The 54036-nt window shown below is 59.4% G+C and carries 66 protein-coding genes and 1 pseudogene (2 of these 67 cut by a window edge); 28 read left to right on the forward strand and 39 right to left on the reverse strand.

Annotated elements, in window-relative coordinates:
• From FAZ30_RS19865 to gluQRS, 3 genes are all read right to left on the reverse strand, one after another.
• On the reverse strand, positions 1–801 hold the 5' portion of the coding sequence (locus tag FAZ30_RS19865; protein WP_137010098.1) for an arginine deiminase. The gene continues 435 nt to the left of window position 1, outside the view; the window shows 801 of its 1236 coding nt (coding positions 1–801); it begins with the start codon at positions 799–801; its stop codon lies beyond the left edge, outside the window.
• An 88-nt stretch (positions 802–889) separates the two neighbouring features.
• Complete coding sequence (locus FAZ30_RS19870) at positions 890–2218, reverse strand: amino acid permease (RefSeq protein WP_124644928.1); 1329 nt, start codon at positions 2216–2218, stop codon at positions 890–892.
• Positions 2219–2631: 413 nt separating this feature from the next.
• On the reverse strand, positions 2632–3519 hold the full coding sequence (gene gluQRS, locus FAZ30_RS19875; RefSeq protein ID WP_124644927.1) for a tRNA glutamyl-Q(34) synthetase GluQRS: 888 nt from the start codon (positions 3517–3519) through the stop codon (positions 2632–2634).
• Between the two features lie 66 nt (positions 3520–3585).
• Between gluQRS and fdxA the strand changes: the two genes are divergently transcribed.
• Positions 3586–4026: a ferredoxin FdxA gene (fdxA, locus tag FAZ30_RS19880; RefSeq protein WP_425456381.1), complete on the forward strand. Its 441-nt coding sequence runs from the start codon at positions 3586–3588 to the stop codon at positions 4024–4026.
• A 1-nt stretch (position 4027) separates the two neighbouring features.
• Here fdxA and cheD read toward each other — a convergent pair whose 3' ends face one another.
• The 10 genes from cheD to FAZ30_RS19930 all read right to left on the reverse strand — a co-directional run bounded on the left by cheD (position 4028) and on the right by FAZ30_RS19930 (position 15521).
• The gene (cheD, locus tag FAZ30_RS19885; RefSeq protein WP_124644926.1) at positions 4028–4633 is read right to left on the reverse strand and encodes a chemoreceptor glutamine deamidase CheD; all 606 of its coding nucleotides are present in this window, start codon (positions 4631–4633) and stop codon (positions 4028–4030) included.
• Positions 4630–5709: a protein-glutamate methylesterase/protein-glutamine glutaminase gene (locus FAZ30_RS19890; protein ID WP_124644925.1), complete on the reverse strand. Its 1080-nt coding sequence runs from the start codon at positions 5707–5709 to the stop codon at positions 4630–4632. The genes cheD and FAZ30_RS19890 overlap by 4 nt, the downstream gene beginning before the upstream one ends.
• A 1-nt stretch (position 5710) precedes the next feature.
• Positions 5711–6553 (reverse strand): CheR family methyltransferase, encoded by an 843-nt coding sequence (locus tag FAZ30_RS19895; protein ID WP_124644924.1) that lies wholly within the window; start codon positions 6551–6553, stop codon positions 5711–5713.
• A gap of 18 nt (positions 6554–6571) precedes the next feature.
• Entirely contained in the window at positions 6572–9346 is a 2775-nt protein-coding gene (locus FAZ30_RS20965; RefSeq protein ID WP_124644923.1) for a methyl-accepting chemotaxis protein, read from the reverse strand.
• Positions 9347–9375: 29 nt separating this feature from the next.
• Positions 9376–9870: a chemotaxis protein CheW gene (locus FAZ30_RS19905; RefSeq protein ID WP_124644922.1), complete on the reverse strand. Its 495-nt coding sequence runs from the start codon at positions 9868–9870 to the stop codon at positions 9376–9378.
• 16 nt (positions 9871–9886) lie between these two features.
• Positions 9887–12115, reverse strand: coding sequence for a chemotaxis protein CheW (locus FAZ30_RS19910; RefSeq protein WP_199731064.1), 2229 nt, complete (start codon positions 12113–12115; stop codon positions 9887–9889).
• An 85-nt stretch (positions 12116–12200) separates the two neighbouring features.
• On the reverse strand, positions 12201–12617 hold the full coding sequence (locus FAZ30_RS19915) for a response regulator (RefSeq protein ID WP_342773767.1): 417 nt from the start codon (positions 12615–12617) through the stop codon (positions 12201–12203).
• The gene (locus FAZ30_RS20940; protein WP_281279249.1) at positions 12595–13755 is read right to left on the reverse strand and encodes a methyl-accepting chemotaxis protein; all 1161 of its coding nucleotides are present in this window, start codon (positions 13753–13755) and stop codon (positions 12595–12597) included. The genes FAZ30_RS19915 and FAZ30_RS20940 overlap by 23 nt, the downstream gene beginning before the upstream one ends.
• A 278-nt stretch (positions 13756–14033) precedes the next feature.
• Complete coding sequence (locus FAZ30_RS19925) at positions 14034–14342, reverse strand: STAS domain-containing protein (protein WP_233170603.1); 309 nt, start codon at positions 14340–14342, stop codon at positions 14034–14036.
• Between the two features lie 18 nt (positions 14343–14360).
• Complete coding sequence (locus tag FAZ30_RS19930; protein WP_124644920.1) at positions 14361–15521, reverse strand: sensor histidine kinase; 1161 nt, start codon at positions 15519–15521, stop codon at positions 14361–14363.
• 202 nt (positions 15522–15723) lie between these two features.
• Between FAZ30_RS19930 and FAZ30_RS19935 the strand changes: the two genes are divergently transcribed.
• The 9 genes and pseudogenes from FAZ30_RS19935 to FAZ30_RS19975 all read left to right on the forward strand — a co-directional run bounded on the left by FAZ30_RS19935 (position 15724) and on the right by FAZ30_RS19975 (position 24111).
• Positions 15724–16674 (forward strand): chemotaxis protein, encoded by a 951-nt coding sequence (locus FAZ30_RS19935; RefSeq protein ID WP_124644919.1) that lies wholly within the window; start codon positions 15724–15726, stop codon positions 16672–16674.
• Positions 16675–16710: 36 nt separating this feature from the next.
• Positions 16711–17649: a chemotaxis protein gene (locus FAZ30_RS19940; protein WP_124644918.1), complete on the forward strand. Its 939-nt coding sequence runs from the start codon at positions 16711–16713 to the stop codon at positions 17647–17649.
• 51 nt (positions 17650–17700) lie between these two features.
• The gene (gene cheY / locus FAZ30_RS19945; protein WP_082693990.1) at positions 17701–18090 is read left to right on the forward strand and encodes a chemotaxis response regulator CheY; all 390 of its coding nucleotides are present in this window, start codon (positions 17701–17703) and stop codon (positions 18088–18090) included.
• A 54-nt stretch (positions 18091–18144) separates the two neighbouring features.
• Entirely contained in the window at positions 18145–18897 is a 753-nt protein-coding gene (gene cheZ, locus FAZ30_RS19950; RefSeq protein ID WP_124644917.1) for a protein phosphatase CheZ, read from the forward strand.
• Between the two features lie 44 nt (positions 18898–18941).
• A complete protein-coding gene (locus FAZ30_RS19955) occupies positions 18942–20855 on the forward strand; it encodes a chemotaxis protein CheA (RefSeq protein WP_137010099.1) in 1914 nt (637 codons plus the stop codon).
• 24 nt (positions 20856–20879) lie between these two features.
• On the forward strand, positions 20880–22103 hold the full coding sequence (locus tag FAZ30_RS19960; protein WP_124644915.1) for an EAL and HDOD domain-containing protein: 1224 nt from the start codon (positions 20880–20882) through the stop codon (positions 22101–22103).
• A gap of 33 nt (positions 22104–22136) precedes the next feature.
• Complete coding sequence (gene tsaB, locus FAZ30_RS19965) at positions 22137–22805, forward strand: tRNA (adenosine(37)-N6)-threonylcarbamoyltransferase complex dimerization subunit type 1 TsaB (RefSeq protein WP_137010100.1); 669 nt, start codon at positions 22137–22139, stop codon at positions 22803–22805.
• Positions 22799–23239: pseudogene (gene rimI / locus FAZ30_RS19970) on the forward strand (ribosomal protein S18-alanine N-acetyltransferase); the annotation flags it as partial. The gene tsaB and the pseudogene rimI, both read left to right, overlap by 7 nt.
• On the forward strand, positions 23236–24111 hold the full coding sequence (locus tag FAZ30_RS19975; RefSeq protein WP_137010101.1) for a uracil-DNA glycosylase: 876 nt from the start codon (positions 23236–23238) through the stop codon (positions 24109–24111). The pseudogene rimI and the gene FAZ30_RS19975, both read left to right, overlap by 4 nt.
• Before the next feature lie 23 nt (positions 24112–24134).
• Here FAZ30_RS19975 and FAZ30_RS19980 read toward each other — a convergent pair whose 3' ends face one another.
• The 3 genes from FAZ30_RS19980 to rpmB form a co-directional block, all read right to left on the reverse strand.
• Positions 24135–24842 (reverse strand): type 1 glutamine amidotransferase, encoded by a 708-nt coding sequence (locus FAZ30_RS19980; RefSeq protein ID WP_137010102.1) that lies wholly within the window; start codon positions 24840–24842, stop codon positions 24135–24137.
• Positions 24843–25076: 234 nt separating this feature from the next.
• The gene (gene rpmG / locus FAZ30_RS19985; RefSeq protein WP_012696028.1) at positions 25077–25232 is read right to left on the reverse strand and encodes a 50S ribosomal protein L33; all 156 of its coding nucleotides are present in this window, start codon (positions 25230–25232) and stop codon (positions 25077–25079) included.
• Between the two features lie 34 nt (positions 25233–25266).
• On the reverse strand, positions 25267–25500 hold the full coding sequence (gene rpmB, locus FAZ30_RS19990; protein ID WP_011137003.1) for a 50S ribosomal protein L28: 234 nt from the start codon (positions 25498–25500) through the stop codon (positions 25267–25269).
• Positions 25501–25768: 268 nt separating this feature from the next.
• On the opposite strand from rpmB, the gene FAZ30_RS19995 reads away from it, so the two are divergent.
• The 5 genes from FAZ30_RS19995 to FAZ30_RS20015 all read left to right on the forward strand — a co-directional run bounded on the left by FAZ30_RS19995 (position 25769) and on the right by FAZ30_RS20015 (position 31814).
• Positions 25769–27409 carry a CTP synthase gene (locus FAZ30_RS19995; RefSeq protein ID WP_124644911.1) on the forward strand — a complete coding sequence of 547 codons (1641 nt, stop codon included), beginning with the start codon at positions 25769–25771 and terminating at the stop codon, positions 27407–27409.
• 2 nt (positions 27410–27411) lie between these two features.
• Positions 27412–28263, forward strand: a complete 852-nt coding sequence (gene kdsA, locus FAZ30_RS20000) for a 3-deoxy-8-phosphooctulonate synthase (RefSeq protein WP_137010103.1) — start codon at positions 27412–27414, stop codon at positions 28261–28263.
• A gap of 107 nt (positions 28264–28370) precedes the next feature.
• Positions 28371–29654 carry a phosphopyruvate hydratase gene (gene eno, locus FAZ30_RS20005; RefSeq protein ID WP_124644910.1) on the forward strand — a complete coding sequence of 428 codons (1284 nt, stop codon included), beginning with the start codon at positions 28371–28373 and terminating at the stop codon, positions 29652–29654.
• An 8-nt stretch (positions 29655–29662) separates the two neighbouring features.
• Positions 29663–29953: a cell division protein FtsB gene (gene ftsB, locus FAZ30_RS20010; RefSeq protein ID WP_059284867.1), complete on the forward strand. Its 291-nt coding sequence runs from the start codon at positions 29663–29665 to the stop codon at positions 29951–29953.
• A gap of 76 nt (positions 29954–30029) precedes the next feature.
• Positions 30030–31814, forward strand: coding sequence for a GGDEF domain-containing protein (locus FAZ30_RS20015; RefSeq protein WP_137010104.1), 1785 nt, complete (start codon positions 30030–30032; stop codon positions 31812–31814).
• A 46-nt stretch (positions 31815–31860) separates the two neighbouring features.
• Here the strand turns inward: FAZ30_RS20015 and FAZ30_RS20020 are convergent, their stop codons facing one another.
• Positions 31861–32172, reverse strand: coding sequence for an RnfH family protein (locus tag FAZ30_RS20020; RefSeq protein WP_124644908.1), 312 nt, complete (start codon positions 32170–32172; stop codon positions 31861–31863).
• A complete protein-coding gene (locus FAZ30_RS20025) occupies positions 32165–32602 on the reverse strand; it encodes a type II toxin-antitoxin system RatA family toxin (protein WP_124644907.1) in 438 nt (145 codons plus the stop codon). The genes FAZ30_RS20020 and FAZ30_RS20025 overlap by 8 nt, the downstream gene beginning before the upstream one ends.
• A 178-nt stretch (positions 32603–32780) precedes the next feature.
• Between FAZ30_RS20025 and smpB the strand changes: the two genes are divergently transcribed.
• From smpB to FAZ30_RS20045, 4 genes are all read left to right on the forward strand, one after another.
• Entirely contained in the window at positions 32781–33236 is a 456-nt protein-coding gene (gene smpB / locus FAZ30_RS20030; protein ID WP_103525334.1) for an SsrA-binding protein SmpB, read from the forward strand.
• Entirely contained in the window at positions 33233–33589 is a 357-nt protein-coding gene (locus tag FAZ30_RS20035) for a hypothetical protein (protein ID WP_124644906.1), read from the forward strand. The genes smpB and FAZ30_RS20035 overlap by 4 nt, the downstream gene beginning before the upstream one ends.
• 65 nt (positions 33590–33654) lie before the next feature.
• Positions 33655–35232: a glutamine-hydrolyzing GMP synthase gene (guaA, locus tag FAZ30_RS20040; RefSeq protein WP_124644905.1), complete on the forward strand. Its 1578-nt coding sequence runs from the start codon at positions 33655–33657 to the stop codon at positions 35230–35232.
• Between the two features lie 295 nt (positions 35233–35527).
• Positions 35528–36733: a tyrosine-type recombinase/integrase gene (locus tag FAZ30_RS20045; protein ID WP_137010105.1), complete on the forward strand. Its 1206-nt coding sequence runs from the start codon at positions 35528–35530 to the stop codon at positions 36731–36733.
• 16 nt (positions 36734–36749) lie between these two features.
• Here the strand turns inward: FAZ30_RS20045 and FAZ30_RS20050 are convergent, their stop codons facing one another.
• From FAZ30_RS20050 to FAZ30_RS20125, 17 genes are all read right to left on the reverse strand, one after another.
• A complete protein-coding gene (locus tag FAZ30_RS20050; RefSeq protein ID WP_137010106.1) occupies positions 36750–37010 on the reverse strand; it encodes a helix-turn-helix transcriptional regulator in 261 nt (86 codons plus the stop codon).
• Positions 37007–37498 (reverse strand): hypothetical protein, encoded by a 492-nt coding sequence (locus FAZ30_RS20055; RefSeq protein ID WP_137010107.1) that lies wholly within the window; start codon positions 37496–37498, stop codon positions 37007–37009. The genes FAZ30_RS20050 and FAZ30_RS20055 overlap by 4 nt, the downstream gene beginning before the upstream one ends.
• The gene (locus FAZ30_RS20060; protein WP_137010108.1) at positions 37495–38160 is read right to left on the reverse strand and encodes an ASCH domain-containing protein; all 666 of its coding nucleotides are present in this window, start codon (positions 38158–38160) and stop codon (positions 37495–37497) included. Before FAZ30_RS20060 ends, FAZ30_RS20055 begins: the two co-directional genes overlap by 4 nt.
• Positions 38153–38362: a hypothetical protein gene (locus tag FAZ30_RS20065; RefSeq protein WP_137010109.1), complete on the reverse strand. Its 210-nt coding sequence runs from the start codon at positions 38360–38362 to the stop codon at positions 38153–38155. The genes FAZ30_RS20060 and FAZ30_RS20065 overlap by 8 nt, the downstream gene beginning before the upstream one ends.
• Positions 38359–39357, reverse strand: coding sequence for a DUF5131 family protein (locus FAZ30_RS20070; RefSeq protein ID WP_137010110.1), 999 nt, complete (start codon positions 39355–39357; stop codon positions 38359–38361). Before FAZ30_RS20070 ends, FAZ30_RS20065 begins: the two co-directional genes overlap by 4 nt.
• Entirely contained in the window at positions 39354–41174 is a 1821-nt protein-coding gene (locus FAZ30_RS20075) for an ATP-binding protein (protein ID WP_137010111.1), read from the reverse strand. The genes FAZ30_RS20070 and FAZ30_RS20075 overlap by 4 nt, the downstream gene beginning before the upstream one ends.
• Complete coding sequence (locus FAZ30_RS20080) at positions 41171–41677, reverse strand: hypothetical protein (protein ID WP_137010112.1); 507 nt, start codon at positions 41675–41677, stop codon at positions 41171–41173. Before FAZ30_RS20080 ends, FAZ30_RS20075 begins: the two co-directional genes overlap by 4 nt.
• 11 nt (positions 41678–41688) lie before the next feature.
• Positions 41689–42369 (reverse strand): DNA translocase FtsK, encoded by a 681-nt coding sequence (locus FAZ30_RS20085; RefSeq protein WP_137010113.1) that lies wholly within the window; start codon positions 42367–42369, stop codon positions 41689–41691.
• A 3-nt stretch (positions 42370–42372) separates the two neighbouring features.
• Complete coding sequence (gene recT, locus FAZ30_RS20090; RefSeq protein WP_137010114.1) at positions 42373–43449, reverse strand: recombination protein RecT; 1077 nt, start codon at positions 43447–43449, stop codon at positions 42373–42375.
• 10 nt (positions 43450–43459) lie between these two features.
• Positions 43460–44365, reverse strand: coding sequence for a YqaJ viral recombinase family nuclease (locus tag FAZ30_RS20095; RefSeq protein WP_137010115.1), 906 nt, complete (start codon positions 44363–44365; stop codon positions 43460–43462).
• Positions 44366–44376: 11 nt separating this feature from the next.
• On the reverse strand, positions 44377–44559 hold the full coding sequence (locus FAZ30_RS20100) for a hypothetical protein (RefSeq protein ID WP_137010116.1): 183 nt from the start codon (positions 44557–44559) through the stop codon (positions 44377–44379).
• Positions 44556–44900: a hypothetical protein gene (locus FAZ30_RS20105; RefSeq protein ID WP_137010117.1), complete on the reverse strand. Its 345-nt coding sequence runs from the start codon at positions 44898–44900 to the stop codon at positions 44556–44558. Before FAZ30_RS20105 ends, FAZ30_RS20100 begins: the two co-directional genes overlap by 4 nt.
• A gap of 91 nt (positions 44901–44991) precedes the next feature.
• The gene (locus tag FAZ30_RS20110) at positions 44992–45171 is read right to left on the reverse strand and encodes a hypothetical protein (protein WP_137010118.1); all 180 of its coding nucleotides are present in this window, start codon (positions 45169–45171) and stop codon (positions 44992–44994) included.
• Complete coding sequence (locus FAZ30_RS20115) at positions 45168–46586, reverse strand: leucine-rich repeat domain-containing protein (RefSeq protein WP_137010119.1); 1419 nt, start codon at positions 46584–46586, stop codon at positions 45168–45170. Before FAZ30_RS20115 ends, FAZ30_RS20110 begins: the two co-directional genes overlap by 4 nt.
• On the reverse strand, positions 46583–46879 hold the full coding sequence (locus FAZ30_RS20120) for a hypothetical protein (protein WP_137010120.1): 297 nt from the start codon (positions 46877–46879) through the stop codon (positions 46583–46585). The genes FAZ30_RS20115 and FAZ30_RS20120 overlap by 4 nt, the downstream gene beginning before the upstream one ends.
• An 88-nt stretch (positions 46880–46967) precedes the next feature.
• Positions 46968–47096, reverse strand: coding sequence for a hypothetical protein (locus FAZ30_RS20945; RefSeq protein ID WP_281279253.1), 129 nt, complete (start codon positions 47094–47096; stop codon positions 46968–46970).
• Positions 47097–47236: 140 nt separating this feature from the next.
• A complete protein-coding gene (locus tag FAZ30_RS20125) occupies positions 47237–47491 on the reverse strand; it encodes a hypothetical protein (RefSeq protein WP_137010121.1) in 255 nt (84 codons plus the stop codon).
• On the opposite strand from FAZ30_RS20125, the gene FAZ30_RS20130 reads away from it, so the two are divergent.
• Positions 47490–47720: a hypothetical protein gene (locus FAZ30_RS20130; RefSeq protein WP_137010122.1), complete on the forward strand. Its 231-nt coding sequence runs from the start codon at positions 47490–47492 to the stop codon at positions 47718–47720. The genes FAZ30_RS20125 and FAZ30_RS20130 overlap by 2 nt on opposite strands.
• 492 nt (positions 47721–48212) lie before the next feature.
• Here FAZ30_RS20130 and FAZ30_RS20135 read toward each other — a convergent pair whose 3' ends face one another.
• The 4 genes from FAZ30_RS20135 to FAZ30_RS20150 form a co-directional block, all read right to left on the reverse strand.
• Entirely contained in the window at positions 48213–48440 is a 228-nt protein-coding gene (locus FAZ30_RS20135; protein WP_205676626.1) for a hypothetical protein, read from the reverse strand.
• A gap of 37 nt (positions 48441–48477) precedes the next feature.
• Positions 48478–49203 (reverse strand): hypothetical protein, encoded by a 726-nt coding sequence (locus FAZ30_RS20140; protein ID WP_137010124.1) that lies wholly within the window; start codon positions 49201–49203, stop codon positions 48478–48480.
• Positions 49203–49550 (reverse strand): hypothetical protein, encoded by a 348-nt coding sequence (locus FAZ30_RS20145; RefSeq protein ID WP_137010125.1) that lies wholly within the window; start codon positions 49548–49550, stop codon positions 49203–49205. Before FAZ30_RS20145 ends, FAZ30_RS20140 begins: the two co-directional genes overlap by 1 nt.
• A 134-nt stretch (positions 49551–49684) precedes the next feature.
• On the reverse strand, positions 49685–50365 hold the full coding sequence (locus tag FAZ30_RS20150; RefSeq protein ID WP_168190893.1) for a helix-turn-helix domain-containing protein: 681 nt from the start codon (positions 50363–50365) through the stop codon (positions 49685–49687).
• A 16-nt stretch (positions 50366–50381) separates the two neighbouring features.
• Here FAZ30_RS20150 and FAZ30_RS20155 point away from each other — a divergent pair, with 16 nt between their 5' ends.
• From FAZ30_RS20155 to FAZ30_RS20190, 8 genes are all read left to right on the forward strand, one after another.
• Entirely contained in the window at positions 50382–50615 is a 234-nt protein-coding gene (locus FAZ30_RS20155) for a helix-turn-helix domain-containing protein (protein WP_205676627.1), read from the forward strand.
• Positions 50616–50653: 38 nt separating this feature from the next.
• Positions 50654–50857: a hypothetical protein gene (locus tag FAZ30_RS20160; RefSeq protein ID WP_137010128.1), complete on the forward strand. Its 204-nt coding sequence runs from the start codon at positions 50654–50656 to the stop codon at positions 50855–50857.
• Positions 50858–50882: 25 nt separating this feature from the next.
• Positions 50883–51062, forward strand: a complete 180-nt coding sequence (locus tag FAZ30_RS20165; protein WP_137010129.1) for a hypothetical protein — start codon at positions 50883–50885, stop codon at positions 51060–51062.
• A 157-nt stretch (positions 51063–51219) separates the two neighbouring features.
• The gene (locus FAZ30_RS20170; protein WP_137010130.1) at positions 51220–52209 is read left to right on the forward strand and encodes a phosphoadenosine phosphosulfate reductase domain-containing protein; all 990 of its coding nucleotides are present in this window, start codon (positions 51220–51222) and stop codon (positions 52207–52209) included.
• 7 nt (positions 52210–52216) lie between these two features.
• Positions 52217–53029 carry a YdaU family protein gene (locus FAZ30_RS20175; protein ID WP_168190895.1) on the forward strand — a complete coding sequence of 271 codons (813 nt, stop codon included), beginning with the start codon at positions 52217–52219 and terminating at the stop codon, positions 53027–53029.
• Positions 53026–53703, forward strand: a complete 678-nt coding sequence (locus FAZ30_RS20180; protein ID WP_137010132.1) for a DUF6475 domain-containing protein — start codon at positions 53026–53028, stop codon at positions 53701–53703. The genes FAZ30_RS20175 and FAZ30_RS20180 overlap by 4 nt, the downstream gene beginning before the upstream one ends.
• Entirely contained in the window at positions 53703–53909 is a 207-nt protein-coding gene (locus FAZ30_RS20185) for a hypothetical protein (RefSeq protein WP_137010133.1), read from the forward strand. Before FAZ30_RS20180 ends, FAZ30_RS20185 begins: the two co-directional genes overlap by 1 nt.
• On the forward strand, positions 53906–54036 hold the 5' portion of the coding sequence (locus FAZ30_RS20190; protein WP_137010134.1) for a hypothetical protein. 103 nt of this gene lie beyond the right edge of the window; 131 of the gene's 234 nt are visible here — the first part of the coding sequence; it begins with the start codon at positions 53906–53908; its stop codon lies beyond the right edge, outside the window. Before FAZ30_RS20185 ends, FAZ30_RS20190 begins: the two co-directional genes overlap by 4 nt.

The raw sequence follows: 54036 nt of genomic DNA on the forward strand, positions 1-54036 counted from the left end.
ACGCGACTTGGGCATCTGGCAGGCGATGACGCGGGTGGCGCCGCCTTCCTTGCCCAGCACGCTCTTGGCCACTTGCACCACGGCTTGCGGGCTGGTGCGTTCGCCCATGCCGATGAGCACCACGCCGTTGCCGATTGGCATCACATCGCCGCCTTCCAGCGTGGCCGGGCCGTGGTTCTTGTCACAGTCGCCCCACCATACTTTCACCTTGCCGGCGAAGTACGGATGGTGCTGGTAGATGGATTGCAGGATCAGGGTTTCCTGACGGCGAGCCGGCCAGTACATCGGGTTCAGCGTCACGCCTTCATAGATCCAGCAGGACGGGTCGCGCTGGAACAGGCTGTTCGGAATCGGCGGGATGACGAATTCGGACTGGTCCAGATAGCCGCCGAACAGGCCTTTCGGGTCAAACGGCAGTTCAAACTTGGCAATACCACCGATCAGATGTTCGGCCAGTTGGGTAGACGGCATTTCGTCCAGCCAGCTGCGCAGGTCGGTCAGCATGCCGATCCCCACATTGTCGGCCTTGACCTTGCGGTCCAGCAGCCAGCTACGGGCGGCCTTGTCGTCCAGCACTTGGGCCAGGGCGTCGTGGGCTTCGATCACGTGGATGCCGCGCGCACGCATTTGCTCAACCATGAAGGCGTGGTCTTTTTGGGCGCGTTCAACCCAGATCACGTCATCGAACAGCAGGTCGTGGCAGTTGTCGGGGGTGAGACGTTTGTGGGCCAGGCCCGGACGGCACACCATCACGCTACGCAGCTTGCCGCATTCGGAATGAACACCAAATTTGCCGGTCATGATGAATCCTTTCAGATAAGTAATCGTATAAACCTTTTTCCGTACACTCCCTTCCTTGCGGAAAGGAGTGAAAAGCAAAAGGCTGGCTTCAGTTTTCGGTCTCGTAACGTTCTTTGATTTGCCAGACATACACAGGCAAACCCAGCATCAGCAGCAAAATCCCCCACATCACAATCTCGGCACCAGCACCAAACAGTGCCCATACCGCGTAAAGAAAGCCCGTGGTGGAAAAGATCAGTGGCGCGGTGAAATCACGCCGGGTGTATTTGCCCTTGTTCATCAACATGATGGCCAGCAGCGCCATCGAGCAGAAGGCATAGGGCAGCAAGGTGGTGGCCGTGGCCAGCAGGATGATGAATTCAAAAATCTTCACCCCACCCTCCCCGCCGGCGTATTTCATCGCCAGCAGCACGGTAACCAGGCCGCTGGACAACAACAGGCCAAACAGTGGCACGCCCTGGCGGTTGGTCTGGCCGAAGCGGCGGGGAAACAACTGGTCCTTGGCGGCGGCATGCGGGACATGCGCCTGCATCAGGCTCCAGCCATTGAGTGCGCCAAAGCAGGACACTACCGCACCCAGCCCCACCACCCAGTAGGCCCAGTCGCCCCACATCAGGCGGGCGGCATCGGCAAACGGGGCTTGCGAGTTGGCCAGCATGGCTGGCGACATCACCCCCATCAGCGACACCGTGGACAGGATGTACAGCACGGTGGCCAGCAGGGTGCCGATGACGGTGGCCCGCGGTATGGTCTTGCTCGGGTTCACCACATCGCCAGCGGGTACCGAGGCGGACTCCAGCCCCAGAAACGCCCACAAGGTGAGCGCCATGGTGGCGGAAACCGAACTCATCAAAGGCTTGCCGTGCGGGTTGAACACCAGGTTTTCCGGCTGCATGTAAAAGAAGCCGATAAAGGTGACGGCGGCCAATGGCAACAGCTTGAGCAGTGTTGTCACGATGGCTACCAACCCGGAACTGCGTGCGCCCCGGCTGTTAATCCAGGTAACGGTCCAGATCAGGCCGATGGAAAATGCAGCGGCCAGCAAGTTGTCATGCCCCAGTTGCGGGAAGAAAACCTGCATATAGCTGGTGGCGGCCACCGCCAGTGCGGCGTTGCCTGCCCACAGGGCTATCCAGTAACCCCAGGCGATCCAGAAGCCGGCGAAGTCGCCAAAGCCGGCATGGATATAGGCATAAGGGCCACCCTCTTTGGGAATCATGGCGGAGAGCCGGGCAAACACCAGCGCCAAACAAATGGCACCAGCCGAAGTAATTGCCCAGCCAATTAGGGACATCCCCCCATAGGGGGCGAGAGAAGCGGGAAGCAGGAATACACCGGAACCGATCATATTACCCACCACCAGTGCGGTACACATCCACACGCCCAGTGCCGCTTTTTTTACATTGGTCTCGCTCATGGTCTTGTCTCCATCGAGGCCGAAAATCGAAGCTGTTAAAGAACGTGTTCTGTATGAGCTTCACTATATTAGTATTTAATTATTTTGTAAATGTATTATTTTCGCATATGTAATTCCATGTCGCTGTTTTGAAAATGGCCGGCAAAACTGATCTGTGCAGATACCGGACGGAAACACCAGAAACGCTACTGCCTATTACGATGTAGGTTGTTTAACAGACAAACTCCATGTGATAAATCAAATAGATAATCCGCAAGAATGACAAGCCAGCACGGAGCAGCAGGAAAAACCACGGCAAGCAGCGCCTTGCATGCAACACCGCAGGCCATCGCGGCCGCTACATGGTCAACATGCCGATGGCGATATGCCCGACAGAAGGCGAGCATGACAGGAAACAGGCTGGGGGGTTGCGCTTACAACTGACAGGGGCCAGCCGGCACGCGCGACAGCGACCAGTTGGCCTTGGCCCACTGCCACAATTCGGCCGCGCTCTGGCATTCGGCAGGCGGAACATGACCCAGCCGGCACAGCGCCACACGCAGCTCGCGGCTGACATCGGCGGCATGAATGGCCGGGGCCAGCGTTTGCTTGGATAGCTTCTCGCCCGCCGCATTCACCAGCAAGGGCAGATGGCAGTAAGTGGGCGTGGGCAGCCCCAGGCTGCGCTGCACATGGATCTGCCGTGGTGTGGACACCAGCAGGTCGGCGCCGCGCACGATATCGCTCATGCCCTGCGCGGCATCGTCTACCACCACCGCCAGTTGGTAGGCCCAGTAGCCATCGGCCCGCAGCAGGACAAAATCGCCAATATCGCGCGGCAGCTGCTGCTGATACGGCCCTTGCAGGCGATCAACAAAGCCCACCTCCGGCTCATCCACCCGCAAGCGCCAGGCATGGCTGTCGCGTTGGCTGCGACAGCCGGCCCGACACCAGCCGGGATAGACATAACCATCCACACCACGCCGGGCGACACTGGTGATTTCCTTGCGCGAACACGTGCAGGGATAAACCAGCCCGGCCTCGATCAGCTGCTGCAAGGCCGCCTGATACAGCCCATGCCGCTGGCTCTGGTACACCACTTCGCCATCCCACTCAAAACCAAAAGCCTCCAGCGTGCGCAGGATGTCGTCGGCAGCGCCGGCCACTTCGCGCGGCGGGTCCAGGTCTTCCATGCGCACCCACCATTCGCCGCCACGGCGGTGTGCTTCCAGATAACTGCCAACGGCGGTCATCAGGGAGCCGGCATGCAGCAAGCCGGTGGGACTGGGGGCAAAACGGCCACGATAGGGAATGCTTGGCATGACAAAAGGTTTCGGCGATGAGAATGCAGATTGCGCCACAATGCGCTGTTTTTTGGTTGATAATACTTGAGCGTATTACTCGGAAATAATCCATCCACCGGCAAGGCTGCCGGCAGCATCCTGCGGCATGCCCGGGACACCCTGCGGCAGCAGATTGTCCATTATCAGGAGGAATCAAACGTGGCCTACGTTGTAACCGATGCCTGCGTCAAATGCAAATACACCGACTGCGTGGATGTCTGCCCGGTGGACTGCTTTCATGAGGGGCCGAACTTTCTCGCCATCGATCCTGAGGAGTGCATAGATTGCACGCTGTGCGTGGCGGAATGCCCGGTATCGGCCATTTATGCCGAAGACGATGTGCCAGCCGAACAGGTGGTGTACATCCGGCTGAACGCCGAGTTGTCCCAGCAATGGCCGGTATTGTCGCAAAGCAAGCCGCCACTGCCCGACCATGCCGACTGGGCAGAGGTGACCAACAAGCTGCCCCATCTGCAGCGCGACTGAATCAGATGAACAGGTCGATATCGCCGCTGGGCTGGGAGGCAGTCTGGCGGTCCAGCCGCTGCCGGTAAGCCGCTTCCTTCGATACCAGAGTGCGGCTGCCCTTGAGCTTGCGCACCAGTACCCGGCCCTCGTCCGGAAAGAAAAACACCTTGCGGGCAAAGCTGCCCAGCAAGTCTTCCGCCAGCACCGGAATCTGCTCGCTGCGCAGATAGGCGCGGATGAATTCGCTGTTCTGTTCGCCGATATTCACCACCGACATGCCCTCCAGCACATTGCCGGCACCAAATACCTTGGCCTCCAGCCGGTGGCGCTGCGCCCCCAGCTTTTGCATGTCGGTGATCAGCAACTCCATGGCATTGACGCCAAAACGCGCGGGCACACTGGTCTGGCTATGCCAGTCACTGCCTTGCGGCAGCAGGAAGTGATTCATGCCATGCACCCGTGCGTGGCGGTCCATCAGGCAGACGGCGACACAGGAGCCCAGCAGCGTGGTCAGCATCAGCGGCTGGCGGGTGGCGAAGTACTCGCCCGGCAATATCTTGATGGCGTCGATCTGGAACTGGCGGTCGAAGTAGAGACGCTCGGAGGGCTGGTCGGAATAGCTCACGGGGCCGCCCTGTCATGCGGCAGACGCAGGCAGTCCATTACCTTGTCGGCCAGTTGCGACAAGGGATGCACATGCATCACCCCGCCCTGCGCTACGGCCTCGCGCGGCATGCCGTATACCACACAGCTGGCTTCGTCCTGGGCAAAGGTGGTGGCGCCGGCCTGCCGCAACTGCAACATGCCCAGCGCGCCATCCTTGCCCATGCCGGTCATGATGACCGCCACCGTTTGGGCCGCCGCCAGCGCAGCAACCGAAGCAAACAGCACATCGACCGATGGCCGGTGCCGGTTGACCGGCGGGCTCTGATCCAGGCAGATGACAAAACCTTGCGCCCCCTTGCCCAGCCGCATATGCGAATGACCGGGGGCAACATAGGCCACGCCGCGCATCAGCGGCTCGCCATCTTCGGCCTCCTTCACCTGCATGGCGCACAGCTTGTCCAGCCGCCGGGCAAAAGACAGGGTAAAGCCTTCCGGCATGTGCTGGACGATCAATACCGGCGAGCTGCCTGCCGGCAGCTTTTCCAGAAATTCCTTGATGGCATCGGTGCCGCCGGTGGAAGCGCCCACGGCGATGATGGCATTTTGCCGCAGCAAGGCCGGTGCCACGCGCGGCGGCGCAGCGGTAGAACTTGCCGCAAACAGCGACGGCCGGCGCAGGCGGGCAGCCGCCACCATGCGAATCTTGTCGCGAATGTCGTCGGCGTAGCTTTGCATGGTGTTGCTGACATCCAGCGTCGGCTTGGGCAGGAAATCCACCGCCCCCAGTTCCAGCGCACTGAGCGTGGTTTCCGAGCCGGACTGGGTCAGCGAGGAAATCATCAATACCGGGGTCGGGCGCAGCCGCATCAGCCGGCGCAAGAACTCCAGCCCGTCCATGCGCGGCATTTCCACATCCAGGGTGATCATGTCCGGGCTGGTTTCCCGGATACGCTCGCGCGCCACGATGGGATCGGATGCAGTCGCCACCACCTCCATATCGGGGGCTTCGTTGATGATGGTGGTGAGCAGGCTGCGGATCAGCGCGGAATCATCCACTACCACGATTCTTATTTTTCTGCCGGCGGCTGCGCTCATGTTATCTCCGCACCTTGTGATTAGCCAGGCGATAGGCGGTACGACCGCAAGACTGGAAGGCGTCGCTCAGATGCTGGATGTTTTCCGAGTGTCCCAGAAACAGCAGCCCGTCCGGCTGCAGGCTGGCAGCCAGCCGTTGCAGAATGGCGGCCTGGGTCGGCTTGTCAAAATAGATCAGCACATTGCGGCAGAAAATCACGTCAAAGCGCCCCATGTCCGGCCACTCGGCGGCGACCAGATTGAACTGGTAAAAGGAAAGCTGCTCGCGCACTTCGCGCCGGATGCGCACCTTGCCGGCATTGTGCCCCACCCCGCGCAGGAAAAAGCGCTTGAGCAGGCTGCTGTCCAACACTTTGGCCCGCTCGGCATCGTATACGCCATCGGCCGCCTGACTCAGCACCTTGGTATCGATATCCGAGGCCACCAGCTCAAGCTTTTGCCGATTCAGCTGCGGCAGCGACAGCAGGGTCATGGCGATGGAGTAGGCCTCCTCGCCGGTGGAGACCGCCGCGCTCCACACCCGGTAATGCCGCTCCTGCGCCACCCGCTCCATCGCATGCAGCCGCAACAGGTCGAAGTGGTGCGGCTCGCGGAAAAACGCGGTGAGATTGGTGGTCAGCGCGTTGACGAAGTGTTGCCACTCCGCCTCGTCTTCCGCCTTTTCCAGCAGGTCCAGATAATCGGCAAACTGGCGCATGCCCAGCTGGCGCACGCGCTTGGCCAGCCGGGAATAAGCCATGTGGCTCTTGCTGTCGTTCAGCGAAATACCGACACGCTGGTACAGCATCTGTCGCAGGCGACGAAAATCCGCCGCGGTAAACTTGATATCGCGCTCAGTGCTCATCAGGCATCACCGCGCGGCTCAAAACTCCTCCCATTCGTCGTCGTGTTGAGCCGGCCCCGGCAGGGTCTTGATGCGCTCGGCATTGAGCGCCATGCGGGTCGATACCGGTTTGATCTGCTGACCGGGTGCCGGCAGGCGTGCCGCCTGGCCGTGGTCGTGGCTACGATGCGCCTTGGGTGCGGACAGGCGCGCCACCGGCGTGCCATCGAGGCGGAAGATCGACACCGCTTCCATCAGATGACGGGCCTGCTCTTCCAGCGACTCCGCCGCCGCGGCAGCCTGCTCGACCAGCGCCGCGTTCTTCTGGGTGTTTTCGTCCATCTGCGTCACCGCCAGATTGACCTGTTCGATCCCCGAGCTTTGCTCGACCGAGGCGGCCGAAATATCGCTCATGATGTCGGCCACGCGGCGAATGGAGCTGACGATCTCTTCCATGGTGCGGCCAGCCTCATCCACCAGCCGGCTGCCCGATTCCACCTTGTCCACCGAGTTGCCGATCAACAGCTTGATTTCCTTGGCCGCAGCCGCCGAGCGCTGTGCCAGATTGCGCACTTCGCTGGCCACCACGGCAAAGCCCCGGCCCTGTTCGCCGGCACGCGCCGCTTCCACCGCCGCATTCAACGCCAGGATATTAGTCTGGAAGGCAATGCCGTCGATCACGCTGATGATGTCGACAATCTTTTTGGCACTGTCGTTGATCTCGTTCATGGTGGACACCACATTGCCCACCACCTGGCCGCCACGGGCAGCGATGTCGGACGCACCGATGGCCAGGCTATTAGCCTTCTTGGCGTTTTCGGCATTCTGCCGCACGGTGCTGGTGATTTCTTCCATGCTGGAGGCGGTTTCCTCCAGGCTGGCCGCCTGCTGTTCGGTACGACCGGACAGATTGCTGTTGCCAGCGGCAATTTCCTGCGAGGCGGTGTTGATGGCCTCGGTCGACTCCTGGATATTGCCAACGATGCTGCGCAGGCGCTCCACGGTGGCATTGGTATCCGACTTGAGCTGCCCCAGCATGCCTTCGTAATCGTTCTTGATGGTGCGCGTCAGGTCGCCCTGAGCCAGGCCGCCCAGCACGATGGCGATGTCACCCAGTGCCTGGCTGGTCACACCCAGCAACTGGTTGACACCCTCGGACAGTACGCGGAAGAAGCCGGTCTTGCCCTCGAGCACCAGCCGGGAGGCATAGTCGCCCTTGCCGGCGGCACTGACGATGGCTTCCACTTCTTTCTCGATCAGCACTTCGCCGGTGCGGTCCTTCCACTCAACCACCGTACCCAGACGTTCGCCGTCGCCGCCGAATACCGGGTTGGCAGTCAGCGAGAAATGACGGCCACCGACCGCGATATCCGCCTTGTAAGTGCTGCGCAGATTGGCCAGCAGATCGCGCTGGTGCGCCGGATTGCGGTGGAACATGTCCATGTTGCCACCCAGCACATGACGGGTGCTGAAATTGGGCAGGGCCTTGCGCAGATCCGCCTCGGCCGTGGCCAGCATTTCCAGCACGCTGTGATTCACATAGATGATGTTGCGCTCGTTGTCGGCAATCATCACATTGGTGGTGACATTGTCCAGGGCGCTGCGGATGCGGGCATTCTCTGCCGCCACTACGCGCTCGGCATCCATGCGCTGCTGCTCGATGGCCTGCTGTGCCAGCTCGGCGGTACGGTCAATCCACTCCACCCCATAACCAAGCCGCTTGCCGCTTTGGCCATTGATCGGCGTCAGAATCAGGTTGAAGGTGCGGCCGCCGACATGGATGGTGCCTTGGTGCGGATTACGCAGCTGTTGCATCAGGCCACGCTGATGCCCCGGATTGCGGTGGAACTGGTCGATATTGCTGCCCAGCAGATTGCGGGCGGAAAACTGCGGCAGGTCGCGGCGAATATCGCTTTCTGCCTGAGCGAACATATTGATGACCGACTGGTTGGCGTACACCACATTGAAGTCGGCATCGGCAATCATCATATTGGTGGCGGCATTATCCAGCGCATTGCGCACCCGGATGTTTTCCACCGCCTTGTCTGCCGCCTGGCGGATATAGGCAAACAGGCTGCTATTGTCATTGGCCGCCACTTTCAGTTCGGTGGTGACTTCACCGGCAGCCAGCTCCTGCATCAGCTTGACAGCCTCTGCCGGCTCGCCACCGATCTGCCGCAGCAAGGAGCGGCTGATCAGCCAGCCGGCCAGCATGGCGATCAGCACAGCGGCCGCCATCAGGGCGTTCAGCAGCACAGACGCACTATTAGCCCGCTCCAAGGTGCCTTGCGCTACCTGCCGGGACAGCGCTTCCTCGAACTTGACATAGCCATCAATTTCCTTGAGGTAGTCCAGCTGGGTGGCGCGCAGGGTCTGCAGCAGATAGCTCTTGGCTTCTTCCTCCTGCCCTGCTTGCAGATGCTGACGGAACACGGCCAGTTGCTGGCGATAGCTGGCCTCGACCGTACGCACACGGTCGAACAGCACCTGCCCTTCGGCCGGCACGCCACTGGACAGGGTGGCCATCTGCCGGCTAATCAGCGTCAGCGCTTCGTCGATCTGCTTGTGCTGCTGTTCCAGCACCACCGGGTCTTTGGACAGCAGCAAGGTCCGGGTGGCCCGGGCGGTGAGGTTGACGTTATCCACCACCTTGTTGGCTTCAGAAGCCCGCGGCACATGGACGTTGGCGATTTCGTCGATATCGTTGCGCAGACTGTGGATCTGCGCAATCGCTACCGCCATGGCGGCGATGATCACCACGACCAGCAGGCCGAAGCCCAGCAGTAAGCGGTGCGACACTTTCAGATTATTCATTTTCACCTCTCCCAAACGCCATGTCGGCCTCAGCCACGGTCGGTAATATCCACCAGCGCCATCTCATCACTGCTCATCAGGCGCTCGATATCCACAATAATCACCATGCGCTCCCCTTGGGTGCCCAGGCCCTCGATATACGTGGTTTCCACCACGGAACCAAACTCCGGCGGATCGCGCAGTTCATCCTCAGCCAGCTGGATGACATCGGACACGCCATCCACCACCATCCCCACCGTACGCTGGAAGATATTGAGGATGATCACCACCGTAAATGCGTTGTAGACCGGTTCGCCCAGCCCGAACTTGATGCGCATGTCGACAATCGGCACGATGCTGCCACGCAGATTGACCACTCCCTTGATGAAGGCAGGGGCGTTGGCAATGCGCGTCACCGCTTCGTAGCCACGAATCTCCTGCACTTTCAGGATGTCGATCCCGTATTCTTCCTGTCCCAGGGTAAACACCAGCAGCTCGCGCACTGCCTTGCTTTGCCCGTGGCGGTATTCCAGCTGTTCTGTCATCGGTTCTGCCTTCCCCTCATGCCTCGTCTGTCATGGCCTGCCGTGCCGCCGTTTGCGCCGGTCGCTGGTTGTGACGGGCGATGATCGATATATCCAGAATCAGGGCAACCCGGCCATCCCCCATGATGGTGGCGCCGGACATGCCCTCGACTTTGCGATAATTGGTTTCCAGATTCTTTACCACGAACTGTTGCTGGCCGATGAGTTCATCCACCAGCAGGGCCAACTGATAGCCGCCGGCCTCGACGATGACCAGAATGGCGCTGGTGGGATCGCTGGCGGCACTGGCATCGACATGGCCGAAGAAGGCAGCCAGCGACACGATGGGCAGGTATTGGCCGCGCACATTCACCAGCTGGCCGCGCCCTGCTACCGTTTTCAGTTCCGGAGCCTGCGGCTGCAGGGACTCCAGCACAAAAGTCAGCGGGATGACATAGATATCCTGGCCGACACGCACCGACATGCCATCCATGATCGCCAGCGTCAGTGGCAGGCGGATGCTGATGGTGGTGCCGAAATCCGGCATGGAATCGATATCGATGCGGCCACCCATGCTCTGGATATTGCGCTTGACCACATCCATGCCCACTCCGCGACCAGACACATCGGTCACTTCGGTTGCCGTGGAGAAGCCCGCCTCGAAAATCAGCCCCCACACCTCGCTATCGCTCAAGGCATCGCTGACCGGCATGCCGCGCTCGCGCGCCTTGGCCAGAATGCGCTCGCGATTAAGGCCGGCGCCATCGTCGGTCACTTCAATCACGATGCTGCTGCCCTGATGAAAGGCCCGCAGTGTCAGTCGCCCCACGGCCGACTTGCCCTTGGCCACCCGGACCTCGGGCGATTCCACCCCGTGGTCCAGGCTGTTGCGCACCAGATGGGTCAGCGGGTCGGCCAGCTTTTCGATAAAGCCTTTGTCCAGCTCGGTATTTTCGCCCACCATTTTCAGCTCGATCTGCTTGCCCAGCTTGCCGGCCAGATCGCGTACCACACGCGGAAAACGGTTGAAGACAAAGGCGATGGGCGTCATGCGAATGGACATCACCGCTTCCTGCAATTCACGCGAGTTGCGCTGCAAGGCCGAGATGCCGCCCAGCAGGCGTTCGTATTGCACGGCGTCCAGCTCCTGGCTGGACTGGGTGAGCATGGACTGGGTAATGACCAGCTCGCCCACCAGATTCAGTAGCAGGTCGACCTTGTCGATATTCACCCGAATGGAGTTTTCCACGGCCGGTGCAGCACGCTCCTGTCGCGGAGCGGCCACCACGGCAACCGTGGGTGCGGCCGCCACGGCCACAGCCGGCTCCAGCGGTGCAAACAGGCCAAAACCTTCTTCCTCGTGCAACATGACTGGTGCGATGGCTGGCCCGGCTACCGGGGCAAACAGCCCGAAGCCCTCTTCCTCATACAGCATGTCTGCCGTCGGCTCGCTGCCGCCAACGGCAGCGGCCAAGGGTTCGAACAAGCCGAAGCCATCCTCTTCAAAGGCAATGTCGGCAGCAGCAGTCTGTGTGGGGCTGGCAATACTGGAAGAAAGAAACAGCCCGAAATCGCCCTCGTCTTGCTGGCCATGATCCTGGGTGATGCGGAAGTGTTCCGGCGAAATGGAAAAGGCCAGCGATTCGGCCACTTCGTCAGCAGCCAGCGTCGAGGTGAAAATCACTACCCAGGGCAGTTGATCACTCCCCCCCCCTTCTTGCACCACACTCAGCTCACCCAGCGCAGTCAGCGACTGCAACAGTGCCGGGTAATCGGTGGTCGGCAAGCAGCAGTCCAGCTCGACATACAGCGTGGTGCAGACTGCAGGCGCGGCGGATGACTGCACAGGCGCCACCACCGGCGGCGGTGCGGAGCCGCCACCGGCAACCAGCCGTTCCAGCCAGTTTTCCACCGCACTGATCGCGGACTCGGCCACGGCCTCGCCACCGCGGTGTGCGCCCAGCATGCCGGCCAGCACATCCTTGGCATTCAGGCAGGCATCCACCATGTCGGCAGTCAGCCGCATGCTGCCCTTGCGCACCTTGTCCAGCAGGTTTTCCAGGATATGGGTCAGCGCAGCCAGATCGGCAAACCCGAACGTAGCCGCCCCCCCCTTGATGGAGTGGGCAGCACGGAAAATGGCATTGAGGTCTTCGCCGTCCGGTGCCGCCAGGTCTACCCCCAGCAACACGGACTCCATGGTGGCCAGATGCTCGTCGGTTTCATCAAAGAACACCTGATGAAACTGCGACATATCGATTGACACGATGCTTCCCCTTACTGCGCAGTCCGGATAGTCAGCGGTGGAACCCGTCTGCTGTCGCCCGGCACATCACGATCGGTCTGGGCAATCAGCCAACCAGCCGCTTTACCACATCCAGCAGCTTTTGCGGATCAAACGGCTTGACCAGCCAGCCGGTAGCACCGGCGGCTCGCCCCAGCGATTTCATCTGATCGCTGGACTCGGTGGTCAGCATCAGGATGGGCGTCGTGCCATAGGCCGGCAATTTGCGCAGCGCGCGAATCAGGTTCAGGCCGTCCATGCCCGGCATGTTCTGGTCGGTCAGGATCAGGTCAAAGCTGTCCGCCTGGGCCCGCGCCAGACCACCATTGCCATCGACCGCCTCTACTACCTCATAGCCCGCACTTTTGAGAGTAAAGGTCACCATTTGACGGATTGACGCCGAATCATCGACTGTCAGTACTTTTTTTGGCATGTTGTTCCCACTTTTCTTTTGTTCACGCTCAAAACAAATCAATGCTGCCACTCTGCATCTGACCTTGTGCCACCGGATTGTTGGACAAGCTGATTTGCAGTTCTGCCAGCCGGGCAGAGGCTCTCACCTCCCACTGCCCTTGTTGTTGCTGCTTGTTGCTGGTCAATTCCATCATTTCTTCGATGCCGTACAAACGCTTGCCGACATGGGCAATCAATTGCGACACCATGTCCTGAAACTGCAGCGAACGCACCGCATCGCCCACGTGGTCTGACAGCAAGCCCACGCCATGGCGCAAGCGACCGATTGATTCGGCCATCACCGCATCCATCACCCGGATGCGCGATGAAGTGTCATCCAGCCGCTGTTTGGCCTGCAAGGTAAACATCATGTCCTGCGAGGCCAGCTGGTTGATCAGCCCCTCGGCATGCTCGACCGAACCATTCACCCGGTTGATCAGGTTACGGATTTCATCGCTGAAACTACTGGTGCGGCCGGACAGATGGCGGACTTCCTCGGCCACCACGGCAAACCCCCTGCCGGCCTCCCCGGCCCTGGCCGCCTCGATCGAAGCGTTCAAGGCCAGCATATTGGTTTGGTTGGTAATGGAGTGAATCTCATCCAGCAACAGAATGACCCCCTGCATCTCCTGACCAATCGACTCCATCTGCTCGACCAGCAGCATGGCCAGCCGGCTGTTCTCCACCGTCTTTTCAACAAAGCTGCCCATCGCATTGGCGATTTCATTGACAAAAGTGCTGAAAGACATGGCATGCGAGTCCATGCCCACCTCGCCTTTGGCCAGGCTTTCGGCTAGCTGCAACTGTGCAGCGGCCTCCTGCGACAGGCCGGAAAAACTGTTGACCAGGGTCAGTACCGCATCCTGGATCAGTGTCTGTACCCGGCTCACCTCCAGCTTTGACTGGGAGATCTGCTCCTGAATGAAGTCAAGGCAGTCAGGCGCAGCAGGTGCAGCTGCGGTCTTGCCGGAATCCGCCTCTTCCCTATCCATCACCGTCGGCTCCTTGGCTAGGTACAGAAAATGCAATACGAACAGCAGGCTGGCGGCAAGCGGCAAAGCCAGGCCCCACACCAGCGCACCCCACAAGGGGCCACTCAATATCACCAGTACCGAAATCAGGCAAAGACCACACGCCACGAAACGTCGCTGCGGATAGAAAAGCACCATGTAGCCCCCGGTCATTCAGCAAAATTGCCAATGTACTATCTTCTTCATCAACTAATATGCCAGCTTAATCAAGGAGAAAATCGACCGGATGGTGTAAATAATGGTATTAGCCATTAAATAATTAATTATTAATGTTTTTATCACTTCTACAGAAAACCGACAAAACGGCTGTCTGTCAAAATATATAGACTGACTTGCTGCCAACGGAAACCCCGACAGACAGCGAGATGGCGCTCACCAGCCAGCCCGGGCCGGCACTACGTCACAGAGTGAAGGCATTACTTGATGGTGAACATCTTGTTGAAGCAGGCGATTTCCAGCACTTGCAGCACGGTATCGCGGCAATTGATCAGCGACATCGATTTTTTCTGACTGGTAGCGCGTTCTTTCAGCAGCAGCAACATGCCCAGCGCCGAGCTATCCAGAAAGGGCACTTGATCAAAATCGACCTGAATTTCCTGCACGGCTGGATTTTCCAGCAACTCCTGGCTGGCAAGACGGAAATCCTTGTGCAGATTGAAATCGAACTGGCCGACCAGAACGAGCGTACCAACCTGACCTTCTACTTTAACCACTGGCTTCATCATCTATCCCCCTGATTCACATTACACATCGACCGCTCCCGTCCCGCGGCAGGGGAGAGTCAATTCAAAATAAGCACCACCTTGCGCACGATCCCCACCCATCACCGTGCCGGCCAGCTCTTCCGCCACCTTTTTCACGATGGACAGCCCAAGGCCTGTTCCGCCTGGGCGGGTGGTAAAGAAAGGCTCGAACAGCCTGGCCGGATCAGCCCCCTGCAGGCCCACGCCATCATCCTCTACCCGGAAACAAACCTGCTCATCCCGCAGACTCACCGTGAGGCCGATACGCCCGCCTTCCGGCGAGAAATGCATGGCATTTTCCAGCAGGTTGACCAGCGCCCCCTGCAGGGCCTTGCGGTCACCCATTACCGTTATGGCAGAAGGCAGCAGGTTATTGCAATCCCAAATCATGTCACGCTCATGACATTGCGGTATCAATACCGCAGCGACATCCTCAACCAGCGCCGCGACATCGAGCCACTCCAGCGCACTGGTCTGGCCGCGCACAAACCCCAGCATGTTCTGGATCAGCCCCTCCAGCGCCTTCATCCGGGCCAGGCTCTTGTCGACAAACTTCGCCCGGTCCTCTGGCCGCAAGCCTTCCTGCTTCAGATTGGCGGTATAAAGCATGGCCGTGGCCAGCGGGGTGCGTAACTGGTGCGCCAGCGACGCAGCCATGCCGCCCATCGCGGCCAGCTTTTGCTGGTGCGCCAGCTCCACCGTCAGATGATGCAGACGGCTGACATCATGCAGCAGCACGATGCGTCCGCCCGAGGCCGGCAAATCCTGATATTGCAAGGCCAGACGACGGGCAGACTCTTGCTGCGGCAAGGTATAGGTCCCGTCCAGTTCGGAGCGCGTCCAGCCGGCCATGACGGTATCCCAGGCCATCCCGCCGTGCTTGCCTTGCAGCAAAAGCTGGGCCGCCGGATTTTCAGCCACGACCACGCCATCGGCGGCCAGCTGTACCACGCCGGCAGGCAGCGCTTCCAGCAACATCCCCAATCTTTCGGCGAGTTCGGCGTTTTCGTCACGCTGTTTACGCAATTGGTTGTTAGCCTCGTCCAGTTGCGCATTCAGTACGTTAACCTGCACTTCGAGCTGGCGATAAGCATCGATTAACTGACTAGAAACAGTGTTGAACTGCTCGAAAGCCGCCTCCAGCATCTCCTGGTCTTTCAAATTTGATGCTGTCTTGGCCATGTTTAGCGTCGTATTTGTAAAAAGGACTTAAACAGTATGATAATGACTAAGTCTGAGCCAAGCCAACTTAAAGTCTGATCTGAGCCAAGACAGTTTTCAAAGAAAGCTGGGAAAATGAATAATTGGCGTATACAACGGGAGTATTGCGCCACCACAACGAACCGATGCAGCGGAGGTTTCTGTGTCAGAGCTTCTTAAAAAAATTGATGCCAGAACAAAACTGGCGGGGACCAACAAGCTGGAAATCCTGCTGTTCTCCCTGGGGCACGACCAGCGTACGGGAAGAAAAGAAGTTTTCGGCATTAACGTGTTCAAGGTGCGCGAAGTCATGCGCACCCCTGAAATCACGTCCGCCCCGGAAATGCCATCGTCGGTCGAAGGCATGGTCAGCCTGCGCGGCTCGCTGGTGCCGGTGATTGATCTGGCCAAATACGCTGGCATCGTCACCAGCAACAAGCCGGAAATCATGATCGTCACCGAGTACAACGGCCACACGCAGGGCTTTCTGGTGGAAGCGGTCGACACCATTTTGCGCCTGGACTGGTCTGCCATGCGCGTGCCGCCGGACATGATCACCAACCGCATGGCCGGCCTGGTCACCGCCGTCACCGAGCTGGATCAGGGCACCCTGGTGATGATGATGGATGTGGAAAAAGTACTGGCCGAAACCTCGCTGGTTGACGATTCCCACCACTTCATCAATATCGAACCGGTAAAAGAAGAACGCATGATCTTCTTCACCGACGACTCCGCCGTCGCCCGCAAACAGATCGAACGCACCCTGGACGCGATGCAGGTCAAATACGCCTACGCCATCAATGGCATGCGCGCCTGGGAAGAACTGCAAAAAATGGCCATGCAGGCCGAGCTGTCCGGCAAGCGCCTGTGTGAAACCCTGCATCTGGTACTGACCGACGTGGAAATGCCGGAAATGGACGGCTACATGCTGACCAAGCTGATCAAGAGCGACCCGCGCTTTGCCGGCATTCCGGTACTGATGCACTCCTCGCTGTCCGGCTCTTCCAACCAGAAGCTGGGCCAGTCGGTGGGCGTCGACGAATATGTCTCGAAATTCGAAGCCCAGAAGCTGTCGATGAAGCTGCGCGAAATGCTCAACCTGGCCAAAAACTAAAGCAAACCGGACAGCCATTCGGAAGAGGGAAAAAATATGTCAGCAACAGACGCATCCTTGCTTGCCAGCGTCGATGCCCGTACCAAACTGGCGGGCTCCAACAAAATGGAAATCCTGCTGTTTTCGCTGGGCACCCGCGAAACCTTCGGCATCAATGTATTCAAGGTCAGGGAAGTATCACAAACGCCGGCCATCACCAAAACCCCCAACATGCCGTTCGGGGTGCAGGGCGTGCTGTCCCTGCGCGGCAACATCATCCCGGTCATTTCGCTGGCACGTTTCGTCGGTTCGGAACAGAGCGGACGCAAATTCGACACCATGATCGTCACCGAATTCAACAAGAGCACGCAGGCTTTTCTGGTGGATTCGGTCGACCGCATCATCCGCGTCGACTGGGACCGGGTACGTGCCCCGGAAAACATGATGAGCACCACGACCAACTCCAACCTGATTACCGCGATTACCGAGCTGGAAGACGGCAAGCTGGTTTCCATTCTGGACGTGGAGCAGATTCTGGCTACCGTGGTGGGTGAGCCACGCCTGCCGGACATCCCGCAGGCACAGCTGGAGAACGACCAGTACCTGTTCTTCGTCGACGACTCGGTGGTGGCGCGCAAGGAAATCACCAGTGTGCTGGAAAAGATGGGCATCAAGTTCCAGCAGGCCACCAATGGCCGCGAAGCCTGGGACCGCCTGCAAGTGCTGGCCAGCCGCAACTGGGGCGAGGACGAATCGCTGCACGACTATCTGAAGATCATTCTGGTGGATGCGGAAATGCCGGAAATGGACGGCTATGTCCTGACCAAACTGATCAAATCCGATGTCCGCTTTAAAGGCATCCCGGTTATCATGCACTCCTCGCTCTCCTCCAACGCCAACAAGGCGATGGGTTCCAGCGTGGGTGTCGATGCCTATGTTGCCAAATTCGATCCGGCAATACTGGCTGAAACTTTGATTCCATTCCTGCAGAGGTAACCGTTAAAATCAACGGCTCAATGGAATACCGACATTTCAGGACCTACCCAGATGCCAGATAAAAACATGCGATTCCTCGTTGTGGACGATTTCTCGACCATGAGAAGAATTGTTCGCAACCTGCTGAAAGAGTTGGGGTTCACCAACGTCGATGAAGCCGAAGACGGCCAGGTTGCCTTGCACAAGCTGAAAACGCAGCATTTCGACTTTATCGTTTCCGACTGGAACATGCCGAACATGACCGGCATCGAGTTGCTGAAAGCAGTACGCGCCGATCAACAGATCAAGCATCTGCCCTTCATGATGATTACTGCCGAAGCCAAGCGGGAAAACATCATAGAAGCCGCCATGGCCGGAGCCAGCGGCTACATCGTCAAACCGTTCACGGCGGCAACACTGGAAGAAAAGATGAACAAGATCTTCCAGACCATGAACAAGTAAAACGAATAAACATAGCAAATAAACTTGCCTAGTCAGCACTGAGGAGAGGCTATCGTGCCGGATCACATTCTGGAAAGTGGAGATTCCCCGGATCTCGAAGCATTGTTTGACAGCATAGCCAGTCAGCAACAGCAAAAAGAACCAGAAGCAGTCTCGACGACATCGGCTGGGGCGGTCACCACGGCAGGTAGCAACGAAATCAGTACGGCAGTCATGTACGAACAGATTGGCCAGCTAACCCGCAAGATGCACGACGCACTGCGTGACCTGGGCTACGACAAATCGCTGGGGAAGGTGGCGGATGCCATTCCCGATGCCAAGGACAGGCTGAGCTATATCGCCTCGCTGACGGAAAGTGCCGCAGAGCGGGTGCTGAATGCCACCGATCTGGCCAAACCCTACCAGGATGATCTGGAAAGCCGTGCCAAACTGCTGTCGGAACGCTGGAACCTGCTCTATGCCAACCAGCTGTCCACTGCCGAATTCAAGAACCTCGCCGAGGATACCCGTCAGTACCTCGGCCATGTTCCGAAACAGACTCAAGCCACCAATACCCAGTTGCTGGAAATCGTGATGGCGCAAGACTTTCAGGACCTGACCGGCCAAGTCATCAAGAAAATGATGGATATGGTGCATATACTGGAAACGGAACTGGTCGCCTTCCTGATCGAATTCTCTCCGGATTCGAAGAAGGCCGAGCTGGACAATAATCTGCTGAATGGACCGGTAGTCAATCCGGAAGGCAGAACGGACGTGGTGTCCAGCCAGCAGCAGGTCGATGATCTGCTGGAAAGCCTGGGCTTCTAAACAAAAAGCGGTGAACGTGTTAGCGGCATAAGCGGGGTGAGAAAATGAGCGATTTTGGCGGCATGGAAGAACTGCTACAAGACTTCCTGATGGAGTCTACCGATCTGCTGTCCGACGTGGACAACAAACTGGTGGAACTGGAAAAGCGTCCTGAAGACAAGGCACTGCTGAATGACATTTTCCGGGGTTTTCATACCATCAAGGGCGGAGCTGGCTTTCTGAATGTGGGTCCGATGGTGAATTTGTGCCATCGCACCGAAAACCTGTTCGACAAGCTGCGCAATGGTGAACTCCACATCACGCCAGAAGTCATGGACGTGATCCTGGACGCAACCGGCATTGTGCGCGACATGTTCGGCACCCTGGGCCAAGGCCTGATGGTGGCCGATGCCGATGCCGACGTACTCAATGCGCTGGACGCCGTACTGGCCGGCGAGATGCCCGGCAAGGCAGAAGCTGCAGCCCCTGCAGCAGTGGCCCCGGCAGCGCAAGCTGTGGCCACCCCTGCTCCAGCCGCAGCCGCCGCGACAGACGGTCCGGACTGGAATGCCCTGCATCAGGCCATCGTGCCGCAGGCCACTCCGACTGCCCCGGCAGCCGCACCGGCACCGGCAGCACCGGTGACTGCCGTCGCCACGACACCGGTTCAGGAATTGCTGCCCGCAGCAGAACACATCCCTGCAGCCAAGCCCGCCACCAAGGCTGTTGCCAACAAGCAGCCCAGCAGCGCCGGCAATAGCAGTGGCCCGCAGGAAAACACCATCCGTATCGATACCGTACGCCTGGACATGGTGCTCAACCTGTCTGGCGAAATCGGCCTGACCAAGAACCGCCTGACTACCCTGCGTACGGAAATCCTGCAGGGCAATCGCGACGGCAACACCCTGCGTTCGCTGGACGAAGCCATCAGCCAGCTCGACCTGCTGGTGGGTGACCTGCAGAACGCGGTGATGAAGACCCGCATGCAGCCGATTGGCCGCCTGTTCCAGAAATACCCGCGCCTGGCGCGTGACCTGGCCCGCCAACTGGGCAAGGAAGTCGAGCTGGTGCTGTCCGGCGAGGAAACCGAGCTGGACAAGACCATGATCGAAGATCTGAACGATCCTTTGGTCCACTTGGTACGCAACGCGGTCGATCATGGTGTGGAATCGCCGGAAGAACGCATTGCCGCAGGCAAGAAGCCGCAATCGCTGATCCAGCTGACTGCCGAGCAGGTGGGCGATCACATCCAGATCGAAATCACCGACGATGGCAAGGGCATGAATCCGGATGCCCTGCGTCGCAAGGCTATCGAAAAGGGCCTGATCGACCAGGAAACCGCCAACGGTCTGGACGAGAAGCAGTGCCTGCAGCTCATCTTCATGCCGGGTTTCTCCACCAAGGACCAGATTTCCAGCGTCTCTGGCCGCGGTGTCGGCATGGACGTGGTGCGGACCAATATCCAGAAGCTGAACGGCCGCATCGATATCAACTCCCTGCCGGGCGAAGGCACTCGCATCAGCATCTCGCTGCCGCTGACGCTAGCCATTCTGCCGGTACTGGTGGTACGTGCCTGCAACCAGCCGTTTGCCGTACCGCTGGCCATGGTGCGCGAGATCATCACCATCGATCCGAATGCCATCCAGGAAGTATCCGGCAAGCCCACCATCGTGGTCCGCGACGAAATCCTCCCACTGCGCACGCTTGCCGGCCTGCTAGGCTGGGAGCCGACGCAGAAGCCTTACTTTGGCGTGCTGATGCAGTCGGCCGAGAAGTCCTTCATTCTGGCCATCGACTCCTTTGTCGGTCGTGACGATGTTGTCATCAAGCCGCTGCAGAATATTCGTCCGAAGGGTGTGGCCGGTGCCACGCTGTCTGGTGATGGCTCGGTAGTCCTGGTGCTGGACATGGAAGATTTGCTCAGCTCCAGCGATGGCACCAACGGCCAAGTCCGGACCTCGGAGCTGATCTCCGCATAAGAAAACCAGAACTGGCAAGTTTTAATGACCTCACAAAGCGCCTTCATTGGCCGACAAACGGTATTAAACCGTAACCAGCAGCTCATCGGGTATGAGCTGCTTTTTCGTGCAAGCGAGGAAGCCAACTCGGTAGGCCCTCACAGCGAGCTGCAGGCGGATACCCAGGTATTGGTCAATACCCTGAACAATATGGGTACCAGCTGGCTGATCGGCAACAAGCTGGCGTTTATCAATGTTGGTGAAGCCATGCTCACCAGCGACTTTCTGGAGCTGCTGCCACCGCGACGCGTGATTCTGGATATCGCCCCCGACATCAGCGCCTCCAGCGAACTGCTGTCGCGGGCGCGCCATCTGCGTTCGCTGGGTTTTGGCATCGCTCTGGATGATTTCTCGTTCGAAGCCCAGTCCGCCGCTTTTCTGGAGTTCGCCAACTACGTCAAGCTGGATATCCAGAACCGCAATACCAACCACTTCCAGGTGCTGGCGGCTCGTTTGCGCAGCTATCCGGTGATCCGCATCGCCGAGCGGGTGGAAACCCATGAGCAATACCATCTGTGCAAGGAACTGGGCATGGATGGCTTTCAGGGCTACTACTTCGCCAAGCCGGAAACGCTGTCGGCGCGGGTGATTCACCCCACCTTCAGCAATGCGCTGGAACTGCTCAACCTGCTGCGCATGGATGCTGACCTACGCCAGGTAGAACAGATCCTCAAGCGCGATGTGGCCCTGTCCTTCAAGCTGCTGCGTTATGTCAACTCCGCGGCAGCCGGGCTGAATACCACCATCAGTTCCTTCTCGCATGCTGTCACCGTACTGGGCTACAAAAAGCTTTACCGCTGGCTGACCCTGCTGCTGATCACGGCCTCTGACGATGGCCGTGCGCCGCCGGCCTTGCAGAAAACTGCGGTGACCCGTGGCCGTCTCATGGAATTACTGGGTGAGCAGCTGGGGCTGAATCATGACGACTGCGACAATTTGTTCATCGTCGGCATGTTCAGCCTGCTGGATGTGCTGTTCGACATGCCCATGCCCAATATTCTGGAACACTTGCAGCTGCCGGCTGCCCTGATCGAAGCCCTGGCGGAACGCAAGGGCCAGATGGGCGCGCTGCTGCAACTGACCTGCAGCTGCGAAGATGGCCAGCTGACCGGCGTAGTCGAACAGTCGGCCCAACTGAAGCTCAGCGCGGACCAGCTCAATCAGGCCCACGTCGCCGCACTCGCATGGGTAGAGGATCTGGGCTTATAATTGCCAGCCCTTCAGCCGGTTCCGAACCCTTCGATGAAACTGTTAGCCATTGATACCTCCAGCAGTTATTTGTCCCTGGCCCTCAGCCTGGATGGCGAAATGCACGCCTTTCATGAGGAAATGGGACAAAAACACGCGGAACGGACCCTGCCGGAAATCGACCGCCTGCTACAACAGACGGGCATCAAACTCGGAGCACTGGACGCCATCGTCTTCGGGCAGGGGCCAGGTTCGTTTACTGGTCTGCGCATTGCCTGTGGCCTAGCGCAAGGACTGGCCTTTTCAGCCGGGCTGCCGGTCATCGGCATCCCCACACTGGATGCAGTTGCCCAGCAAAGTGAAGCCGGCCAGCTGCTGGTTTGCCTGGATGCCCGCATGCAGCAGGTGTACTGCGCGGTCTACCAGACAGGCCCTCACTGGCAACGCCAGGGACCCATTACCCTGCAGGATCCCCAAGCGGTAATACTACCGGACGGTATCAGCCTGGTGGCTGGTGACGGCTTTGATAATTACCCTGCCCTGCTGGCTGGACAGCGCGAGCACATCCGCCATAGCGGCGTCCTGCGCGCCGATGCCCGTGCCCATATCGCGCTGGCACAGAGCGGCCGTTATCCCATGCAGCACCCGCGCGAGGCCGAACTGCTTTACGTCCGCAACAAAGTGGCCCTGACTTCGATCGAACAGCAGGCGCTCAAGGGATGAGCAGCGTCCACCGCTACCATCCTGCCTCCGCCCACAGCCTGGCCACGCTGGAAGCCGCTGCGACACCGCATGGCTGGAGCGAAGGCAATTATCAGGACTCCATCAACGCTGGCCACCCGTTTTACTGCCTTGGCCAACAAGAGATCGGCTTTGCCGTGGTCATGCCCGTGCTGGATGAAGCCGAATTACTGAATATTGTCATCGCCGCGCCGCGGCAAGGGCGCGGTCTGGGCCGACAGCTACTGGCCGGCTTGATGCACGATCTCCAGCAACAGGGCTGTCAGCGCCTGTTTCTGGAAGTACGTGCTAGCAATACCCCGGCGCGGGCACTGTATCAACGCTGTGGCTTTCGTGAGTCCGGCCTGCGCAAAAATTACTATCCCGGCCACGATGGTCAACGCGAACACGCCATCCTGATGGAGGCAAGCCTGTGAACCGCAGCAGCTTTATCCAACAGGCCATCGGCCTTGGCCCGCAATGGCAGGCCCGCAGCGGCTGGTTTGAACAGCATCCGGCCGAACTGGACCGGCAAGCCATGCAACTGGCACAGCAGCAAACCAGCCTGCCGCCCGCAACAGACACTGTAGCCATCCCGGCACCAGATGCTGTTGCCAATGTCCACATGCCCGCCCCGGCCATGGAGACAAGCGAAACTGCAGCACCCAGCACGCTGGACGCAGCATTAGCTGCCGCCGATGTGACTGACCACCTGGAGCAGCCGCTGGCATCGCCCCGGCCGCTGGTGGAGCTGGGCTGGGACCAGCTGGAACAGGCAGTAGCAAACTGCCAAAACTGCCAGCTCTGCCACACTCGCACCCAAACGGTATTTGGCCGCGGCAATCCGCAAGCACGCTGGATGCTGATCGGCGAAGCCCCTGGCGAGCAGGAAGACAAGCAAGGCCAGCCCTTTGTCGGTAAGGCCGGCCAGTTGTTGGACAATATGCTGGCCGCCGCCGGGCTGGACCGTGAGCACGATGTCTATATCGCCAATGTGTTGAAATGCCGGCCACCGGGCAATCGCAACCCGGCTCCGGAAGAAATCCTGGCGTGTAGCACTTATCTGCAACAGCAGATCCGCCATGTACAACCCACCCTGATCCTGGCGCTGGGCCGCTTTGCCGTGCAAACCCTGCTGCAAACCGAGCAAAGCATAGGCAAGTTGCGCGGTCAGTTACACCAGTATCAAGGCATTCCGCTGATTGCCACCTACCACCCGGCCTATCTGCTACGCAATCTGCCGGACAAGGCCAAGGCCTGGCAAGACATGGTGCTGGCCAAGCAGCACTTCAGCCGCCTCAGCAGCTAGTTGCGCCGCCTCACCAGCCACCATCAGCCATAGACGCCCTGCAACCAGCGCCGATAAATGGCATCGGCCTGGGCGTGGCTCTGTGGCATCCCCTCCTCCAGCGAAGCTGCAATCTGCGCCACCGACATGACGCTGGGCAGATCATGGGCATCGATCTCCTGATAACCCACCTGCAACCACTGCCGGATCATTTCTACCTTCACCTCGCAATGAAACTGCATGCCCAGGTGCCGGCCATCGTACAGATAAGCCTGGTTGCGACAATAAGCGCTGCTGGCCAGCAAGCTGGCACCTTGCGGCAAGTCGAAGCTGTCGCTATGCCACTGAAAAACACGCAAGGACGCGCGCTGGCCAAACCACTCATCCGCTCCCGGCTCGGCTTGCAGATCGATCCAGCCGATTTCCGGGATTGCAGCCTTGCGTACCTGCGCCCCAAGCGCCCGGGCCAGCAGCTGGCCACCCAGGCAGTGCCCAATCACCGGCACATCAGCAGCCACTGCCCGCCGCAGGAAATCAATCTCCGGCAGAATCCAGTCATGCTCTGTCTCGTCGTTTACGCTCATCGGGCCACCAAAGGTGGCGATGCCGGCGTAAGTTGACACATCAGCGGGCAGCACATCACCGGCATAGACCTTGAAAATGCGTGAAGGGATGCTCTGGCAGTTTAGATAATCGAGAAAATACTCTGGTCCATCCAGCGCTACATGCTGAATGATGGCGATAGGCTTCATGTCGTTTCCTCATGCTCACCTGGCACCCAATCGATGCAAAAATGATCACAAAAAAATTTAAAAAGCCAATATAGATGAATTAATACAGGCAATGAATTGATACTTGATCAAATCATCAAGAGGCCAGCCGAAGTGCGCCTCAGAAACAACACAATAATCCCGTACATGGCAGGCAATAAAAAACCCTTCTCCGTGCACCAGAGAAGGGCTCTTGAACGTTACCGAAAAACAAGCTTACTTCAGCTTGGTTTCCTTGTAGATAACGTGTTTACGGACAACGGGATCAAATTTTTTGATCTCCATTTTTTCCGGCATCGTGCGCTTGTTCTTCGTAGTGGTATAGAAGTGGCCAGTGCCGGCTGTGGATTCAAGCTTGATTTTATCGCGCATTGTATAACCTATCTGTCGCTATCTAGTTGACCGCTTAGATCTCGCCACGAGCGCGCAGATCTGCCAGCACTACATCGATACCAACTTTATCGATAGTACGCAGTGCAGCGTTGGATACGCGCAGGCGCACCCAGCGGTTTTCGCTTTCTACCCAGAACTTGCGGTACTGCAAGTTCGGCAGGAAACGACGTTTCGTCTTGTTGTTGGCGTGGGAAACATTGTTCCCGGTCATCGGACGTTTGCCGGTGACTTTGCAAACACGCGCCATGTTAACACTCCCAAAACCGGTAAAAGCTGGCTTTATACCATGAAAAAAGCCAGCGATTCAAGCATGATGCGCACCTTCCGCAGAAAGCACGATCTCGTATATGAAACAGTCGGGGCGGATTGTAACGGAATTACCACAAACACGCGAGTGCAACATGCAATTGCCCGAAGCAAGTGTTGCATTCATTGTTGCAACAAGCGGTGCCATGGCGGTTCAAATCCAAGCGATTTCAGGTTAAAATCCCGGATTCCCATAGAGCCGTAATTCCATGACCAAGTATATCTTCGTAACCGGCGGTGTGGTGTCTTCCCTCGGGAAGGGCATTGCCGCTGCGTCCATTGCTGCCATTCTTGAGTCGCGCGGGCTGAAAGTCACCATGCTGAAGCTCGACCCGTACATCAACGTCGATCCGGGTACCATGAGCCCCTTCCAGCACGGTGAAGTATTCGTGACGGAAGACGGCGCAGAGACCGACCTTGACCTTGGCCACTATGAGCGCTTCATCCAGTCCAAGATGAAGAAGAGCAACAACTTTACCACCGGTCAGGTTTACGAGTCGGTCATCACCAAGGAACGCCGTGGCGATTACCTGGGTGGCACCGTACAGGTCATTCCGCACATCACCGACGAAATCAAGCACAAGGTGCATGAGGGCGCCGGCGATGCCGACGTAGCCATCGTCGAAATCGGCGGCACCGTGGGTGATATCGAATCCCTGCCCTTCCTGGAAGCCATCCGCCAGCTGCGCTCCAACCTGGGCCGCAAGAACACCATGTATGTGCATCTGTCCTACGTGCCGTTCATCGCGACCGCAGGCGAGATCAAGACCAAGCCGACCCAGCACTCGGTGAAGGAACTGCGCGAAATCGGCATCCAGCCGGATATCCTGCTGTGCCGCATGGACCGCGAACTGCCGGCCGATGAAAAGCGCAAGATCGCCCTGTTCTGCAATGTGGAAGAAAACGCCGTCATCGGCTGTTATGACTCCGACTCCATCTACAAGGTACCGGCGATGCTGCACGAGCAAGGCATCGACGACATCATCACCGAACACATGCAGCTGGACATTCCGCCGGCCGACCTGTCGGTATGGGCGCGCATCATCGACGCCATCGAGCACCCGGAGCAGTCGGTCAACATCGCCATGGTCGGCAAATACGTCGATCTGACCGAATCCTACAAATCGCTGTCCGAAGCCCTGAAACACGCCGGCATCCACACACGCTCGGCCGTCAACATCATCTATGTCGACTCCGAAGACATCGAACGTGATGGCGCCGAATCGCTGAAGGACATGGACGCCATCCTGGTTCCGGGCGGCTTTGGCAAGCGCGGTGTGGAAGGCAAGATCAAGGCCGTCAAGTTTGCCCGCGAGAACAATATCCCCTACATGGGTATCTGTCTGGGCATGCAGATCGCGCTGATCGAATACGCGCGTGACGTGGCCGGTCTGGCTGGTGCCAACTCCACCGAATTCGACCTCGACACCGATTACCCGGTGGTCGCCCTGATCGACGAATGGGTCAATCACGACGGCAAGATCGAAAAGCGTGATGAAAACTCCAATCTGGGCGGCACCATGCGTCTGGGCGGTCAGCACTGTGATCTGGTAGATGGCTCGCTGGCAGCACGCGTGTACGGCGCTACCGACATTGTCGAGCGCCATCGTCACCGCTACGAAGTCAACAACTACTACGTACAGCGCCTGGAAACAGCCGGCCTGACCATTTCCGGCCGTTCCGCCGGTCATGAAAAGCTGGTGGAAACCATCGAACTGAAAGACCATCGCTGGTTCTTTGCCTGCCAGTTCCACCCGGAATTCACCTCTACCCCACGCGATGGCCACCCGCTGTTCAAGGCCTATGTGCAGGCCGCCATCGACTACAAGGCTGAAAAGCAAGGGAAATAAGCATGAAACTGTGCGGATTCGAAGTCGGCCTCAACCAGCCCCTGTTCCTGATCGCCGGCCCCTGCGTGATCGAAAGCGAACAGATGGCTCTGGACACCGCCGGTCAGCTGAAGGAAATCACCAGCGAACTGGGCATCAACTTCATCTACAAGTCGAGCTATGACAAGGCCAACCGTTCTTCCGGCACCTCGTTTCGCGGCTTCGGCATCGATGAAGGCCTGCGCATCCTGGACGAAGTAAAGCGCCAGATCGGCGTTCCCGTCTTGACCGATGTACACGCAGAGAGTGAAATCGCCCAGGTCGCCAGCGTGGTGGATGTGCTGCAGACCCCGGCCTTCCTGTGCCGCCAGACCGACTTCATCCGCGCAGTTGCGCAATGCGGCAAACCGGTCAACATCAAGAAGGGCCAGTTCCTGGCACCGGGCGACATGAAAAATGTCATCGACAAAGCCCGTGCTGCCGCACTGGAAGCCGGCTTGCCGGAAGACAGCTTCATGAGCTGCGAGCGTGGCGTGTCTTTTGGTTATAACAACCTGGTATCGGACATGCGCTCGCTGATGATCATGCGCAAAACCGGCTGCCCGGTCGTTTACGATGCCACCCACTCGGTACAACTGCCAGGCGGACAAGGCAGCTCTTCCGGCGGACAGCGCGAATTCGTGCCGGTACTGGCGCGTGCGGCCGTGGCTGCTGGCATTGCCGGCATCTTCATGGAAACCCACCCCAACCCGGCATGTGCCATGTCCGACGGCCCCAATGCCTGGCCGCTGGGCCGCATGAAAGAACTGCTGGCCACGCTGCAACAGCTGGACAGCCTGGTCAAGCAAAGTGCCTGGCCGGAACACTCGCTGTAATACGTTTTCGCTCCATCTGTGGTAACAAGTTTTCTGCGGCCAGCCGCCTGTGAGGGCTGGCCGGTGATGATACGGTTAACCTAGCAAAGCAACTGAAGGGGACAAGTATGAGTTCGATTATTGACGTAGTGGCCCGCGAGATTCTGGATTCCCGCGGCAATCCCACCGTTGAAGCCGATGTACTGCTGGAATCTGGTGTCATGGGCCGCGCAGCTGTTCCCAGCGGCGCCTCCACCGGCGAAAAGGAAGCACTGGAACTGCGTGATGGCGACAAGAGCCGCTACTTGGGCAAGGGCGTGCTGAAAGCCGTAGAAAACATCAATACTGAAATCTGCGAAGCCATCATCGGCCTGGATGCTGCCGACCAGGCCTTCATCGACAAGACCCTGATCGAACTGGACGGCACCGAAACCAAGTCCCGCCTGGGCGCCAATGCCATGCTGGCCGTTTCCATGGCCGTGGCCCGCGCTGCAGCCGAAGACGCCGGCCTGCCGCTGTACCGCTATCTGGGTGGTGCCGGCCCGATGGCCCTGCCGCTGCCGATGATGAACGTGATCAATGGCGGCGCTCACGCCAACAACACCCTGGACATCCAGGAATTCATGATCATGCCGGTTGGCGCACAAACCTTCCGCGAAGCACTGCGCTGCGGCGCTGAGATCTTCCACAGCCTGAAAAAGCTGTGCGACAGCAAGGGCTACGCCACCACCGTGGGTGACGAAGGCGGCTTCGCCCCCAATCTGGCCAGCCACGAAGATGCCATCAAACTGATCCTGGAAGCCATCGACGCTGCCGGTTACGTAGCCGGCCAGGACGTGATGCTGGCGCTGGACTGTGCCTCTTCCGAGTTCTACAAGGATGGTAAGTACCACCTGACCGCGGAAGGCCTGCAACTGTCTTCCGAGCAGTTTGCCGACTACCTGGAAACCCTGGTCAACAACTACCCGATCATCTCCATCGAAGATGGCATGAGCGAACACGACTGGGACGGCTGGAAGATCCTGACCGACCGTCTGGGCAAGCGCATCCAGCTGGTGGGCGACGATGTCTTCGTCACCAACCCGAAAATCCTGGCCAAGGGCATCGAGGTCGGCATCTGCAACTCGCTGCTGGTGAAGGTCAACCAGATCGGCACCCTGTCCGAGACCCTGAAAGCAGTTGATCTGGCCAAGCGCTCCGGCTATACCAGCGTAATGAGCCACCGCTCCGGCGAAACCGAGGACAGCACCATTGCCGACCTCGCAGTGGCCACTAACTGCATGCAGATCAAGACCGGCTCGCTGTCGCGTTCGGATCGTATGGCCAAGTACAACCAGCTGCTGCGTATCGAAGAAGAGCTGGGTGATGCTGCCTACTATCCGGGCCGTGCCGCCTTTTACCACCTGAAATAAGCTGAACTATGCGCTGGCTGACCCTGACTCTGGTAACCCTGCTGATCGCCTTGCAATGGCCCTTGTGGTTTGGCAAGGGGAGCTGGCTCAGGGTCTGGCAGCTGGACAAGCAACTGCAGGAACAGCGGGCCGTCACGCAAAAGCTGATAGCCCGCAATGCAGCACTGGATGCCGAAGTACGTGATCTGAAGCAAGGAACTGACGCGATTGAGGAGAGAGCGCGAAACGAACTTGGTATGATCCGCAATGGTGAGGTATTTTTTCAATTACTGGATCCGGCCGCCTCTGCAAAACATTGACTAAGCCCATCCAAACCTTCACCCTCCTAGACTAAAAATAATTATGGCTGGCTTTAAAACTTCCAGGGTTTGGTCAATGACAACACAGAATCCGATTGAGGTTGCACGCGAAACGCTCAAGCAGCTGAGCATGCGCAAATTGCTGCCAACACCGGAAAATTTCGAGCGCGTCTACCACGAGCTCACACAAGCCCCTATCGAGCGCGACAACAAGCTGGGCACCCAGCTGCTGCGGGCACTGGAAACCATTCCAGCCGAAACCCCACAGAGCAAGACTTCCCTGCTGCGCATCAAACAAGCCACCGACGAGTCGCGCTGGGAACAACTGCCACAGCTGGCCATTGATTTTCTGCGGCTGGCACTGACCGAGAGCAATCTGACCCAGACCTGGGGCAGCCTGATACAAAGCCTGATCCGCAGCTGGGATCTGCGCCTGCCCGACCTGCCACAACATCACAAGCAGGCCGCACTGGAGCGGGTGCTGATCAACTATGGCAACCAGCCCGAAGAGCTCAATACCAAACTGTCGGCACTGGTCAGAAACTGGAGCGCCCCTGCCAGCCAGCGCGAAGCGCTAGCCATGCCGGATGATCCGGCAAGCATCGGCAGCAATATTCCCACCGTAGCAGGCCAGGACAATAGCAGCTGGCCGCTATGGCAACGTACGCTGGCCTTTGCCCTCAAGCACGGGCTGGAACCGCGCCTGATCAGCATGCCGGACATGGTGGAATCGCTGGAAGCGCTGATACGCGAGCTGGAACAGGTTTGCGACGACGCCAGCCTCAGCGTCTACATGCCCAAGCTGCGCGGTTTCATGATCAAGCTGGAACTGCAAACCCAGCAGGAAGGCCGCCTGGTTTCCGGGCTGACCAATCTGCTGCGCCTGTTGCTGGACAATGTCGCCGAGATCAACCGCTCGGATGATTACCTGGTCGGTCAGGTCCATTCGCTGCAGGAAGTGCTGTCGCACCAGCCGCTGTCGATGCAGCAGGTGTACCAGCTGGAAACCAGCCTGAAAGAAGTCATCCGCAAGCAGGGCATGCTGAAGAGCACACTGGACGAAGCCACCAGCTCGCTGCGCACCCTGCTGGACCGCTTCATCTCGCGCCTGGCGCTGATGACCGACACCACCGACGACTTCCACAGCAAGATCAGCAAACATAGCGAAAAATTGAAGCAAACCAGCAATGTCGAAGAGCTGAGCGGCATCATTGGTTCGCTGATGGAAGACACCTCGCTGATGCAGCTGGACCTGACTCGTTCGCGCGACGAACTCTTGTCAGCCCGCGAGCAGGTAGAAGCCGCCGAACAGCGCATCAACGAACTGGAAAACGCACTCGAAGCCGCCAGCGCCAAGGTGAAGGAAGACCAACTGACCGGCGCCTACAACCGCCGCGGTCTGGCCGAGCATTTCCAGCGCGAGATCAGCCGTGCCGAGCGCACCAGCAGCGACCTGAGCGTCGCCTTGATCGACGTCGACAATTTCAAGCAGCTCAACGACCGCTATGGCCACCTGACTGGCGATGACGCCCTGAAATATCTGGTGGACGTGATCAAGCACAATCTGCGTCCGGCCGACATCGTCGCCCGTTTTGGCGGTGAAGAATTTGTCCTGCTCATGCCGGATACGCCGGTTGAAGAAGCCATCGACACGGTGCAGCGACTCCAGCGCGAACTGACCCGCACCTTCTTCATGGCCAATAACGACCGGCTGGTCATCACCTTCAGCGCCGGCGTGGCCAAATGGCATCTGGGCGAGCAAGACATCGAAGTGATCGAGCGTGCCGACCAGGCCATGTATCAGGCCAAGATCAGCGGCAAGAACCGGGTCATTTCAGCCGAGCCAGACCGTATCATCTGAGTCACGCAGTCAACACAAAAAAAACCGGGGAGCTACCCCGGTTTTTTCATTCTGCGCTACCGCCCTTGCTCATGCCCTTGCCGGCCTCAGCCCGCTGTCGCCGCACAGCTTTCGGGTCTGCCTGCAAGGGGCGGTAAATCTCTACCCGGTCCCCCTCGCGCAGCACGGTATCCGGCTTGATGGCCTTGCTGAAAATACCCAGCTTGAGAGCCGCAGCATCGATAATGGGAAACTGCGCCAGAATGCCCGACTCCCGCACCGCCTGCTCCGCCGTCGTCCCCACTGCCACCTGCATGGCCATGATGCGCTGCCGTTGCGGCAAGGCACAGGCGACCTCGATCCGAATCAGCTCAGTCATCGCCATAGACCTTGTCGGCATGTTTGATAAAGGCGTCCACCAGCGTGCCGGAGATATGGCCGAACACCGGGCCGATCACCTTTTCCAGCAGCTTGCTGGAAAACTCGTAGCGCAGGGTGAACTCCACCTTGCAGCCAAAATCGCCCAGCGGGGTAAATTGCCACAAGCCCTGCAAGTGCTGGAAAGGCCCCTCGACCAGCTCCATCAGAATGCTTTCGCCATCACGCAGGGTATTGCGGGTAGTGAAATGCTGGCGAATCTTCAGGTAATCAATATGCAGGCTGGCTACCTGCTGATCGCCCTCACGCGAATGCTCTTCTGCCTTGGCGCACCAGGGCAGGAAACGCGGGTAATTTTCCACCTTGTCTACCAGAGCAAACATCTGCGCCGGGGTATGACCAACCAGGACTTTCTTTTCTACAACCTGCATGGGGAAGCCGCACATTGTGCAAAATGATTCAAGCTGGCAAGTTTACCAAAAGCCGCCCCGGCTGTCCGTGCCTGTCCCGCAGCCGATTTCAAGCTGCTGATTTTCAGGAATTTTGGCCTGGACGCAGCTTCTGGTAGAATGCCGGATTCCCTTTTAAAGCCACGGAAATCTCAGGCTCATGAGCATCATCCAGAACCGCAAAGCCTTCCATGATTACTTCATCGAGGAAGAACTCGAGGCCGGGCTTGTGCTGGAAGGGTGGGAAGTCAAGGCCATACGCGCCGGACGCGTCCAGCTCAAGGAAAGCTATATCGACTGGAAAAACGGCGCTTTCTGGCTGATTGGCTGCCACATCACCGCTCTGCAGTCGGCCTCCACCCATGTCAAGCCAGACCCGGTACGCCCGCGCAAGCTGCTGATGTCCCAATCAGAAATGAACCGCTTCATCGGCAAGGTGGAACGCGCCGGCTACACCATGATGGCGCTGGACCTGCACTACAGCAAAGGCAATATCAAGGCCCAGGTTGGCCTGGCCAAGGGCAAGAAGCTGCACGACAAGCGTGACACGGAAAAAGACCGTGAATGGCAGCGTGAAAAGCAGCGCTTCATGAAGAACCAACGAGGTGGCGAATGAAAAAGAGCGCCGCCCTGCCCATTGCACTGATCTGCCTGGGTTCGGTGTGGTTTCTCAAAAGCACCGCCCTGCTGCCAAACACCTCCACCCTGCTTTCCCTGCTACTGGCAGCTGCAGGGTGTCTATTATTGATCATCGACGGCTTCAACAAATCCACCCTGATCAGCAGCCCGCTGCTGGTCTATGCCGGTGCCGCCATCTATCTGCGCGACAATATGGGCCTGCAATTGAGCCACCTGTTGTCGCTGGGCATGGTCGTGATGGGCTTGTTGATGCTGCTGGCACGTAGTGACCGCATTCCGGAGCGCAGCCTGCGCTGGCGCTCCATGCTGGAAGACCAGGACAAATCCTGATCCGGCACACCATTTACCCATTGAACGACAGGCCCTAGGGCCAACGGAACCTTTCAAGGACAGGCATGGACAAGATCCTCATTCTCGACTTCGGCTCTCAAGTTACCCAGTTGATTGCCCGCCGCGTACGCGAAGCTCACGTCTACTGTGAGCTTCATTCGTTTGACATGCCGATTGAAGAAATCCGTGCATTCGGCCCCAAGGCCATCATTCTGTCAGGCGGCCCCAACTCGGTGTACGAATCGGACTATCAGGCCGATCCGGCCCTGTTCGAACTCGGCGTTCCGGTGCTGGGCATCTGCTACGGCATGCAGTTCATGGCACAAAGCCTGGGCGGCAAGGTAGAAGCCGGTGACAAGCGCGAATTTGGCTACGCCCAAATCCAGGCACGCCATCACTCCAAGCTGCTGGAAGGCCTGCAAGACCACATCGACGATGCCGGCAACGGTTTCCTGGATGTGTGGATGAGCCACGGCGACAAGGTAACCGCCCTGCCGGCCGGTTTCCACGTCATCGCCGAAACCCCGTCCTGCCCCATCGCCGCCATGGCCGATGAAGCACGCGGCTACTACGGCGTGCAGTTCCACCCGGAAGTCACCCATACCAAGCGCGGCACCGAAATGATCCATCGTTTCGTACTGCACGTGGCAGGTGCCCTTCCTAGCTGGACCATGCCCAACTACATCGACGAAGCGGTCAAGAAAATCCGTGACCAGGTAGGCGATGAAGAAGTCATCCTCGGCCTGTCCGGCGGCGTGGATAGCTCGGTTGCTGCCGCCCTGATCCATCGCGCCATCGGCCCGCAACTGACCTGCGTCTTCGTTGACCACGGCCTGCTGCGCCTGAACGAAGGCAAGATGGTAATGGAGATGTTTGCACAGAACCTGGGCGTGAAAGTCATCCACGTGGATGCCACCGAACAGTTCATGGGCAAGCTGGCCGGCGAAACCGATCCGGAAAAGAAGCGCAAGATCATTGGCGGCGAATTCGTCGAAGTGTTCCAGGCCGAATCCAACAAGCTGAGCAATGCCAAGTGGCTGGCCCAGGGCACCATCTACCCGGACGTGATCGAATCGGCCGGTGCCAAAACCAAAAAGGCCCACACCATCAAGAGCCACCACAATGTGGGCGGCCTGCCGGAAGACATGAACCTCAAGCTGCTGGAACCGCTGCGCGAGCTGTTCAAGGACGAAGTACGCCAGTTGGGCGTGGCGCTCGGCCTGCCGCACGACATGGTGTATCGCCACCCCTTCCCGGGCCCGGGCCTGGGCGTGCGCATCCTGGGTGAAGTCAAAATGGAATACGCCGACCTGCTGCGCCAGGCTGACGCCATCTTCATCGAAGAGTTGCGCAATACCGTGGACGAAAAGACCGGCAAGAACTGGTACGACCTCACCAGCCAGGCTTTTGCCGTGTTCCTGCCGGTAAAATCGGTTGGTGTAATGGGCGATGGCCGCACTTACGACTACGTGGTGGCACTGCGCGCCGTGGTGACCAGCGACTTCATGACCGCCCACTGGGCCGAACTGCCCTATGCACTGCTGGGCCGCGCCTCCAACCGCATCATCAACGAAGTGCGCGGCATCAACCGCGTGGTTTACGATGTGTCGGGCAAACCACCGGCAACGATTGAGTGGGAATAATATAACGTTAGTCGCTGACATTCGGCAGCTATCGTGAAATCCAACAGCCCCGGCCTTTTGCTCGGGGCTTTCTCTTTTCTGCTTTCGGCAACTATTGATTGAAGACGGAAATTTTTACCGGTATTCTTGACGGTAATCCACTTCCGTTTCATCGACTCCATTCACCATACCGTTACCTCACATTGTGTCGTTTGACGGTATCAAACAGGCTGAAACTCAGCACTGGCGCGGCTTGTAGCGGTTTTACCGTCAGCCCGGGCGATGACGGTAAAAACCCGCACCCGGAGACGGTAACGTGCTCACAGATACCAAGCTGAAGAACCTCAAGCCCCAGGAAAAGCTCTACAAGGTCGCCGACCGTGACGGCCTGTATGTAGCCGTCTCCCCTGCCGGTACCGTTACCTTCCGTTACGACTACCGCCTGAATGGCCGCCGGGAAACCCTTACCATTGGCCGTTATGGGCCTGCCGGGCTCTCCCTGGCCGCTGCGCGCGAGGCCCTGATCGAGGCCAAGAAAGACATCGCTGCCGGCAAGTCGCCGGCCAAGGAAAAGCAGCGCGGTAAACGGCAAGATCGGGCGGCAAAAACCTTCGGCGAATTTACCGTCAGCTGGCTGGCGGATTACGGTATGGCCGAGAGCACCAAGGCCATGCGAGAGAGCATTCTGAACCGCGATATCCTGCCGGTATTCCAGAATCACAAGCTCAGTGAAATTACCGACGAAGACCTGCGCAGCCTGTGCGACAAGATCAAAGGCCGTGGAGCTCCGGCCACTGCCGTGCACGCCCGGGAAATCGTCCAGCAAATTTACCGTTGGGCCATCGAGCGTGGCCAGAAGGTAACGAACCCGGCCGATACCGTCAGCGCGTCGTCGATCGCTACATTCAAGCCGAAGGACCGCGCCCTCTCCCCCGACGAGATCCGCATCTTCTTCCAGCAGCTCGAGCACGTCAGCACGCTGCCGACGATCCGCCTGGCGCTCAAGCTGGTGCTGCTCACGATGGTGCGCAAGAGCGAGCTACTTAATGCGACCTGGGACGAGGTGAATTTTACCGACGCGGTATGGACGATCTCAGCGGACCGGATGAAGGCGCGCCGGCCGCACAACGTCTATCTGTCGCAGCAGAGCATGGACATCATCATCGCGCTCAAGACCTGTGCCGGCGGCTCCAAGTTCCTGCTGCCGTCGCGCTATGAGGGCGACAAGGGAATGTCGAACGCGACCCTGAACCGGGTCATTGACGCGACGGTAGAGCGCGCCCAGGCGGCCGGGCTGCCGCTGGGGTCGTTCGGCGTGCATGACTTGCGGCGCACGGCCAGCACGCTACTGCATGAGGCGGGGTTCAATTCGGATTGGATCGAGAAGTGCTTGGCGCACGAGCAGAAGGGTGTTCGGGCGGTCTACAACAAGGCGGAATACGTGGATCAGCGGCGGGATATGCTGCAGCAGTGGGCGGACATGGTGGACGGGTGGATTGCCGGGGCCAAGAAAGAGGCCTGACCCCGGCCTGTGATGCTCATGCGGCCCTTTTGGTGGGCCGCGTCTTGCGCTGGTGCACATCCGGGCCCGGCGCTTTCTCTACGTCGTTGGCGGCTTCCTTGCGCGCCTCGATCCAGGCCACCACCTCGTCGTAATCCCACACCACGCAGCGCGAGGTCAGGTTGAAGCGCTTCGGGAATTTACCGTTGCGCTCCATCTCATAGATGGTCGAATCGGCCAGCGGGACCATCTTGCGCAGCTCGTCACGGCGGACGGTGCGTTTCAGCGGTGCATTCATTGTTCTTCCTTTCTTGCCAAGCCGGCGTCTTCCAGCTGGATCTTGAGTTGTTGTGTGCGCACGAAGCTCTTCACCTCGTACACGTCCATTCCCATGTAAGCCCGGCGCGTAAGGTCAACCACCGCACGGCCGGCGGCGATCTCCTCCTTGGCCAGATACTCGGCACGCTCTAGCTTGCCCATCAGCACCCGCACCGGGCCGGTGTCGATATCGAGCCGGTAATGCAGCGCCAGGCGCTGCCAGAGCTCGCACCAGCCCAGCATCGCAGGTACCAGCGCGTACCAGGTCGAATCCTCGAAGTCCTTGAACACCACCACGTCGTCGATTACGTAGATCTCGCCGGCATCCAGGCAGTCGAGCATGTGGTCGATCGGCGCGAAACAGCGGTGCACCTCGACCAGACTCGGGCGGTTCGGCCCGGTGTAGCGGCGCCGGGGCGGCGGTACCGGCTTGGCCCGGACAACCTCTCTACGCTGCGCGCGGTTCATACCTCGATCCTCCGGAACTCCACCACCCACACCCACGGATTGGCATTCCAGCAGCTGTTACCTTCCCAGCCGTTGATCTTCGTCCATAGCATCGAATACAGCTCTTCCGGGCAGTACCAGTTGCTGCTGTTGTGGAGCTCTGCCTCGCACGACTTCACCCCTTCGGCCAAGGCATCAGCCTCACTGATGTCCTGCAGGCGCTCGACGCGAACGCTGGTGATTTCCAGCAAGATGCGGCTGGCCCAGCGCGGCATGTGGATAGACGGTCGCCAGCCGTGCTGAAACGGCTTCGGTGCCATGCCGGCGGCTCGCTCTGCAGGGAAAAGGCGGTGCATCTCCGTCCATGACTGGTTCTTGCTGGCGGCGTAGACGACGGTGGCCAGGTCGGTGGCGAGTCCGTGAAGCTGCCAACTCTCCCGAACCCACAGCCGGTCGCCGGGCTGGCCGTACGGGCACGCCTTCAAGACGTGCGCCGGGTGAGAGCGATCAGAGTTCCACCAGTATTGCTTCCGGCCATGCTGTACATACTGAAGGCCATGGCCGCCCGGGTAAGGCTTCGGATCGAATTGCGGCTTTACAATCCGCCGCGTCTGGGTCTTCTCTCCGGCCAGCAGGGCGCGCACCATCGACGCGCTGAACAGTATCGGGCGTTCTTTAGTCATGGCACGCCTCATCAGGATCACGCATGCCGGACATCACGGCAGCTTGGTAGCGGGTGTAGCCTTCCTCGCAGTAGGCACGGTAACGCTCAAAGTCGCGGCGGCCGTTTTCCCAGCCGTGCATGTAGTAAGGCTGGTCGCGGAGCTCCGGATTCGGCTGCTTGCCGGCGTGGGCGTCGTCGACTCCCTTGTTGTACAGATTCATGCTTTCACCTCCGGATATTCATTCCACTCACGACCACCGAGCAAACGGCCAGCACTGCGCTTGCCGACCTTTACCACCGTCAGCACGTCGGCGTTTTCGTCTTTGGGCAAGTCTTCACCCCAGAAGCTGCCATCGCTGCGGATGTGGCGAACCTCGCCTTTGACGGTGCCGAATGCCGGCTGGCCGGCGCTCACCCACTCGCCCCACTGCTTGAACAGGAAAGGAACGCCGGATTGGGCGCAATGGTCCTTGAGCCGGTACGCCCAATCCGGATGCATCGGCCGGGCCTTCGGGCCACTCTCGCCTCCAACTACGACCCAATCAACGCCGGTGTCATTGAAAAAATCGGCGCGGTGCTCGAACATCGGCATCAGATCCACCGGACCAAGCAGAGGCTCGGCGCTGATCCAGCGCACCGCCGCCGGAGTCTGCAGCAGCAGCGGGATGCGCTCGTCCGCGGTGGCCTGGTCTTCAACGCTCACGCCCAGCCAGACGTTTGCATAGGGGAATGCCGGGCCGCAGTTGTCGTAGCCGCCGCGGCCGGCTTTGGCCGGTTTCCAGTCGATACCTTCCGGCATATGCTCGGAAATACGGTCATCGTCGAAGCACGCCGCTCCATCAGCAACCCACTGGAAAAACTCGACCATGCGTTCCGGTCGCTTGGTCAGCACCTGATAGGTGTGCCGTGTGGTGACGCTCATCACAGCAAACACTGCAGCAATGAACTCAAACGGCACATCGGGGTGGAACAGATCCGACATGCTATTGACGAAGATCCGGCGTGGCCGGCTCCAGCGCATTGGCTGGTCCAAGCGCTCCGGGTGGCACATCACGTCGGTGAACTCGCGGCCGTGATAGACCGTGTTCGGCATGGCCGACAGGCGCTTCCAGTCGCGCAGCGCGTAGCAGTGCTTGCAGCCCTGGGAAACCTTGGCGCAACCGGTGACCGGGTTCCAGGTGGCGTCAGTCCATTCGATTCCGGTTTTGTCGCTCATGCTGCTTTCCTTTCCTCTGCACGGGCCACGGCCACCACTTCGCCGTTTTCGATCCAGAACGACTGCATGGTGTCGGGCAGCTTGGTCGGGACTTCCTTGAGGGTGCCGCACACCACAGCGCTGTCCAGGTCGCCGCCGTAGGCCAGTTCATCCAGTAGGCCCAGCATGTCCTTGCGGCCGGCCATATCCAGCACGTCGAAGCGGTCCAGCACCACAAGCCTGAGGCCCGACAGGTTGGCCACCACCAGCGCCAGCAGGCAGTCAGTGCGCCACTGCTCAGACTCGGACAGCAGGCCGTACACGCGGCCGTCGGCGGTGATGTCCATGTCGTGGCTGATCTGTACGCGCGCCCAGCCGGCCAACTTGGCGTATTCGAACAGCAGGTCATTCACCGGGCGCAGGGCGTCGGCCAGGATCTCGCCCGGGATGCCATCCGGCGCCAAGGCGTCGGCGATCAGGCTCCAGGCCAGCACGTCGGCGTGGTGCTTACCGGCTTCCTTGGTTTTCTTGGCAGCCTCGGCCGCAGCGCGCTGGCTGGCGCGGTGGCCTTCCAGATCGGCTGCCAGCTTCTTCTGGCTAGCCTGCAGGGTGTTGATGCGCTCTGCCGCTGCGGCTACCTGGGCGTCGGTGACGGTCTCGCCGCCCTCTTCCTCCTGCAGGACCTTCAGTTGTGCGGCAGCATCCTGCGCCTGCTTGAGGTCGCGGTGGTCGTTGGCCACGGCGCGTTCCATCATGCCCAGCGAGCGCTGCAGTTCAGGCAGGTGGGCGAGGTCTTCCGGACTGGCTGGCTTACCCTCTTCATTCAGGCTACCGTGCGCGTCCTCGTAGAGGTCCAGCGCATTGCAGGCGTTGACGTAGACAGGCCGGTCGCTGCCCAGCGGCTGCTTCTCGTTCACCATGCCGTTCAGTGCTCTGGCCAGGTCGTGCACCAGCCCCGTGCGAGGAGCCGGGCCGGCGGAGATGGCCGCCACCTGATCCTTCACGTTGGCCAGATCCTGCTCATCGACCACCAGCCGCTTTTCGATGCTGGCCAACTTGCCGGCCTGCTCGGTCAGCTGGGCGATCTTGGCGGCGCGGCCACCGGATGCCTGGTGCTGAGCCTTCAGGGTGCCGAGGTTCTGCTGTGCCTGTGCAATCTCACCATTGACGACATCGAGGTCGTGCTCGGCCTGCAGGATGGCTTCCTCGGCCACCACCGGCTTGTCGGCCTTCCAGCCCTCGGCCTTCTTCTCGCCGTAGGTCTCGCCGGTCACGGCGCGCCAGGCGCCTTTCGCCTCGGTGGCGCGGGTTTTGGCATCCTTCTCAGCGGACGGGAAACCGGCGCGCAGCAGCGGCAGCACCGCATCGACCTTGACCGGATCGGCGCCACGGGCGGCCAGGCGCTTTTGCACCTCTTCAGCGCTGGCACGGCAGCCGGTCAGGGTGAACAACACGCTGCGGCGGTCGTCGGCTGCAGCCGCGGCGAAGCGTTCCGGCGACAGGACGTACTGCAGCGCTGCGCGCGCCTTCTCCGGATCCTCGATCTGCTTGCCGAAGAACTTGGTCTCGCCATCCGGCAGGGTCGTCTCGGTGCGGCGGCCGTCGGCCAGCTCGACGGAGATCGAAGCGGCCTTCTGGCCCTCGGCCACCATCTGCAGGTAATCCTTCTTCTTGCTCACGCGGGTGGGTTCACCGCTGAGAGCCATCACAACAGCATCGCGCAGCGAAGACTTGCCCGCGCCGTTCTTGCCGCTGACCAGGGCAACCGGGGCATGCAGCTGCATGTCAGCGTTGCGCAGGGACTGGAAATTGCTGATCTTGATCGATTGGAGTTTCATGCTGCTTGCTCCCGTACCAGTTGAATGACGTTCTCGCGGGAAGCGACCGGCAGGCGTGCAACCTGCAGGGCGGCTTCCAGCTCGTCGATGCGGCGGTTTGCTTTGTCGAGCGCCTGTTCCAACATGCCGGCGCTCTCGGCCTGGGCAGCCAGGGCGATGTTCTGACTCCCGAGCTCGAGCAGTTGCTTGCGCAGGTTTTCGTTGCGGAGCTCGAGCGCGGTGTAGTCGTCAGGTTTGCTGAGGACGCCGATCTGGTCCTTGAGCTGACGAACCTCCACCAGCAGGCCATGCCGCTCATTGCCAAGCCGATTGACGGCGCTTTCGTAGTCACGGCACAGCGACTCAACAGCCGTATAGCGAGTCTTGAGCAGATCATGCGCAGCGCGCAGCCGGTCATGGCTAGCGGCATGCTCGCGCAGCTGGGCGTTTTCCTGCTCAAGCTTGGTGATGGTCATCTCGGCGATGGCGACCAGCAGGAGGAGATTGATAGCGTTGGTTTTCATCGGGTCATTCCTTATCGGGTGGTCAGCACTTCACGGCTGCCATTGCTTTGCATGGGGGAGACAATGCCGACCTGCTCCATTCCTTCGATCAGGCGGGCTGCGCGGTTGTAGCCGATGCGCAGCTGACGCTGTACGGAGGAGATCGACGCCCTGCCGCTCTGCATGACGCTTTTGCAGGCCTCGTCGAACAGCGGGTCATCCTGGCCACCGCCTTCGGTCAGTGCCGTGGTGAAGGTCACGCTGGGGGCCGACTCTTCAGCGCCGAACAGATCCGGCTGGGCGGCCACATACACGTCGACCTCTTCCTGCAGCAGCTCGGCCAGCGTGGCGCATTCGTCCTTCATCGGCTGGAAGCTGCACTGCCAGGTCAGCCAGAGCTGATTGCCGTCGAGCGGCTCGATCTGGAATTTGCTGACGCGCACGCCATGGAAGCGGCAACCGGCAATCACCAGTTCGCAGTCCTGCACCTCGTGCTTGTACTTCAGCGGCTCCATCATCTGGTTGCGGACGGCACCGGTACCGGGCAGGTACAGGAAGCTCTCCAGCTGCTCGTCGAAGAACACCAGGGCGGCACTTCCTGTTTTCGCCGTCAATTTGAGGTCCAGAGCGAGGGTCTTGTCCTCGTCCGGACCTTCCTTCCGAGCATTGAAGTGCTTGATCTCGGCTTTGCCTTGGAAGTTGAACAAGGACATGGCTTACTCCATGTCGGCCAGGTCGCGCTGACGACGCTGGCGGCCCTGCGGTTGCTGCTGGTTGGCGATGGTCTGCTCGACGATCTTGGCGTCGTGGTCCGACAGGCTGCGGGCGATGTCGCGGGCCATGTCCAAGTCGCCAGCCTTCACGAAGCCCAGGGCATCTTCCAGGCCGAACATAGATTCCTGCCCGCCCTGCTCTTGCTGCTGCAGGACTTCGCCGGTTTCGAGGTCAACGTCCGGCGGCGGTGCCTGCTCGGCGCTTCCGGTACCGGCATCGTCCTGGCCAGGCTGCGGCGCGTCGTCATCGACCACGCTGTATTCGCCGGTCAGGATGGCCGCGTTGTCCTGCGTCTGGCCGGCGTCGGCACGCTCATCCAGCCCGACCGCCTGCTGCAGCTCGATCGACACCGGCAGGTACTTGAACAGGCGACGGATAACCGTCTTCTTGGCCATCTCGTCGAAGTGCGACACCCACGGGCCGTTGTTGCCGGCTTTGCTCTGCGCACGCACCTTCTCCACTTCCAGGCGGCTCATGACTTCGAACTGGATGCCGCCATCCTTGAGGCGTGCCACGGCGTAGACGTGGGTCAGCGGGCCGGGCTCGCCGTTTTCGCAGGGGACGTGCTGCAGGTCTTCATGCAGCCCGTACTGGTAGCTGAACTTGTCGTTCTGGTAGACCGCGCGTGCGGCCAGGCTGACGATCTGACCGGAGCGGCGCGCCAGGTCGATCATGCCGCGATAGCCGACGATGAACTGCACCTCGGTGATACCCTTGCGGCGGTTCTCGAACGGCAGCAGGTAGGCGTGGCCGAGTGCACCGCCCGGCTCCAGGCCGAGCTGGGCGCACTGCATGATGGCGCCGAGGAAAGAGGTCTGCTCGCAACGAGCCAGCGCCGGCACCTTGCGGATCTCGGTCAGCGCGATGCGTGCCAGGCGGTCGGACGTCATGTGCTTCGGCAGGGCCAGCGCCATCTGCGCCTTGATCTTCGGATCGGACATCAGCGCAGCGATGGTCTGCGGCTTGTTGCTGGTGGCTACTTGGCCGGTAGCGGCGGCTTTGAGGGCTTGAGTGCTCATGGTCTGGTCCTTACTTGATGCGGAGTACGCGGCTCACAGAGGCCTTGCGGAATTCTTCATACAGGGCCGGGTGGGCCACTTCGAAAGCCTTGGTATCAAAGCGGCGGGTGGTCTGACTCTTCCAGGTCAGCACCGGGCGGCCCATCACCGTCAGGGCGGTGTTGTCCTGCATGAAGAGCTTGATGCGCTCTTCCTGAACCTCGATTTCGCTCTCCAGGCGCTTCACATTGCCCTTGAGGTCACGCAGCAGGTTGAAGGCGTCCAGCACCTTCACGTCGGCCTCGATGCTGGTTCCTGCGTCACGCTCGAATAGGCGCAGGATGTCGCTCACTGCCGTGGCTGGCGGCGGGTCGAGGTTGGTGATGCGGTCCCAGAAGGCCAGTTCCTGCTCGCGGATCGCCGCGATGGTTTCTTCGTCGCGGTCGACCTGGTACACGCGGAAGTCGTCACCGCCGATCAGTACGCCGAACACCGTGCGCTGCTTACCGGTCACCATCAGGCCGTGCATGGCCTGGGCGGTGTAGTGCACCGGGATGGCATCGGTCTGTTCCTCACCCCATTCCTTGGCCTTGAACGGGCTCACGGTCTTGATCTCGATGTTCTCGCCGCTGGCGGCCTCGGCATCGATCTCGGCAGCGATGAAGTCGTATTCCGGGTCGAGATAGCGGCAGCCGCGGCGGACGATCTCCAGGCCCGTTTCCTCGGCCAGCAGGTCGATCACGTACGGTTCCATGCGCTGGCCACGGGTCAACACCTTCTGACGCATCGGGTCGAGCGGTTCGGCGCGCGGCTGGACCTTGTCCAGGTAGACGTCCAGCGGCGTGCGCCAGGGGGAGATCCCGAGGATCCCGGCGACATCGCTACCACCGAGGTACTTGGTGCGCTCAAGCTGGCCAACATTGATAGGGGCATTCATCGCAATTCCTTTCAGTAGGGGTCAGTGCCGATCAACTCGCGCAGCTGGCGGCGCTGCTCAGCGTCGTCCTTGCGCTTCTTCAAATCAGCGGAAACGGGTTTGGTTTTGAACTGCACGCCGCGCATCACGGTGCGGCTGCGGGCTTCTGCGGTGACGGCGATCCAGTCGCGCATCTGGGTGTCGTGGCCGATCACGCTGCTTCCTTCTGCATCTGCGCCTCGGCGGCGGTGTCGATCCACTGGCGGGCGAACTCGGCCAGCGCCGGATAGCGGCGGCAGAAAGCCGGATCGCGCTCGAACGCCCCGCACAGCACTTCCTTGCCGACGAAGGCGTGAAACTCGGCGACCGCCTCGGCCGGCGTGCCCGGGCCGTACAGCGCTTCGGTGAAGCCTTCGGCCAGCTCGTCGCGGCGGTCGTCGAGCATCAGGTCGGCCGTACAGGCGATGCCGCTGGCGCGGTTGTCGGCCCGCTCTTCCGCCTTGAGGTAGTGGTGCAGGTCGTGGGTGACCGCACAGGAAATTTTCGACAGGCTCATTGCAGCTGCTCCAGTGCTTGGGCTATGCCCATGAGGGTGAAGAAGGCGGCCACAGCCAGCAGGGCGCCGACGGTGCGAATCAGGAACGCTTTCACGCGCTCACCTGCTTGGTGGTGGAAGTGACGAGGCGCAGGGCCGGGACCAGGCGAACGACCATGCTGCGGCGGTCACGTTTGGCGATGCGGCCGGTGGCTTCTTCGACGGCCTGGATCTTGTCCGGCGAGCTGGCGCGTACCGTCACGGACGGCTTGAGTGCGAAAGGTGCGTTCATGCTGCTTTCTCCAAATTTTTCCCAAGATTGATGGCCAGCTCCTCAACGCAAGCCCGCGCAGCCTGCTTGTATGCTTCAGCACGATCGCCCGAGTACTCGTTATCAACACGCTCCTCAAACTCGTGGATCGGCCCCCAGAAGCAGCCGGCAGCAATGTGCGGAATATCGCCGACCCATGCGGCAAAGATCGTGCGATTGTTGCGACCGCAGTTCTTGCGGTGAGTGACATTGCTGAAATGCTCGGGGTCGAGATACACCGAGTCAGCAGAAAACGATTCCGGCAGGCTGGTGATACCGGTGCCTTCCAGGTCCAGGAAGCCGCCGACGCTCAGGCCATCCGGCAGGCTGGTGATACCGGTGCCGCGCAGGTCCAGGGAGCCGCCGACGCTCAGACCATCCGGCAGGCTGGTGATACCGGTGCCGCGCAGGTCCAGGGAGCCGCCGACGCTCAGGCCATCCGGCAGGCTGGTGATACCGGTGCCGCGCAGGTACAGGAAGCCGCCGACGCTCAGGCCATCCGGCAGGCTGGTGATACCGGTGCCTTCCAGGTCCAGGGAGCCGCCGACGCTCAGGCCATCCGGCAGGCTGGTGATACCGGTGCCGCGCAGGTACAGGAAGCCGCCGACGCTCAGGCCATCCGGCAGGCTGGTGATACCGGTGCCGCGCAGGTACAGGGAGCCGCCGACGCTCAGGCCATCCGGCAGGCTGGTGATACCGGTGCCTTCCAGGTCCAGGAAGCCGCCGACGCTCAGGCCATCCGGCAGGCTGGTGATACCGGTGCCGCGCAGGTCCAGGGAGCCGCCGACGCTCAGACCATCCGGCAGGCTGGTGATACCGGTGCCGCGCAGGTCCAGGGAGCCGCCGACGCTCAGGCCATCCGGCAGGCTGGTGATACCGGTGCCGCGCAGGTACAGGAAGCCGCCGACGCTCAGGCCATCCGGCAGGCTGGTGATACCGGTGCCGCGCAGGTACAGGGAGCCGCCGACGCTCAGGCCATCCGGCAGGCTGGTGATACCGGTGCCTTCCAGGTCCAGGGAGCCGCCGACGCTCAGGCCATCCGGCAGGCTGGTGATACCGGTGCCGCGCAGGTCCAGGGAGCCGCCGACGCTCAGGCCATCCGGCAGGCTGGTGATACCGGTGCCGCGCAGGTCCAGGGAGCCGCCGACGCTCAGGCCATCCGGCAGGCTGGTGATACCGGTGCCGCGCAGGTACAGGGAGCCGCCGACGCTCAGGCCATCCGGCAGGCTGGTGATACCGGTGCCTTCCAGGTCCAGAGAGCCGCCGACGCTCAGGCCATCCGGCAGGCTGGTGATACCGGTGCCTTCCAGGTCCAGGAAGCCGCCGACGCTAATATGTCCGGCATCATTCGCGGTGAACGGGATGCGGTGCTTTTCGAGATACGCCAGTAAATTCATGCCACTTTCTCCTGTGATTTCAGATGCTCCAGCACGGCCACGCTGAGCGCGGCGCAGTCGAACAGCTCGGCCGCATCGGTCGCGCTGTCTGCCAGATACACTTCGGTTACTTCGAAGCCGGCCGTCTGGCCGGGGTGGAATGCGGCCGGGCGCTCCGGCCTTGTGTAGATGCCGCGCACCACCAGGTCGAAACCATCAAACTCCAGCGTGACCTCGCCGCGCTGGTAGCCATGCACCAGTTCGGCCTGCCGCATCAGCTGGATGACTGCGGCTGATAGCTGGGACAGGCTCATGGCAACTGCTCCAGCACCTCGGCCACCACCGTGCAGATGATGAACATCGTCACCACGAGCAGGCCGCCAAGGATGTTTTTCAGGGTTTTCATGGCCGCACCTCGTGTACCGGAATGCCGTGAGCGGAGAAGCCGACGAAGCGCAGATGAACACCCTGCGCCCGCAGCTCGCTGGCCATTTCTTCAGTCAGCCAGCCGATGATTTTGGTGATGGTCATTTGCACCTCAATGGAATAAAAAAAGCCCGCTGGGTGGCGGGCAAAGGGACTGCTGAGGAGAGTCATGCAGGGTAAATCTGTGGTGAAAAAGATGGCCGGCTTTCACCGGCCCAAGGCTCGTTTCCCACCACTACAAAACGCTACTTTTTATGGGCTGCCAGATACTTTGAAATCCTCAAAGGCTGGGAAAAACGCTCAACATCGGCGGGCACTGGGAAGGCATGAAGCTTGGTCGCGCATTCGCGGCATGCTTCTGCAAAAACTTCTACCTCCATGTCATGGAAAAGCCCGTACCATATCGAGGACAATTCCGGCGTTTTGCTGTGCTCAGGCAGAGGAAACAGCACGGCGAAGCGCGACAATGTTTGCTCCACCAATTCTTGGGTAACCTTCATGGAAAAGACCTCGATAAAAGAAATTTCGCCACGCGACATCGAAAAAGCGTTTGCTGATGCGCCCCAGAAACTGACTGGTAAGGAATGGTCGGTTGAAGTGAATGGCCTAAACTTCAATCTGAATGTGGATGAGCTGTCGTTGCTCCCTTCATCTGAAACGGCAGCGATGTCGCTCAAAGCCAAGGAAATCCGTAAACCATACGAAAAAGACCCATCAATTCCCTTCTGACCATCAGACTGAAGCCGGCTACTCAACCAGCTTCAGTCTGCCGCCTCTTTCGAAGCGGCTATCGTTCCGACCACCCCACTCCCTTCATCTGCTTCTTGGCTCCCCGAGCCTTCCCGCACAGCGCCTCCGCTTCATCGCGCGCTGCCGCTGGTTGCATCCAGTTGCTTCATGATCGGCTGTCACCCATTGGCAGGCGCTTGCCCGCGCACTGCCCCGGAGGGTGACGACCGTACTGCTGCTGCGTTGTGTAAGGAGCGGTGCCGCTGGGCTGGCTGATGGGGTGAATATACACAAACGTGTTTTTCATAGTCAACACATTTGTGTTTTGCGGTGTGTTTTTTGCACACATACATGATTGGGATGCGACCGGAGTGTGGTGATGACGCAAAAAAGCCCGCACTGTGGCGGGCTGCATGAGGGAAGACAAAGCCCCGTACATGGCGGGGCTCAGCTGGCCGGTTGGTTTTTATCCGAGGGAAGGATGCCGGCCGATCACAGTGTGGGCTTGCGTCTGACTGGCGTCAATCTGGCCGGACATTCGCGCAGGCTATCCTTCCAATCGCCCTGGTAGCCAAAGTCGGGAGCTGGGTCCATGTCGGCATACCAGATGTGTGCAAAAGGGATCGTCTTGGGCGGAGTGAACCAGTGGGCCTGTCCGTCCGCATTGATTGCCCACCACTTGGCACCCTTGGGGGCCTGCCGCCAGTCGACTTCGAACATGGGGACCTCCATGCATAAAAAAACCCGCCGGAGCGGGTTACTTTTTCTGAGGCACTGCTTGAGTCGGTGCTTGCGACGGCACCACTATCACTGTTGGTGCCGGGCTTGGAGTGGACTCAGCCTGCTTGAGTTGCATGTAGCCAACCCATATCCCCGCAACCGCAAAGACAATGCCGACAACCCACTGAGCCATGCTAATCGAGGATTTCAGTCCTTCAATATGAGACTTCAAGCCATCGATCTTTCCTTCAATCCCTTTCTCTACACCATCCACCTTGGCCTTGACTGACTCAAGGTTGGCGCTCAGGGATTTCTCAGAGGCATCAACCTTGGCAGAAAGTGCGGTGATAGCCGCTTCCGAACGAGCAGCTTGCTCACGCATGAACAGCTCAAAACTGGCCATGCGCTCGTCCGTGCGGCTCATTCGATCATCAAGGCGGCTCATCCCTTCGTCGAACCTAGCAGCAACCCCAGCAAGTTGCTCTTGGCTTGCCTGCTTGATCTCAGACGCGACAGCCCTCACCTCGGCCAGGTTCTGGCCCAGCTTGGCGTCAAGTTCTTCACGGCTGATGGGGGTGGTCATGTCTGAAGTATGGGGGCATTGGCTTGATTCTTCAACCAATAGCTGCTCTACAGCTTCAACATGGATAGTCTTTGATTCAGCCACATCTAAACTTTTGTATTCAGCCCGCCGTGATTCCTCGTATTTTTCTGTAGCCGCTTTGAATTTTGTTGTTGTTATTGGAGTGGATTTATTGATCATCACAAATCCTTACTATCGCTCTTTTCTGCATCATCACTATTTTCTTGCTCTGGATTATTTTCAAGCCAGCTTAATATACGACGAACACCATGTAGCCTTGTGTATCCACAATTATCACATTCAACGGGCACTACCACATGGCTTGCCCCAAGAATGGCTGCAGTATTTTTATCTGAATCATACCGAACCTGAGGTAAGGTATTTATCAATATTTCGTTACTTCCCTGGTTTTCATAGGAATTAACTGTCCATTCATCTTTCCCGCATACCGGGCACACACCATCATGATTGGGATTTGAAAAGAAACGAACAAGATCAGGAATGGATAAGTTTTTAATTTCTGCCATCGCATTTAACTCACAATAATAATGTTTTTTAAAGGTCGCCTATATCTTCCAAATTACATAGACAGGCCAATTACCTAGACATCGCACAGCACCGGCGTCACCCACCACGCCAGACCATCTTGCCGATGATGCTATCAGCGCGGACGGCCCTGGAAGATCACCTTGCCGCATATTTGCGAGTCTTCCGGAATCTTGATGATGCGATCAGGCCATGCCGGGTTGATCGCCAGCAAGAATGTGCCTTCGTGCGTGATCTGCAGGCGTTTGAAGGTGGCTTTGTGGTCAGGGCTGCGGACAATCACATCATCACCGTGCTCGTAGTTCCCACGCTGGTCGATAAAGATCAGCTCTCCGTCCCGATACTCGGGACTCATGCTTTCACCATTCACACGAAGGATGTAGGCATTCGGCCCATGCGCTACTGGGCACGGATACCATGCCTCAGCATCGCCAGGCTGGAAGTTGTCGATCACATCGCAGAACTCGCCTGCCTTCACCCAACTGATCAGCGGGAGCTGGCCGCGAGAGTCTGGGCCTGGAGATATGTTTTCGTCGAAAATTTCACCACGCCCTGGGAGTAGCTTTGGCTCCTTGCCATAGCGTAACCACTCAACCGTCACCCCTAGCGCTTCCGATAGCTCAAAGGTGTAGCGTGACTCACCATCGCGCAGCTCAATGTTGCCGACAGTCGAGCCATGCTTTCCACCAATTGCCCTGGAAAGTTGGGTTTGGGTCATCCCCAGTTCTTCGCGCCGTTCTTTCACGCGCTCGCCGTATGTCTTCATAAACACAATCGTATCTACATCATCGAACACATGCGTGGAATCGTTATTGGACTCTTCTACACATTTGTGTATTATTGACACCATGGACTGGACACACATCATTCTTACCCTCGAATCGAACGGCATGACCCGCGACCAGATCGCGGAAGAAATCGGCTGTTCTCGTTCAATGATCAACGCGCTTGCTCTTGGTCAGCGCGGTAAGCGCCTGTCCTACGAAATTGGCGCTGGTCTTAAGTCGCTCTTTGACCGCCACGAGAACAGTCGCCATGCCGCTTAACAACCTGGCCACCGGCCAACAACGTAAGGAGGAAAACCATGCGTAAGCGTGACCCTCTGGTGATGGAAGCAAAGAGCCGTTTAACGGAGGCGGAGTACGAAGACCTTCAGGTTGCTGCCGACATGGAAACCGGCGGGAACATTGCTGCGTACCTTCGTAAAACGATCCGCGAAAAGCTGTACGGCCAACTGGGATCAACTGTACGTGACACACCCAGGGTCAGCAGTCCCGCAGCGGCCTGAAACGTCCCTATTCGGATGGTGAGTTATGAGCGAAGAGCACGTCGAAACCCGCATTCTGGTTCCGTCGGAACTGGCAGCGCAGGTGGAAATTGCCCGGGCAAGGGATGGGAAGCCCTTGAATGAGTACTGGGTGGAAACGATGGACCGGAAATTGAACGGGGTCATCGGGATAAAGCAGAGAGAACAGCGGGACAAGGAGGCCTGAAAAGGCCCTTTGTCGTTTCTGGAAAAACAAAACCCCGCTGGAGCTTGGAGGCGATGGCGGGGTTCTGAATAACTCGGAAGTCAGGAGTGATTATGACCACAAGTAATGGGCATTTCAAGCCCACAGCATCACTGTTTTTCTTTGTGCGGGGGGCGGTATGAGCATCGTCCACGTTGTAAGCATGTCCGGTGGAAAGGACAGCACTGCCACCCTGCTTCTAGCCATCGAGTTGCACGGCCGGGAAAACGTGCGCGCTGTCTTCGCCGACACGGGCAATGAACACGAATCCACCTACGAATACGCCCTTGATTACATACCCAGTGCGCTGGATATCCGGGTAGATGTGGTAAAGGCCAACTTCGCCGAGGAGTTTGCAACCAAGCGCAAGAATCTTGAGCGCATTGCTGCCGGAGAGCCCGAGTCAGCCATCTATGGCAAGCGCCAGTTCAAGTATCACTGGACGCCAGAGGCCGCGCGCAGGGCGCTGAAAGTGCTCCACCCCACAGGCATCCCTTATCTGGATCTCTGCCTGGTGCGCGGCGGCTTCCCCAGCCGCAAGCGCCAGTATTGCACCGAGTACCTGAAGACCAAGCCACTCACCGAGTACGCACTGGAGGTGATCGATACCGGCGCTGCGGTCTGGAGCTGGCAAGGCGTGCGGATTGACGAGAGCGATTACCGCCGTGAACAGCTTCAGGGTACCGGTGCCTGCGTGAAGTCTTTCGAGGTGGTTGGCGGCGGCCTGTTCATTCATCGCCCGATCCTGCGCTGGAAGGCTGAGGACGTATTCGAGGCTCACCGCGTCGCAGGAATCCTGCCAAACCCGCTTTATCGCCAGGGGATGACCCGTGTTGGCTGCATGCCATGCATCAATTGCGGGAAAGATGACCTGCGCGAGATCGCGGCCCGCTTCCCAGAGCACATCGAGCGTATTGCGGAATGGGAGCGCTTGATCTCCCAGGCCTGCCGGCCGCGCTCGCCAGTGTCTTTTTTCCATATGGGCACCAAGGGACATCAAGGCCAAGACAGCACCATCTGGAATGTTGTCGAGTGGTCCAAGACCAGCCGCGGCGGAAAGCAATACGACATGCTCGCCGAACTGATTGAGCCTGCGGCGTGCTCCTCAGCCTATGGCCTTTGCGAGTGAAGCCATTATGAGCAAGAAAACCAACGTCTGGATGCCGCTTTACATCGCCGATTACCTGGCGGATACCACGCGGCTCACTACCGAGCAGCACGGTGCATACCTGCTGCTCATCATGGATTACTGGCGCAATGGCCCGCTGCCGGATGATGACGGTTCGCTGGCCAACATCACCCGCCTGTCGATGCCGCAATGGAAGAAGCACCGCCCCGTCCTGGCCCGTCTGTTCCTTGTTGAGGGCGGCGAGTGGCTGCACAAGCGTGTGGACACCGAGCTTCAAGCAGCGGCTGAGAATGCTGCCAAGCATGAAGAAAGAGCAAAGAAAGCAGCTGCTGCAAGGTGGTCCAAGGAAAGCAAAAGCAATGCTTCAAGCAATGCTACAAGCACACCTCAAGAACAGCTTGAGGAATGCCCTTCACCATCACCTTCACCTAAACCCACTACGGAAGGTAAACCTTCCTTCGTGGGTGAGGCGCGAAACCGCACCCGCGAGGCTGCACTCGGCACCACCGTACCTGCCGACTTCGAGCCGGATCAGAGCCACCGTGGCATCGCCCACAACATGGGCCTGGACCTGCAGGCTGAACGCGACAAGTTCGTGGACCACTACACCTCGACCGGTGAGGTGCTAGCCGAGTGGCCTGCCAAGTTCCGTAACTGGCTGCGCAACGCCAACAAGCACGGCGACAGCAAGTTCCAGCAGCAGACGACGCGCCGCACTGCCAGCAGCAGCTCCAACCTGACCGACCACAACCGCGCAGCCGCTGAACGGGCCAAGGCCATGCTCTTCGGCGACGGAAACCAGGAGGACATCCAGCAATGACCCAGAACGACTACGACATCTTCGTCGACATGCTGCAGGCCGTGGCCGACCTGTACGGCAAGCGCCTGACCGAGTTCTCGATCGGGATCTACTGGGGTGCCCTGAAGCAAGTCGATCTCGCCGTCTTCCGCGAGGCGATGAACCGCCACGTGACCAACCCGGACAACGGCCAATTCATGCCGAAGCCGGCCGACCTGATCCGCATGATGCAGGGCTCCAGCCAAGACAAGGCACTGCAGGCCTGGCACAAGGTCGACAAGGCCGTCCGCAGCATCGGCACCTACAGCAGCGTGGTGTTCGACGATCCGCTGATCCACCGCGTGCTGCATGAAATGGGCGGCTGGATCGCCCTGGGCACCAAGACCGAGGACGAATGGCCGTTCGTGGCCAAGGAGTTCGAGAACCGCTACAAGGCCTTCGCCAGCCGCCAGGAGCTGCCGGAATACCTGCCGGTGCTGGTAGGCATCATCGAGGCCGAGAACCGCAAGGAAGGGCACCGCGTAGAGCCGCCGATGCTGGTGGGTGATGCCAATGTGGCCATGGCCGTGATGATGTCCGGCACCAACAAGCCGGCGCTGGGCATGCAGCAGATGGCTGTGGGCGAGGCCAACCGGATCATGCAGCTGGTTCACAAGCGGGATGAGAAAACCAACCCCATGAAGGATGCCGCGTGATGGCGTGCGACTGCTGCGCCCAGCGCCACAAGTACATCTACCAGATGGGTTGCCCGGCATGTGAGGCCCGGTTGCTGGCCCGCACCGTGAAACCGCATCGGCTGGCGGCGTATCAGCGTGCTGCCCAGCGTGGCCAGGACGTGGAGGCACTGAAAGCCAGCGTGCTGGCGGAATGGAAACTGGATCAGGAAGGGAAAGCGGCATGAGCGGGGAATTTGATTTCATTCCGGCTCGGCTGATGCCCCGTTGCATCGAGTTCGTTTGCCCGACGTGCGAACACTCACAGGATCAGGGCATTGAGCTTGCCGAGGATGGCAGCGGCGACTTCCGTGT

The sequence above is a fragment of the Aquitalea aquatilis genome (assembly GCF_005155025.1).
GTDB lineage: Bacteria > Pseudomonadota > Gammaproteobacteria > Burkholderiales > Chromobacteriaceae > Aquitalea > Aquitalea aquatilis.

Excerpts from the sequence above, each read along its gene's own strand:
- FAZ30_RS20185 (WP_137010133.1), top strand. The coding sequence starts at position 53,703 with ATGGCGTGCGACTGCTGCGCCCAGCGCCACAAGTACATCTACCAGATG.
- FAZ30_RS20945 (WP_281279253.1), bottom strand. The coding sequence starts at position 47,096 with ATGACCATCACCAAAATCATCGGCTGGCTGACTGAAGAAATGGCCAGC.
- cheY (WP_082693990.1), top strand. The coding sequence starts at position 17,701 with ATGCCAGATAAAAACATGCGATTCCTCGTTGTGGACGATTTCTCGACC.
- rpmB (WP_011137003.1), bottom strand. The coding sequence starts at position 25,500 with ATGGCGCGTGTTTGCAAAGTCACCGGCAAACGTCCGATGACCGGGAAC.
- FAZ30_RS20050 (WP_137010106.1), bottom strand. The coding sequence starts at position 37,010 with ATGAATGCACCGCTGAAACGCACCGTCCGCCGTGACGAGCTGCGCAAG.
- FAZ30_RS20165 (WP_137010129.1), top strand. The coding sequence starts at position 50,883 with ATGAGCGAAGAGCACGTCGAAACCCGCATTCTGGTTCCGTCGGAACTG.
- FAZ30_RS20070 (WP_137010110.1), bottom strand. The coding sequence starts at position 39,357 with ATGAGCGACAAAACCGGAATCGAATGGACTGACGCCACCTGGAACCCG.
- rpmG (WP_012696028.1), bottom strand. The coding sequence starts at position 25,232 with ATGCGCGATAAAATCAAGCTTGAATCCACAGCCGGCACTGGCCACTTC.
- FAZ30_RS20035 (WP_124644906.1), top strand. The coding sequence starts at position 33,233 with ATGAAAAAGAGCGCCGCCCTGCCCATTGCACTGATCTGCCTGGGTTCG.
- FAZ30_RS20080 (WP_137010112.1), bottom strand. The coding sequence starts at position 41,677 with ATGAAAACCAACGCTATCAATCTCCTCCTGCTGGTCGCCATCGCCGAG.
- FAZ30_RS20130 (WP_137010122.1), top strand. The coding sequence starts at position 47,490 with ATGGAAAAGACCTCGATAAAAGAAATTTCGCCACGCGACATCGAAAAA.
- tsaB (WP_137010100.1), top strand. The coding sequence starts at position 22,137 with ATGAAACTGTTAGCCATTGATACCTCCAGCAGTTATTTGTCCCTGGCC.
- FAZ30_RS19955 (WP_137010099.1), top strand. The coding sequence starts at position 18,942 with ATGAGCGATTTTGGCGGCATGGAAGAACTGCTACAAGACTTCCTGATG.
- ftsB (WP_059284867.1), top strand. The coding sequence starts at position 29,663 with ATGCGCTGGCTGACCCTGACTCTGGTAACCCTGCTGATCGCCTTGCAA.
- FAZ30_RS19870 (WP_124644928.1), bottom strand. The coding sequence starts at position 2,218 with ATGAGCGAGACCAATGTAAAAAAAGCGGCACTGGGCGTGTGGATGTGT.
- FAZ30_RS20145 (WP_137010125.1), bottom strand. The coding sequence starts at position 49,550 with ATGGCAGAAATTAAAAACTTATCCATTCCTGATCTTGTTCGTTTCTTT.
- FAZ30_RS19940 (WP_124644918.1), top strand. The coding sequence starts at position 16,711 with ATGTCAGCAACAGACGCATCCTTGCTTGCCAGCGTCGATGCCCGTACC.
- FAZ30_RS20015 (WP_137010104.1), top strand. The coding sequence starts at position 30,030 with ATGACAACACAGAATCCGATTGAGGTTGCACGCGAAACGCTCAAGCAG.
- FAZ30_RS20075 (WP_137010111.1), bottom strand. The coding sequence starts at position 41,174 with ATGAAACTCCAATCGATCAAGATCAGCAATTTCCAGTCCCTGCGCAAC.
- FAZ30_RS20140 (WP_137010124.1), bottom strand. The coding sequence starts at position 49,203 with ATGATCAATAAATCCACTCCAATAACAACAACAAAATTCAAAGCGGCT.
- FAZ30_RS20180 (WP_137010132.1), top strand. The coding sequence starts at position 53,026 with ATGACCCAGAACGACTACGACATCTTCGTCGACATGCTGCAGGCCGTG.
- guaA (WP_124644905.1), top strand. The coding sequence starts at position 33,655 with ATGGACAAGATCCTCATTCTCGACTTCGGCTCTCAAGTTACCCAGTTG.
- FAZ30_RS20060 (WP_137010108.1), bottom strand. The coding sequence starts at position 38,160 with ATGACTAAAGAACGCCCGATACTGTTCAGCGCGTCGATGGTGCGCGCC.
- FAZ30_RS20125 (WP_137010121.1), bottom strand. The coding sequence starts at position 47,491 with ATGAAGGTTACCCAAGAATTGGTGGAGCAAACATTGTCGCGCTTCGCC.
- FAZ30_RS20170 (WP_137010130.1), top strand. The coding sequence starts at position 51,220 with ATGAGCATCGTCCACGTTGTAAGCATGTCCGGTGGAAAGGACAGCACT.
- FAZ30_RS20105 (WP_137010117.1), bottom strand. The coding sequence starts at position 44,900 with ATGAGCCTGTCGAAAATTTCCTGTGCGGTCACCCACGACCTGCACCAC.
- FAZ30_RS19925 (WP_233170603.1), bottom strand. The coding sequence starts at position 14,342 with ATGATGAAGCCAGTGGTTAAAGTAGAAGGTCAGGTTGGTACGCTCGTT.
- FAZ30_RS20055 (WP_137010107.1), bottom strand. The coding sequence starts at position 37,498 with ATGAACCGCGCGCAGCGTAGAGAGGTTGTCCGGGCCAAGCCGGTACCG.
- recT (WP_137010114.1), bottom strand. The coding sequence starts at position 43,449 with ATGAGCACTCAAGCCCTCAAAGCCGCCGCTACCGGCCAAGTAGCCACC.
- FAZ30_RS19960 (WP_124644915.1), top strand. The coding sequence starts at position 20,880 with ATGACCTCACAAAGCGCCTTCATTGGCCGACAAACGGTATTAAACCGT.
- gluQRS (WP_124644927.1), bottom strand. The coding sequence starts at position 3,519 with ATGCCAAGCATTCCCTATCGTGGCCGTTTTGCCCCCAGTCCCACCGGC.
- FAZ30_RS20135 (WP_205676626.1), bottom strand. The coding sequence starts at position 48,440 with ATGTTCGAAGTCGACTGGCGGCAGGCCCCCAAGGGTGCCAAGTGGTGG.
- FAZ30_RS20020 (WP_124644908.1), bottom strand. The coding sequence starts at position 32,172 with ATGACTGAGCTGATTCGGATCGAGGTCGCCTGTGCCTTGCCGCAACGG.
- FAZ30_RS20940 (WP_281279249.1), bottom strand. The coding sequence starts at position 13,755 with ATGGTGCTTTTCTATCCGCAGCGACGTTTCGTGGCGTGTGGTCTTTGC.
- FAZ30_RS20115 (WP_137010119.1), bottom strand. The coding sequence starts at position 46,586 with ATGAATTTACTGGCGTATCTCGAAAAGCACCGCATCCCGTTCACCGCG.
- FAZ30_RS20120 (WP_137010120.1), bottom strand. The coding sequence starts at position 46,879 with ATGAGCCTGTCCCAGCTATCAGCCGCAGTCATCCAGCTGATGCGGCAG.
- FAZ30_RS19995 (WP_124644911.1), top strand. The coding sequence starts at position 25,769 with ATGACCAAGTATATCTTCGTAACCGGCGGTGTGGTGTCTTCCCTCGGG.
- kdsA (WP_137010103.1), top strand. The coding sequence starts at position 27,412 with ATGAAACTGTGCGGATTCGAAGTCGGCCTCAACCAGCCCCTGTTCCTG.
- FAZ30_RS20065 (WP_137010109.1), bottom strand. The coding sequence starts at position 38,362 with ATGAATCTGTACAACAAGGGAGTCGACGACGCCCACGCCGGCAAGCAG.
- FAZ30_RS19905 (WP_124644922.1), bottom strand. The coding sequence starts at position 9,870 with ATGACAGAACAGCTGGAATACCGCCACGGGCAAAGCAAGGCAGTGCGC.
- FAZ30_RS20965 (WP_124644923.1), bottom strand. The coding sequence starts at position 9,346 with ATGAATAATCTGAAAGTGTCGCACCGCTTACTGCTGGGCTTCGGCCTG.
- FAZ30_RS20025 (WP_124644907.1), bottom strand. The coding sequence starts at position 32,602 with ATGCAGGTTGTAGAAAAGAAAGTCCTGGTTGGTCATACCCCGGCGCAG.
- FAZ30_RS20175 (WP_168190895.1), top strand. The coding sequence starts at position 52,217 with ATGAGCAAGAAAACCAACGTCTGGATGCCGCTTTACATCGCCGATTAC.
- FAZ30_RS20110 (WP_137010118.1), bottom strand. The coding sequence starts at position 45,171 with ATGAACGCACCTTTCGCACTCAAGCCGTCCGTGACGGTACGCGCCAGC.
- smpB (WP_103525334.1), top strand. The coding sequence starts at position 32,781 with ATGAGCATCATCCAGAACCGCAAAGCCTTCCATGATTACTTCATCGAG.
- eno (WP_124644910.1), top strand. The coding sequence starts at position 28,371 with ATGAGTTCGATTATTGACGTAGTGGCCCGCGAGATTCTGGATTCCCGC.
- FAZ30_RS19980 (WP_137010102.1), bottom strand. The coding sequence starts at position 24,842 with ATGAAGCCTATCGCCATCATTCAGCATGTAGCGCTGGATGGACCAGAG.
- FAZ30_RS19890 (WP_124644925.1), bottom strand. The coding sequence starts at position 5,709 with ATGAGCGCAGCCGCCGGCAGAAAAATAAGAATCGTGGTAGTGGATGAT.
- FAZ30_RS20160 (WP_137010128.1), top strand. The coding sequence starts at position 50,654 with ATGCGTAAGCGTGACCCTCTGGTGATGGAAGCAAAGAGCCGTTTAACG.
- FAZ30_RS20095 (WP_137010115.1), bottom strand. The coding sequence starts at position 44,365 with ATGAATGCCCCTATCAATGTTGGCCAGCTTGAGCGCACCAAGTACCTC.
- FAZ30_RS20085 (WP_137010113.1), bottom strand. The coding sequence starts at position 42,369 with ATGTCCTTGTTCAACTTCCAAGGCAAAGCCGAGATCAAGCACTTCAAT.
- FAZ30_RS19895 (WP_124644924.1), bottom strand. The coding sequence starts at position 6,553 with ATGAGCACTGAGCGCGATATCAAGTTTACCGCGGCGGATTTTCGTCGC.